Source organism: Pseudoalteromonas sp. SG45-5, from assembly GCF_014164085.1.
GTDB classification, from domain to species: domain Bacteria; phylum Pseudomonadota; class Gammaproteobacteria; order Enterobacterales; family Alteromonadaceae; genus Pseudoalteromonas; species Pseudoalteromonas aliena.
In genome coordinates this window covers 1-57439 of the sequence record NZ_JACJEM010000027.1, presented here as the reverse complement: position 1 = coordinate 57439, position 57439 = coordinate 1, and the positions used below count along the sequence as shown (strand labels likewise).

At 39.6% G+C, this 57439-nt stretch carries 56 protein-coding genes and 1 riboswitch; of the genes, 28 read left to right on the top strand and 28 right to left on the bottom strand.

Translation table 11 applies throughout. The features are described from left to right. Nucleotides 1–266: 266 nt before the first annotated feature. Entirely contained in the window at nt 267–1235 is a 969-nt protein-coding gene (locus tag H5119_RS10605) for an ion transporter (RefSeq protein ID WP_182702201.1), read from the bottom strand. After that, nucleotides 1235–3904 carry a bifunctional acetate--CoA ligase family protein/GNAT family N-acetyltransferase gene (locus tag H5119_RS10600; protein ID WP_182702200.1) on the bottom strand — a complete coding sequence of 890 codons (2670 nt, stop codon included), beginning with the start codon at nt 3902–3904 and terminating at the stop codon, nt 1235–1237. The genes H5119_RS10605 and H5119_RS10600 overlap by 1 nt, the downstream gene beginning before the upstream one ends. A 274-nt stretch (nt 3905–4178) precedes the next feature. On the opposite strand from H5119_RS10600, the gene H5119_RS10595 reads away from it, so the two are divergent. Beyond that, entirely contained in the window at nt 4179–4622 is a 444-nt protein-coding gene (locus H5119_RS10595) for a hypothetical protein (protein WP_138586162.1), read from the top strand. On the opposite strand, the gene H5119_RS10590 is transcribed toward H5119_RS10595, so the two are convergent. The 8 genes from H5119_RS10590 to H5119_RS10555 all read right to left on the bottom strand — a co-directional run bounded on the left by H5119_RS10590 (nt 4605) and on the right by H5119_RS10555 (nt 11652). Beyond that, nucleotides 4605–5273 (bottom strand): hypothetical protein, encoded by a 669-nt coding sequence (locus H5119_RS10590; RefSeq protein WP_182702199.1) that lies wholly within the window; start codon nt 5271–5273, stop codon nt 4605–4607. The genes H5119_RS10595 and H5119_RS10590 overlap by 18 nt on opposite strands. A gap of 114 nt (nt 5274–5387) precedes the next feature. After that, nucleotides 5388–7229 carry a DUF885 family protein gene (locus H5119_RS10585; protein WP_182702198.1) on the bottom strand — a complete coding sequence of 614 codons (1842 nt, stop codon included), beginning with the start codon at nt 7227–7229 and terminating at the stop codon, nt 5388–5390. Between the two features lie 67 nt (nt 7230–7296). Then, entirely contained in the window at nt 7297–8433 is a 1137-nt protein-coding gene (gene hemW / locus H5119_RS10580; RefSeq protein ID WP_182702197.1) for a radical SAM family heme chaperone HemW, read from the bottom strand. After that, nucleotides 8430–9029: an RdgB/HAM1 family non-canonical purine NTP pyrophosphatase gene (gene rdgB / locus H5119_RS10575; protein ID WP_077536948.1), complete on the bottom strand. Its 600-nt coding sequence runs from the start codon at nt 9027–9029 to the stop codon at nt 8430–8432. The genes hemW and rdgB overlap by 4 nt, the downstream gene beginning before the upstream one ends. Before the next feature lie 7 nt (nt 9030–9036). Continuing rightward, nucleotides 9037–9480, bottom strand: a complete 444-nt coding sequence (locus H5119_RS10570; protein ID WP_077536949.1) for a DUF4426 domain-containing protein — start codon at nt 9478–9480, stop codon at nt 9037–9039. A 59-nt stretch (nt 9481–9539) separates the two neighbouring features. Next, nucleotides 9540–10073: a YggT family protein gene (locus tag H5119_RS10565; protein WP_077538936.1), complete on the bottom strand. Its 534-nt coding sequence runs from the start codon at nt 10071–10073 to the stop codon at nt 9540–9542. A 26-nt stretch (nt 10074–10099) separates the two neighbouring features. Then, complete coding sequence (proC, locus tag H5119_RS10560; protein ID WP_182702196.1) at nt 10100–10921, bottom strand: pyrroline-5-carboxylate reductase; 822 nt, start codon at nt 10919–10921, stop codon at nt 10100–10102. A 17-nt stretch (nt 10922–10938) separates the two neighbouring features. Beyond that, nucleotides 10939–11652 carry a YggS family pyridoxal phosphate-dependent enzyme gene (locus tag H5119_RS10555; RefSeq protein WP_182702195.1) on the bottom strand — a complete coding sequence of 238 codons (714 nt, stop codon included), beginning with the start codon at nt 11650–11652 and terminating at the stop codon, nt 10939–10941. Nucleotides 11653–11654: 2 nt separating this feature from the next. Here H5119_RS10555 and H5119_RS10550 point away from each other — a divergent pair, with 2 nt between their 5' ends. Both H5119_RS10550 and H5119_RS10545 read left to right on the top strand, forming a co-directional pair. After that, nucleotides 11655–12695: a type IV pilus twitching motility protein PilT gene (locus H5119_RS10550; protein ID WP_138586153.1), complete on the top strand. Its 1041-nt coding sequence runs from the start codon at nt 11655–11657 to the stop codon at nt 12693–12695. A gap of 9 nt (nt 12696–12704) precedes the next feature. Further along, on the top strand, nt 12705–13841 hold the full coding sequence (locus H5119_RS10545; protein ID WP_077536953.1) for a PilT/PilU family type 4a pilus ATPase: 1137 nt from the start codon (nt 12705–12707) through the stop codon (nt 13839–13841). Between the two features lie 223 nt (nt 13842–14064). On the opposite strand, the gene ruvX is transcribed toward H5119_RS10545, so the two are convergent. From ruvX to H5119_RS10515, 6 genes are all read right to left on the bottom strand, one after another. Further along, nucleotides 14065–14514 carry a Holliday junction resolvase RuvX gene (gene ruvX, locus H5119_RS10540; protein ID WP_077536954.1) on the bottom strand — a complete coding sequence of 150 codons (450 nt, stop codon included), beginning with the start codon at nt 14512–14514 and terminating at the stop codon, nt 14065–14067. A gap of 15 nt (nt 14515–14529) precedes the next feature. Next, nucleotides 14530–15087, bottom strand: a complete 558-nt coding sequence (locus H5119_RS10535; protein ID WP_077536955.1) for a YqgE/AlgH family protein — start codon at nt 15085–15087, stop codon at nt 14530–14532. 205 nt (nt 15088–15292) lie between these two features. Next, nucleotides 15293–16243 carry a glutathione synthase gene (gene gshB, locus H5119_RS10530; RefSeq protein WP_182702194.1) on the bottom strand — a complete coding sequence of 317 codons (951 nt, stop codon included), beginning with the start codon at nt 16241–16243 and terminating at the stop codon, nt 15293–15295. Between the two features lie 54 nt (nt 16244–16297). Continuing rightward, the gene (rsmE, locus tag H5119_RS10525; protein ID WP_138586391.1) at nt 16298–17032 is read right to left on the bottom strand and encodes a 16S rRNA (uracil(1498)-N(3))-methyltransferase; all 735 of its coding nucleotides are present in this window, start codon (nt 17030–17032) and stop codon (nt 16298–16300) included. A gap of 94 nt (nt 17033–17126) precedes the next feature. Continuing rightward, nucleotides 17127–17585: a hypothetical protein gene (locus tag H5119_RS10520; RefSeq protein ID WP_182702193.1), complete on the bottom strand. Its 459-nt coding sequence runs from the start codon at nt 17583–17585 to the stop codon at nt 17127–17129. An 83-nt stretch (nt 17586–17668) separates the two neighbouring features. Beyond that, nucleotides 17669–18562, bottom strand: a complete 894-nt coding sequence (locus tag H5119_RS10515) for a hypothetical protein (protein WP_138586389.1) — start codon at nt 18560–18562, stop codon at nt 17669–17671. A 78-nt stretch (nt 18563–18640) separates the two neighbouring features. On the opposite strand from H5119_RS10515, the gene glnE reads away from it, so the two are divergent. Next, complete coding sequence (glnE, locus tag H5119_RS10510) at nt 18641–21439, top strand: bifunctional [glutamate--ammonia ligase]-adenylyl-L-tyrosine phosphorylase/[glutamate--ammonia-ligase] adenylyltransferase (RefSeq protein WP_182702192.1); 2799 nt, start codon at nt 18641–18643, stop codon at nt 21437–21439. Between the two features lie 54 nt (nt 21440–21493). Here the strand turns inward: glnE and H5119_RS10505 are convergent, their stop codons facing one another. From H5119_RS10505 to tolC, 3 genes are all read right to left on the bottom strand, one after another. Further along, the gene (locus tag H5119_RS10505; protein WP_182702191.1) at nt 21494–22066 is read right to left on the bottom strand and encodes a toxin co-regulated pilus biosynthesis Q family protein; all 573 of its coding nucleotides are present in this window, start codon (nt 22064–22066) and stop codon (nt 21494–21496) included. 42 nt (nt 22067–22108) lie between these two features. Continuing rightward, nucleotides 22109–23038 carry an LpxL/LpxP family Kdo(2)-lipid IV(A) lauroyl/palmitoleoyl acyltransferase gene (gene lpxL, locus H5119_RS10500; RefSeq protein ID WP_182702190.1) on the bottom strand — a complete coding sequence of 310 codons (930 nt, stop codon included), beginning with the start codon at nt 23036–23038 and terminating at the stop codon, nt 22109–22111. A 111-nt stretch (nt 23039–23149) separates the two neighbouring features. Continuing rightward, the gene (gene tolC / locus H5119_RS10495) at nt 23150–24505 is read right to left on the bottom strand and encodes an outer membrane channel protein TolC (protein WP_182702189.1); all 1356 of its coding nucleotides are present in this window, start codon (nt 24503–24505) and stop codon (nt 23150–23152) included. Nucleotides 24506–24655: 150 nt separating this feature from the next. On the opposite strand from tolC, the gene H5119_RS10490 reads away from it, so the two are divergent. From H5119_RS10490 to rraB, 9 genes are all read left to right on the top strand, one after another. Then, nucleotides 24656–25282 carry an NUDIX domain-containing protein gene (locus tag H5119_RS10490; protein WP_182702188.1) on the top strand — a complete coding sequence of 209 codons (627 nt, stop codon included), beginning with the start codon at nt 24656–24658 and terminating at the stop codon, nt 25280–25282. A 308-nt stretch (nt 25283–25590) separates the two neighbouring features. Continuing rightward, nucleotides 25591–26049 carry a DUF1249 domain-containing protein gene (locus tag H5119_RS10485; RefSeq protein WP_182702187.1) on the top strand — a complete coding sequence of 153 codons (459 nt, stop codon included), beginning with the start codon at nt 25591–25593 and terminating at the stop codon, nt 26047–26049. Beyond that, the gene (locus tag H5119_RS10480; RefSeq protein WP_138583916.1) at nt 26036–26821 is read left to right on the top strand and encodes a metallophosphoesterase; all 786 of its coding nucleotides are present in this window, start codon (nt 26036–26038) and stop codon (nt 26819–26821) included. Before H5119_RS10485 ends, H5119_RS10480 begins: the two co-directional genes overlap by 14 nt. Next, entirely contained in the window at nt 26806–27366 is a 561-nt protein-coding gene (locus tag H5119_RS10475) for a YqiA/YcfP family alpha/beta fold hydrolase (RefSeq protein WP_138583917.1), read from the top strand. Before H5119_RS10480 ends, H5119_RS10475 begins: the two co-directional genes overlap by 16 nt. Nucleotides 27367–27407: 41 nt before the next feature. Further along, a complete protein-coding gene (gene parE, locus H5119_RS10470; RefSeq protein ID WP_138583918.1) occupies nt 27408–29297 on the top strand; it encodes a DNA topoisomerase IV subunit B in 1890 nt (629 codons plus the stop codon). A gap of 29 nt (nt 29298–29326) precedes the next feature. Continuing rightward, nucleotides 29327–30421, top strand: a complete 1095-nt coding sequence (locus H5119_RS10465; protein ID WP_182702186.1) for a sorbosone dehydrogenase family protein — start codon at nt 29327–29329, stop codon at nt 30419–30421. A 10-nt stretch (nt 30422–30431) separates the two neighbouring features. Next, nucleotides 30432–32726, top strand: coding sequence for a DNA topoisomerase IV subunit A (gene parC / locus H5119_RS10460; protein ID WP_077536970.1), 2295 nt, complete (start codon nt 30432–30434; stop codon nt 32724–32726). A 124-nt stretch (nt 32727–32850) separates the two neighbouring features. Beyond that, the gene (locus H5119_RS10455) at nt 32851–33564 is read left to right on the top strand and encodes a 1-acylglycerol-3-phosphate O-acyltransferase (RefSeq protein WP_138583921.1); all 714 of its coding nucleotides are present in this window, start codon (nt 32851–32853) and stop codon (nt 33562–33564) included. Beyond that, nucleotides 33564–33899, top strand: a complete 336-nt coding sequence (gene rraB, locus H5119_RS10450) for a ribonuclease E inhibitor RraB (protein ID WP_007376503.1) — start codon at nt 33564–33566, stop codon at nt 33897–33899. The genes H5119_RS10455 and rraB overlap by 1 nt, the downstream gene beginning before the upstream one ends. A 60-nt stretch (nt 33900–33959) precedes the next feature. Here rraB and H5119_RS10445 read toward each other — a convergent pair whose 3' ends face one another. Further along, a complete protein-coding gene (locus tag H5119_RS10445) occupies nt 33960–34931 on the bottom strand; it encodes a zinc transporter ZntB (protein ID WP_182702185.1) in 972 nt (323 codons plus the stop codon). Nucleotides 34932–35216: 285 nt separating this feature from the next. On the opposite strand from H5119_RS10445, the gene H5119_RS10440 reads away from it, so the two are divergent. From H5119_RS10440 to H5119_RS10430, 3 genes are all read left to right on the top strand, one after another. Continuing rightward, on the top strand, nt 35217–35639 hold the full coding sequence (locus H5119_RS10440; protein ID WP_138583923.1) for an ATP-dependent zinc protease: 423 nt from the start codon (nt 35217–35219) through the stop codon (nt 35637–35639). 72 nt (nt 35640–35711) lie between these two features. Continuing rightward, nucleotides 35712–36617, top strand: coding sequence for a 30S ribosomal protein S6--L-glutamate ligase (gene rimK / locus H5119_RS10435; RefSeq protein ID WP_077536973.1), 906 nt, complete (start codon nt 35712–35714; stop codon nt 36615–36617). Further along, nucleotides 36604–37662 carry a succinylglutamate desuccinylase/aspartoacylase family protein gene (locus tag H5119_RS10430; protein WP_138583924.1) on the top strand — a complete coding sequence of 353 codons (1059 nt, stop codon included), beginning with the start codon at nt 36604–36606 and terminating at the stop codon, nt 37660–37662. Before rimK ends, H5119_RS10430 begins: the two co-directional genes overlap by 14 nt. Before the next feature lie 60 nt (nt 37663–37722). Here H5119_RS10430 and H5119_RS10425 read toward each other — a convergent pair whose 3' ends face one another. The 4 genes from H5119_RS10425 to recQ all read right to left on the bottom strand — a co-directional run bounded on the left by H5119_RS10425 (nt 37723) and on the right by recQ (nt 42563). Next, nucleotides 37723–38295, bottom strand: coding sequence for a mechanosensitive ion channel domain-containing protein (locus H5119_RS10425; protein WP_077536975.1), 573 nt, complete (start codon nt 38293–38295; stop codon nt 37723–37725). 150 nt (nt 38296–38445) lie between these two features. After that, entirely contained in the window at nt 38446–40149 is a 1704-nt protein-coding gene (locus H5119_RS10420) for a POTRA domain-containing protein (RefSeq protein WP_182702184.1), read from the bottom strand. A 298-nt stretch (nt 40150–40447) separates the two neighbouring features. Continuing rightward, complete coding sequence (locus tag H5119_RS10415; RefSeq protein WP_077536977.1) at nt 40448–40732, bottom strand: DUF3630 family protein; 285 nt, start codon at nt 40730–40732, stop codon at nt 40448–40450. A gap of 7 nt (nt 40733–40739) precedes the next feature. Beyond that, complete coding sequence (gene recQ / locus H5119_RS10410) at nt 40740–42563, bottom strand: DNA helicase RecQ (RefSeq protein ID WP_077536978.1); 1824 nt, start codon at nt 42561–42563, stop codon at nt 40740–40742. 202 nt (nt 42564–42765) lie between these two features. Between recQ and H5119_RS10405 the strand changes: the two genes are divergently transcribed. Beyond that, the gene (locus tag H5119_RS10405; protein ID WP_182702183.1) at nt 42766–43221 is read left to right on the top strand and encodes a thioesterase family protein; all 456 of its coding nucleotides are present in this window, start codon (nt 42766–42768) and stop codon (nt 43219–43221) included. 51 nt (nt 43222–43272) lie between these two features. Further along, nucleotides 43273–44190: an EamA family transporter RarD gene (gene rarD / locus H5119_RS10400; protein ID WP_182702182.1), complete on the top strand. Its 918-nt coding sequence runs from the start codon at nt 43273–43275 to the stop codon at nt 44188–44190. A 16-nt stretch (nt 44191–44206) separates the two neighbouring features. Here the strand turns inward: rarD and H5119_RS10395 are convergent, their stop codons facing one another. Both H5119_RS10395 and H5119_RS10390 read right to left on the bottom strand, forming a co-directional pair. Further along, nucleotides 44207–45442 (bottom strand): response regulator, encoded by a 1236-nt coding sequence (locus H5119_RS10395; RefSeq protein WP_182702181.1) that lies wholly within the window; start codon nt 45440–45442, stop codon nt 44207–44209. 86 nt (nt 45443–45528) lie between these two features. After that, nucleotides 45529–45903, bottom strand: a complete 375-nt coding sequence (locus H5119_RS10390) for a DUF413 domain-containing protein (protein ID WP_077536982.1) — start codon at nt 45901–45903, stop codon at nt 45529–45531. Between the two features lie 91 nt (nt 45904–45994). Here H5119_RS10390 and H5119_RS10385 point away from each other — a divergent pair, with 91 nt between their 5' ends. From H5119_RS10385 to ung, 8 genes are all read left to right on the top strand, one after another. After that, the gene (locus H5119_RS10385; protein ID WP_077536983.1) at nt 45995–46858 is read left to right on the top strand and encodes a LysR family transcriptional regulator; all 864 of its coding nucleotides are present in this window, start codon (nt 45995–45997) and stop codon (nt 46856–46858) included. 175 nt (nt 46859–47033) lie between these two features. Continuing rightward, nucleotides 47034–47966 carry a porin gene (locus tag H5119_RS10380; RefSeq protein ID WP_182702180.1) on the top strand — a complete coding sequence of 311 codons (933 nt, stop codon included), beginning with the start codon at nt 47034–47036 and terminating at the stop codon, nt 47964–47966. 55 nt (nt 47967–48021) lie between these two features. Beyond that, a riboswitch (cobalamin riboswitch) is annotated at nt 48022–48160 on the top strand. Between the two features lie 246 nt (nt 48161–48406). Then, nucleotides 48407–49219 carry an ABC transporter ATP-binding protein gene (locus tag H5119_RS10375; RefSeq protein WP_182702179.1) on the top strand — a complete coding sequence of 271 codons (813 nt, stop codon included), beginning with the start codon at nt 48407–48409 and terminating at the stop codon, nt 49217–49219. A gap of 1 nt (nt 49220) precedes the next feature. Then, the gene (locus H5119_RS10370; protein WP_182702178.1) at nt 49221–50225 is read left to right on the top strand and encodes an iron ABC transporter permease; all 1005 of its coding nucleotides are present in this window, start codon (nt 49221–49223) and stop codon (nt 50223–50225) included. 4 nt (nt 50226–50229) lie between these two features. Continuing rightward, complete coding sequence (locus tag H5119_RS10365; RefSeq protein ID WP_182702177.1) at nt 50230–51714, top strand: cobyric acid synthase; 1485 nt, start codon at nt 50230–50232, stop codon at nt 51712–51714. Further along, on the top strand, nt 51707–52306 hold the full coding sequence (gene cobO / locus H5119_RS10360; RefSeq protein WP_182702176.1) for a cob(I)yrinic acid a,c-diamide adenosyltransferase: 600 nt from the start codon (nt 51707–51709) through the stop codon (nt 52304–52306). The genes H5119_RS10365 and cobO overlap by 8 nt, the downstream gene beginning before the upstream one ends. Then, nucleotides 52306–53166 (top strand): cobalamin-binding protein, encoded by an 861-nt coding sequence (locus tag H5119_RS10355; RefSeq protein ID WP_182702175.1) that lies wholly within the window; start codon nt 52306–52308, stop codon nt 53164–53166. The genes cobO and H5119_RS10355 overlap by 1 nt, the downstream gene beginning before the upstream one ends. After that, complete coding sequence (gene ung, locus H5119_RS10350) at nt 53163–53825, top strand: uracil-DNA glycosylase (RefSeq protein ID WP_182702174.1); 663 nt, start codon at nt 53163–53165, stop codon at nt 53823–53825. Before H5119_RS10355 ends, ung begins: the two co-directional genes overlap by 4 nt. A gap of 88 nt (nt 53826–53913) precedes the next feature. On the opposite strand, the gene H5119_RS10345 is transcribed toward ung, so the two are convergent. Together H5119_RS10345 and tal are read right to left on the bottom strand one after the other, a co-directional pair. Then, the gene (locus H5119_RS10345; RefSeq protein WP_007583746.1) at nt 53914–54102 is read right to left on the bottom strand and encodes a DUF3545 family protein; all 189 of its coding nucleotides are present in this window, start codon (nt 54100–54102) and stop codon (nt 53914–53916) included. Between the two features lie 202 nt (nt 54103–54304). Next, a complete protein-coding gene (gene tal, locus H5119_RS10340) occupies nt 54305–55255 on the bottom strand; it encodes a transaldolase (protein WP_024598990.1) in 951 nt (316 codons plus the stop codon). 222 nt (nt 55256–55477) lie between these two features. On the opposite strand from tal, the gene yaaA reads away from it, so the two are divergent. Together yaaA and H5119_RS10330 are read left to right on the top strand one after the other, a co-directional pair. Further along, nucleotides 55478–56257 carry a peroxide stress protein YaaA gene (gene yaaA / locus H5119_RS10335; RefSeq protein ID WP_182702173.1) on the top strand — a complete coding sequence of 260 codons (780 nt, stop codon included), beginning with the start codon at nt 55478–55480 and terminating at the stop codon, nt 56255–56257. 116 nt (nt 56258–56373) lie between these two features. Continuing rightward, the gene (locus H5119_RS10330) at nt 56374–57327 is read left to right on the top strand and encodes a mechanosensitive ion channel family protein (protein WP_182702172.1); all 954 of its coding nucleotides are present in this window, start codon (nt 56374–56376) and stop codon (nt 57325–57327) included. The last annotated feature ends 112 nt before the right edge of the window (nt 57328–57439 follow it).

The following is a 57439-nucleotide window of genomic DNA, read 5'->3' as shown; positions in this document are numbered from 1 at the left end:
GATTTAATCGCGGCGCGAGGTTTGTAATCGAGTGGGCTCGGTAACTGCTCCTGCGTTACTCTAATGGCTTACATCCCTGTAAGAATAAGTAAAAACCGAGCAACAAAGAGTTAATCGTCCCTAGATCGAGCTCAAAGGGCAGCGCATGTTTGGCATTTATGCTGCGTTATCGCCTATTTATGGGGAATAACTACAACACATAGACTCTGCCTTGCCTAAATGCCAAACACACTGCTACAAAATCAATCACGAAAGGTCAACACGCCTTAGGGGCGTTTTCCACAATTGCGACAAAATAAGTGGCTATTACGTTCGTTAAGTTGAGCTTTTATTGCTTTATTTGCTTCTAGTTTACTAAGCCCTAGCTTATGGCGAAGCTCTTCTAGGTGGTTACGTTGTTCGTCGTTAAGAGAGCCATCGTTGATTGTATTACCGTGGACTTGCTCATTTACCGCGTCTTCAAAAAACTGACGGCGTTTACGTAATTGCTCTGAAAAACTTGAAGCTAATAAGCCTGTAGGAATCGCTACCATCCCCATGCTAAGTAAGGTAATAACGCCACCAAATAATTTGCCAAGCGGCGTTATTGGCACTACATCGCCATAACCTACAGTAGTTAGTGTTGCCATTGCCCACCACATAGCGGCAGGAATAGATCCAAACTTATCTGGTTGCACGTCGTGCTCAATTAAATAGACACCGCAGGAAGCTAAAATGAGTACCACAGCCATAATAAAAAAGGCTGCAAAGAGAGCGCTACCTTCATTTACAAAAGCTTGCAAAAGTAGCTGCATAGCACGTGAATAGCGAGTTAGCTTAAATACCCTCAAGAGCCGAAGTACACGTAAAAAACGTAAATCGAGCGGGAACAAGAACATTAATAAACTAGGTAAAATAGCGATTAAATCTATAATAGCCAATGGAGATAAAAGGTACTTTAACCGACGCTTGGTATTAGAGCCTTCAATCGCGGCATACTTGGTTTTATCCACACAAGCCCAGAGCCTTACACAATATTCAATTGCAAAAATAGCCACTGAGATTATTTCTAACATTAAAAACGCATCGTAATACTGCTGTGCAACGCTTGCTATAGACTCAATTACAATTGCCACTACATTAATCATAATTAAACTAATGAGTGCTACATCGAGCATATGACCGGCACGTTGGTAATCTCCGGTGCCTTCAAATAAGCCAGCTATTCTTTGTCTTAGTGTTAGTGTTTTTTTCATTATTTAAGTTTAAGTACCATATTAATACTGCCTTCTTCAAAATCGCGGCTAATTTTAAAACCTAGCTTACGCGCAAGTTCAATCATCCCAGTGTTTTCTGGCAAGGTAATACCTTCAATTGATTCTACTCCTTGGCGTTTACAATGATTAATTGCAGCTGTCATCAGTATTCGCCCAAGGCCTAACCCTTGACAGTCTGAACGTACAACAATAGCAAATTCAGCATGTAAGTTATCGGGATCCATAATAACTCTTGATACACCTAGCGTGCGTGTTTTACCTTCAAATCGTTGACACACAATAAAAGCCATCTCACGATCGTAGTCAATCTGCGTCATTTTGGCGAGTTGATCATGATTAAACTGTGGTAGTTCACCAAAAAAACGCTTGTATCGATCTTCTTTATTAAGTGATTGATCAAATGCCTGATGTGCTTGCTCATCTTCAGGTTTTATAGGTCTAAGAGTTGCCCGTGTGTTGTTTTTAAGTGTGACAACCTCAACAAGCTCAATGGGGTAGGGGCGAATAGATAAGCGCTTACGATGACTTTGAGCTTTATAGCGGTCAAGTGTCATAGTCGCATCAAGCACTAAAAATTGCCCATTACTGGCAAGTATAGGGTTAAGCTCCATTGAGCTTATATCCGGCTGATCAATAACTAATTGCGAAATACGAGTTAGTAGCGCACATAAACGGTATTTATCGACTTTTTCGGGGAGTATTCGCTCTTTTAATACGCCTTTGTCGTGCGCTGCGGCAATTAAATATTTTGCCAAGTTCATATTTAATGGAGGCAAAGCAACGGCTGCTTGCGCGTACTCAAGCCCCGTTCCTGCTTCACCTAATAAAATAACAGGGCCAAAATTGGGCTCTGTTTTAATTGCAATTCGAAGTTCATTCGCGCCGGCTCGTGGCGCCATTTTTTGTAGTGAAAACCCTTCAATAATTGCATCAGGGTAAGTGTTTTTAATACGAATAAGCATCGCAAAAGCCGTCTGCTCAACTTCGTTTGCATCGTTTAGGTTGAGCACCACGCCACCGACTTCGGATTTAGAAGCAATACTTGGGCTAATAAGCTTTAATGCTACTGGAAAACCAAGCTCTATGGCTTGTTCTTTAGCTTCTGTTGGTGTGTAAGCAACTTCAGTTTGAATACATTCAATACCATAATGACTTAAAATTTGACTCGCTTGGTGAGTAGATAAGTAACTTTGTTCATCATCTAACTGCTCATTAATTATTGCTGTTGCAGCCACTTTATTTATTTTGGCATCATCGGTGTTCGACTCAGGTGTTTGCGTTAAATGTTTTTGGTTACGGCGATAAGTGACCAAATGCATAAATGCGCCTACAGCCCCTTCTGGCGTACGATATGTAGGTATTGCATTGTTAGAACACACTTTTCTTGCAGCATAGGATGCGTCTTCACCCATAAAGTTAGTAATAACGTAAGGACGTGCCATTTTAGGGAGTGTTTGTAAGGTTTCAACAATAATATTGGCGTAGTCTTCGCTTGGTGCTAAAGCCGAAGGGGTATGAATTATCAGTAAGTTTTTAACTTCTTTTGCATGCAGTAAAATTTCTAATGCTTGCTTATAACGAGCGGGGGCTGAATCGCCAAAAATATCGACAGGGTTTGACGTAGTATCTGATTGCGGGATCACTTTATTAAGCGCCCGCCGTGTTTCATTGCTTAGTTCGGCTAACTTTCCTGAGCTTTGAATAAGCTCATCAACAGCCATTACACCTGGTCCGCCACCATTTGTTAAAATAGTAAGTTGTTCTACTTTTAATAACTTAGGATGCATAGCTAAGGTTTGTGTTGCCGCAAATAGCTCACGCAGATCGTTTACGCGTAGCATACCAGCACGCTGAAATAACGCATCGTAAACAGCATCAGAGCTTTGTTTTCCACCGGTGTGAATTTCTGCAGCGAGCGCGCCAGCGCTTGTTTTTCCTGTTTTAATTGCAATAACGGGTTTACTAAAAGCGGCGGCTCTCGCTGCTGATATAAAGCTTCGGGTATCTTCAATATTATCTATGTAGAGTAAAATAGCGTTTGTTTTAGCATCACGTCCTAAAAAATCAAGTAGCTCACTAAAATTGATATCAAGACAGTCGCCTACGGATACAAAATATGAAAAGCCAATTTCTTTATTTTTTGCCCAATCTAAAATAGTTGAACAGACTGCTGCTGATTGCGATACAAATGCAATTTTACCTGGGTTTGCTATGGTGTGTGAAAAACTTGCATTTAAGCCAATATGGGGGATCAACAAACCTAAACAATTGGGCCCAAGTAAAGTAACGTGATGAAGTTGGGCACATGCTTTTAGCGCACTATTTTGTTCACTTGAGAGGCCATCGGCAATAATAATGGCACTTTTACAGCCTAGCTCTGCGAGTTCCTTAATAATGTTTATCAAGGTATTTTTGTTTGTACAAATAACCGCAAGATCAGGTACCTTTGGTAAGTCAGCAATCGAAGAATAAGCAAGTACCCCATGTACCGCAGTATGGTTTGGAGTAACAGGCATGATAGGTCCTTTAAAGCCGCCTTGAAGCAAATTACGCATAACCACGAAACCTGCACGGGTAGAGATATTAGAGGCACCAATAACGGCCACTGAGCTTGGGTTAAAAAACTGACTAATTCGCTTAAGGCTCATGGTTTTTCCCTGGCAGATTAAATTTTGCGTTATTAATAGTCTCAATGTACCCTGTTTATCGTGTTATTTCGAGCGCGCGATTGCTTATTATTGACGTTGATCAAGGAGGTTAATGTGAAAAAAGCATCCGGTTTTTATATTGTTATAACAGCTATTTGTTTAAGTATTGGTTTAATTCGTTTTTGCTTTATTTAAAAACCCCGCGTCACGATTTAATCGCCCCTAGATTGAACAAATTTCAATCCACAAAAATCAACACGCCCAAGGAAATAATATGTCAGAGTCTAAATATGGTCAGTTTGTTTTGGCCCCACGTTCGTATTTTTTTACCGCAATAGCGAGTGTGGTGTTTGCGTTTATAGGTTTTAGTTATAACGCATGGCGTATGGAAGTAAGTGAGGATAATAACAATACACGTATTGCGAGTTTTCAAATATTACAAGAACTAGCTGAGCTTGAACTTATAGTATTTGCAGCGCATTACGATAGTAACGAAGTTGAAGGTAGTCCAAGAAAAGGGTGGGTGAAAGTTAATCTGATTCATGACTTGAGCTATTTAGCCGTCGACAAAGTACGATTAAAAGCTCAAAAATTGCAAAAAAACTGGCAAACTAATTGGCCTAATATGGTTGAGCATGAAAGTGCTGCGCAATCTATAACACATGCTATTGATAATGTACGTATAGAAGTTGTTAGTGAGTTAAAGCGCCTTGATTAAGTGTACAACTTGGGCTGTTGAACGCTGTAAGTAAGCGGCACTTAGTAAAATAGTTGTTTCGCTTAGGTTTACTTCTTTTAATGCGTTAGCAAGCTGTTGCTTTGCATTTGGGTTTTGTTTTTGCTCTATTTCCATAAGCGCGAGTAATGCTGAAAACTCATGCTTTACTGGTGTATTTTGTTTGTGTGCGTAAGCGATATAACAAGCGACAGGGGTGAGTCCTTGTTTATTCGTCTGTGCTAGAGCTTTAAGTAAGTCGTCGTTAGATTCAAATAACATTAAAGATCGCACATAATTAAAAGGTAATTTTTTTGAATCGGCATGTTTAAATACATTATGTAGTACGTTATTCCCCTGAATGTCTTGCGCTAAAAAACCTTTGTTTATTCTCAGTGCAGGCGTAAAAAAACTCAATGCATCAACAGTTATTAATTGGTTAACAAAAGGTGCTGGCGGCATGTTGTTTGTTAAAATACGGATAGCGATATTTTGCATAAAATCATATTTTATACTCAAGCGCTGAGCACTTTCATATAAGTGATTTAGCTGCAGAGTTTGTTGAGCCGGCGTCAACTGTTTAAAGTCGTTATCGAGCTCATTTAACTGCTGCTTTGAAATGCGTGCGTTAAGTAATTGTATGCTTAAATCCATTATATTCTCCATCGCTAAGGGCTTATTCACTCTAGCTTAAACTCCTGCTATATAAAACAAAAAAAAGGTCGCAAATGCGACCTTTCATATTTAAACAAGTGCTTTAAATCGGTATTAAGCTTGTTTACTTGCTATCCATTCGTTAACAAAGTTTTCTAGTACATTTAATGGTACTGGGCCATTTTTAAGGACAACGTCGTGGAATTGACGAATATCGAACTTATCACCAAGCTGCTTTTTAGCATCTTCACGCAGTTCTAAAATCTTAAGCATGCCTACTTTATAAGCCGTTGCTTGTGAAGGCATTACAATGTGACGCTCAACCATTTTAACACCATCAGATGTAGCATTAGGTGTATTATTTACGTAGTAATCAATACCTTCTTGACGAGTCCACTTCATTGCGTGGATACCCGTATCAACGACTAAACGACAAGCACGCCATAATTCCATAGAAAGGCGGCCAAAGTCTGAGTATGGGTCTGAGTACATACCCATTTCTTTTGGCACTAATTCTGAGTATAAACCCCAACCTTCAATGTAGGCTGTGTAGCCACCAAATTTACGGAACTTAGGCACGCCTTCTAACTCTTGCGAGATAGCTATTTGCATGTGATGACCCGGAATACCTTCATGGTAAGCTAATGCTTCCATTTGATAGGTTGGCATTGCTTCCATATCATAAAGGTTGGCGTAGTAAACTCCTGGGCGTGAACCATCTGGCGCAGGCTGTTGATAAAATGCTTTACCGGCTGCTTTTTCTCGAAACGCTTCAACAGCTTTAACTTTCAGGTCCGCTTTTGGCTTAACAATGAATAGCTCATCAAGGCGAGACTTCATTGTGTCAATAAGGCCCGTTGCTTCGTCAAGATAACGCTGCTTACCTTGTGCAGTGTTTGGGTAGTAAAATTGCTTGTCAGTTTTCATAAACTGCATAAACGCTTTTAAATCACCTTTAAAGCCTACTTTATTTTTAATTTCACGCATTTCATCATGAATACGTGTTACTTCAGATAGACCAATAGCATGAATATCTTTAGCCGTTAAGTCTGTCGTTGTTGTGCGCTTAAGTGCATTGTTATAAAACGCTTCACCTTCAGGTAACTTCCATGCGCCATCACGGTCGTCAGCACGCTTTTCTAGCTGCGCTAGGTAATTAATAAGCTTAGAGTAAGATGGTTTAACTGCCGATTCTAATGCGTCTGATGCATCGTTAATTAACGAATCTTTTTCGGCTTGACTGATTTCAAGTGCAGTTACTTTGCGTTTAAAATCGGCAAGCAGGGTAGAGTCATCGCCTTTTTCAAACGGTGCGCCTTTAATGATATTTTTGCTTGAATCAATGACGTGTGGAAACACAAATTTAGGCGCAATAATATTTTTTTGTGCACGTACATCTAGATCAGTAATAAGTTGATCAATAACAGCGGTTACACCATTTAAGCGCGAAATGTAGTCTTTTGCTTCTTTTACATTACTAACTTGGTGTTGATTGATCAAAAATGCAGGGATCATCGAGTGAGTGCCATACATTTGGTTTACTGGGTAATTATGGTAGCGCCATTTAAAGTCAGCAATAGAACTTTCAAGATCTTGTTTTTTTAAGTCGTAGCTTACCTTTGTCGCATCATCTAATAAATCACGATTGATTGCTGTTAGTGCCACTAGGTCGGCTTTTGTTTGTGCAAAATCTTTAAGCTTTCTTTCTTCGCTGCCATCATCCCATTTATCGTAATCTTGCTTAATGCCCATATAAGTTTGGTACACAGGGCTGCTCATTACATCACGGTTAAATGTATCTTCAAAAAACGTATTTGCTTTGTCTATTTCACTTTGTTGTGATTGCACCGCTTGAGTTTGTACGACAGGAGTTGCAGTTGATTGCTGCGGTGCTTGTTGGCAACCAGCAAGAAGTGCAGTGCTTATAGCCGCTGCAATAAAAGTAAGTTTACGCATTGTCTTCCCTTTTGTTATTGGAAACCCATTAGGGTGTTTTTATATTGTTTCATTTGATTACTAAGTACTACACAAATAATTCTAAAAGGTCGTTTAAAAAGCGATGACCTTTTAATGTTACTTGCCAATGGCTATCTGTTTTAACCAGCAAGCCTTTGTTAATGGCTTGGTTTAATGCATCTTGCTGGCTTAGTAATGGCAGTGTAGTTAATTTATTAAAATCGTTAATAGGGCAAGGTTCAACAAGGCGAAAGCGATTCATAAAAAACTCAAATGCTAAATCATCTTGCTCTACGTGCCAGCTTTTATACATATAGGGTTTAATTAAATCCATATAGCCGCGCGGATGTTTAACTTTTTCAGTGCGCGTAATAAGCCCTGTATTTTCATCAGTAACCTTACCATGTGCGCCGCAGCCAATACCAAGATAATCGCCAAAACGCCAATAATTCAAGTTATGTTGGCATTGATAGCCAGCTTTTGCATAGCCCGATATTTCGTATTGTATGTAACCCGCTTGCGCGAGTAGCTCGACCCCTTGCTCTTGAATGTCCCACAGTGTTTCATCTCGAGGAAGGGTAGGGGGTTTTGACGCAAACTGCGTATTGGGTTCAATAGTTAACTGATACCACGATATATGAGGAGGATCGAGCGCAATTATTTGCTTTAAATCGCTCAGTGCATCGTCAAGAGTTTGCCCCGGTAAGCCATGCATTAAATCTAAGTTAAAGCTATTTAAACCGGCTTCTTTGGCTTGCTGCGCAGCGTAGTTTGCCTCGTCGCTGCCATGAATTCGACCAAGTGCTTTTAGCTTGTCGTTTTGCATGCTTTGCACGCCAATTGAAATTCGATTAATGCCCGCTTTTACGTAATCTTTAAAGCGACCTGTTTCTACTGTGCCAGGGTTCGCTTCAAGGGTGATTTCGCAGTGCTCTTCAAGCCCAATTAAGCTATCAACTTCATTAAGTAAGCGGGTGTAAGCTGCACCTGTTAATAGGCTTGGAGTGCCGCCACCAATAAAAATACTATGAATTTTACGCCCTTGCACTAAGTGCAAATCCGCTTTTAAATCATCAATTAAATGCTGAACATATTCAGCTTCAGGTATTTCGCCTTTCTGTCCGTGGCTATTAAAATCGCAGTACGGACATTTTTGCACGCACCAAGGTACGTGCACATATAAGCTCAGAGGTGGAAGATTCACAGGCCGCCTTTTTGCTTTAATTCTAGCAGTAATTTTTGCAATGCTTGACCGCGGTGACTTACTGCATTTTTTTGCTCTTTTGTAAGCTCAGCACTTGTACAATTAAGTGTAGGCACAAAAAACACCGGATCGTAACCAAAACCACCGTTGCCATTTTGAGTTAATGTGATCTCGCCTTCCCAGCTAGCACTGCAAACCAGTGGTGTTGGATCGCTTGCGTGGCGCATTAGTACTAGTACGCACCAAAATCGTGCGCTACGAACAGGGTTATCACCTAAATCAATCAGTAGCTTATCAATGTTATCTTGATCGCTAGCTTGCGCGCCTGCAAAGCGTGCTGAATAAACACCAGGCGCACCATTTAAACCATCAACTTCTAAACCTGAATCGTCGGCAATGGCCGGCATACCAGTAATTTTAGCAGCATGACGCGCTTTAATAATGGCATTTTCAATAAAGGTAGTGCCCGTTTCGGCCACGTCGCTCACGTTAAAATCACTTTGTGGAACCACATTAATTTCAAGTGGACGCAGCATGTTTGCTAGTTCGTTAACTTTGCCAAGGTTGCCAGTGGCGAGTACTAAAGTTTTGCTCATAATGTATTTAATCTACGTAAAATTTTTGTTGAAACTGTAATTTTTGAAATTGACTACTTTGTTGAATTTCAATTTCAAATCGTAAAATTTCTTCGTTAGTGTAATCAACTTGGGCAAGGTAATAAATTGAGTCACCTTCTTTTACTTCTTTAAAAGTAAGCGTTTGTTTGTTGCCAAGTAGGTTTCTAGCGGTACCAGTAAGCTTTGCCGTTTGGGCTGTGTTGTCGGCATCATTTTTTAAAATAGAAATATTTACAATACCTTTATAACCACTACGTTCAAGGCCATATGCTTTTGCTATTTTTGGTTGAATAAACGTAGATGGGAAGGCAATGTAATGCACTTGCCAAGGGCCAAGTTCTTTATATTGTGCACCTTGCATTTGTTCGCTGTGCGCATTAAACGCAAGCGCTAAAAAGGCAATAAAACAAAATTTAATTAAGCGATTCATTGTGTATTCCTTAAAACATATAAAAAAGAGGCCTTTGGCCTCTTTTGTTAAAATTTATATTAGGCTAAAAAGTCCATAAGCAGCATTTGCAAAAATTGAATACCAATAATAAGCACTAAAACAGATAGATCTAGTCCGCCCATTGACGGTAAAATTTTACGAATTGGTTTTAGCATTGGTTCAGTAAGTTGATGAAAAACCGCTTCAATAGGGTTATAGCCTTGGCTAACCCAACTTAAAATAGCGCGAATAATAAGAACCCAAAATATTAAGTTAAGGCCTTCTTTTAGCACCGTTATAAATGCTTGAATGAGTACAGGTTGTATTGCCCATGCGCCATACATAACAAGCATTAAAGTGCTTATTTTGGCTATTGCGACAATAAATGCCAGCAATAGTGAGGCTAAATCAAGCCCACCAAATCCTGGAATGATTTTGCGCAGAGGCTTTACTGCAAACGAAGTGGCTTTAACCACAAACTGGCTCATTGGATTATAAAAGTCGGCTTTTGCCCACTGCAGCCAAAAGCGCAGTAATACCACCATTAAAAACAAATCAAACAGGGTACTGATTAAAAATTGCATGGCATTCATAGTGTAACCTTCAATAAAAAGTAATTTTAAAGTTCTTTTTCCATTTGCATCGCACGTGCGATACATGCATCTATTGCATCGCCAACCGTTTTTGTTAAGCCTTGCTCTTTTAAATGCTCAACCGCTGCGTGAGTAGTACCGCCCTTAGATGTTACGTTTGAGCGTAACTGCGAAATACTAATATCAGGCTGGCTAAGTGCCATTTCCGCTGCACCTAATGCTGTTTGCTGGACTAAACGACGAGCGTCTTCATTGTTAAACCCTAGCGCTTTGGCTTTTTCTTCTATGGCTTCCATAAACAAGAAAAAATAAGCAGGCGATGAACCTGTAACCGCAATAATATCGTTTATTTGTGATTCGTGTTCAACCCATACAACAATGCCCGTACATTCAAACACCTGTTGTACAAACTCGTGTTCGCTTTGCGTTTCATCTGCGCCATATAAGCCAGATACGCCACGGCCTAATAAAGACGGCGTGTTTGGCATACAGCGTATCATTTTAACGTCTTGACCTAGCATTTCGCGTAAACGTTTTACGGTTAAACCCGCAGCAACAGAAATAAATAGTTTGTTACTAAAGTCTACACCCGATTCTTGAAACGATTGACATAGATCGCCCATCATTTGTGGTTTAACAGACAAAACAATTACATCAGCATCGCGCAGGGCTTCGTTATTGTCACTGGTGGTTTGCACCTTGAAGTCGGCTGCTACCTTAGCAAGCTTATCTTGGTTGCGGTTAGTCGCAATGATGTTATTTGCGTTAAAACCGTTTTTTACCATGCCACCAATAATGGCGTAGCTCATATTACCCGTGCCTATAAATGCGATTTTTTTATCTGACATAAATCTGTTATCACCTTTTAAGTTCGTGTTCCAAAAATGTCTGTGCCGATCCTTACCATCGTTGAACCTGCACTTATTGCTGCTTCAACGTCGTTGCTCATACCCATCGACAAAGTATCTATTTGAGGATATTGGGTCTTTAGTTTATCAAAGCAAGTTTGTAATTGCTCAAAATATTGAACTTGCACCTGCGTAACAGCTGTTTTTGCAGGAATTGCCATCAGTCCACGTAAGGTTAAATGTGTACATTGCTCTATAAATTGAGCTAATTCAGTGATTTCATCAGGGTGACATCCTGACTTTGCTTCTTCTGCACTGATATTTACTTGAATAAGTACATTAAGTGGCGGCATTATTCCAGGGCGCTGGCTGTCTAACCGCTTGGCTATTTTTAGTCGATCAACACTTTGCACCCAATCAAAATTGCTAGCCACTAAGGCACTTTTATTTGATTGAATAGGGCCAATGAAATGCCAAATGATGTCGCTATATGCGTGTAGTTGAGCTATTTTATCTACAGCCTCTTGAACATATGACTCACCAAATTCGCGTTGACCGTGCTCGTAAGCGGCAATAATATCTTCGCTTGGTTTAGTTTTAGACACTGCTAGCAAAGTTATTTCGTTGTTATTTCGTTGTGTGTTTTTTGCAGCCACTGCGATTCTAGCGTAGGCGGATGTGAGTCGTTCTGCTATTGTAACCATATATTTATCAGTTAGTTGTGGAGTCATAAATGGATATTACCGAATTATTGGCGTTTAGTGTGCAACACAAAGCATCCGATTTACATTTATCATCAGGTGTTTCACCTATGATACGTGTAGATGGTGATGTGCGTCGCATTAATATACCAGCATTAGAAGAAAAAGACGTAAACAGTTTGGTCTACGATATTATGAACGATAATCAGCGTAAGGACTATGAACAAAATCTGGAAGTCGATTTTTCGTTTGAAGTGCCTAATCTTGCGCGCTTTCGTGTTAATGCATTTAATTCTAATCGCGGCCCAGCAGCCGTATTTCGTACTATTCCAAGTGACGTGCTCACACTTGATGATTTAGGTGCTCCTGATATTTTCAAAACAATTTCAGACAATCCGCGCGGACTGGTTTTGGTCACAGGTCCTACGGGATCAGGTAAATCAACAACACTTGCAGCGATGGTTGATTATATAAATCAAACAAAGCATCACCATATCCTGACAATAGAGGATCCAATCGAATTTGTTCACGACAATAAGCTAAGCTTAATTAACCAGCGTGAAGTTCATCGTGATACACATAGTTTCTCCAATGCACTTAGAAGTGCGTTACGTGAAGACCCCGATGTAATATTGGTGGGTGAGCTGCGTGATTTAGAAACTATTCGGCTTGCAATGACAGCCGCCGAAACGGGTCATCTTGTATTTGGTACACTTCACACAACATCGGCTCCAAAAACGATTGACCGTATTATTGATGTCTTCCCAGGTGAAGAAAAATCGATGATCCGCTCAATGCTTTCTGAGTCTTTACGTGCTGTGATCTCGCAAACATTAATTAAAAAAATTGGTGGAGGGCGTGTTGCCGCCCACGAAATTATGATTGCTGTTCCAGCGATTCGTAATTTGATCCGTGAAGATAAAATTGCGCAAATGTACTCATCTATTCAAACGGGTGCTTCAATGGGCATGCAGACAATGGATCAGTGTTTAACCAGTTTGGTTAATCACGGGGTTATTACTAACACTGCAGCACAAGCTAAAGCACAAGACAAAACACAGTTTGGCGGTTAAGGAATTATTATGGCTTTATCTTTACATCACTTTTTATTAATAATGATTGAGAAAAAAGGTTCTGATTTATTTATATCGAGCCAGTTACCCATTAGTGCAAAAATTAATGGCGAGCTTATTGCTTTAGCAGATGAGAAGCTAACCGATGCGCAGTCTCTTGAATTAGTTGAGTCTGCAATGAGCGAAAAGCAAAAAGCAGAATTTCATAACACTAAAGAATGCAATTTTGCGATTGCGACGGATGAAGGGCGTTTTCGTATATCCGCTTTTTGGCAGCGCGATAGAGCAGGAATGGTTATTCGCCGAATAATCACGCAGATACCGGATATACAAGAGTTAGGATTACCTTCGACGCTGACTGATGTAATTATGTCTAAGCGAGGTCTTGTGCTGTTTGTAGGGGGCACTGGTACGGGTAAGTCGACCTCGTTAGCTGCATTAATTGGTTATAGAAACCGCAACCAGCGCGGGCATATTTTAACAATTGAAGATCCAATTGAATTTGTTCATGAGCATCGCAAAAGTATTATTACTCAGCGCGAAGTAGGGCTTGATACCGAAAGCTTTGAAGCAGCCCTCAAAAGCTCTTTGCGCCAAGCGCCAGATGTAATTTTGATTGGTGAAATACGCTCACAAGAAACTATGGAATATGCGCTAAGTTTTGCTGAAACAGGCCACTTATGTGTTGCTACACTACATGCAAATAATGCCAACCAAGCGATTGACCGTATTATGCATTTAGTGCCTAAAGAAAAGCACGATAAGCTAAAGTATGATTTAGCACTTAACTTGCGTGCTATCGTTGCTCAGCAATTAGTGCCAACGTCAGATGGTGAAAGCCGAGTTGCTGCAATCGAGATTTTACTTAATTCGCCAATGATAGCAGAGCTAATTAAAACGGGCGATATTGGTGGTATTAAAACCGCAATGGCTAAATCGAAAGAGATGGGAATGCAAACTTTTGACCAAGCACTCTTTGAGCTTTACAGCCAGCAACGAATTAATTACGCCGATGCACTACACCACGCAGACTCACCAAATGATTTGCGCTTAATGATTAAACTGCGTAATAACGAGCAGCAAGGAGCTGGTTTTTTACAAGGTGTGACAATTGATGGTATGGATGGAAAAGACAGTAACTATTAAAAATTACACTTAACCATAAAAAAAGCTCCAATTTGGCGCTTTTTTTATTTATACCAAACTGCATAAATCTTTGATCAATTTAACGGATTAAATTGCACTATAACGTCGTTAAAAATTTTTTATTTAGAACAACTAGATACAAAAATTTTTGTCTAGTTGTAGCGTAATTTTCTTAACGTTAAATAGACCCCATATATAAGCAGATTGGTATTATACATTTTTGTTATTCACCATAACTAGATTCAAAAAAACTTTCTAAAATAATCACGGCAGACATATTATCAACATTGCCTTTACCTAGCTTTTTATAACCACCTTGTTCAAATAAGCGGGCTTTAGCATCAGCGGTTGTTAAACGCTCATCTTGAGTTTGCACCGCAATGCCATAATGGTTGTGTAATCGGTTGGCAAACTTTTTAGCTTTAAAGGTAACTTCTTGTGACGTTCCATCCATATTTAGTGGCAAGCCAACAACCATTAAATCGGGTTGCCATTCATTTACTTGTACTGCAATATCATCCCAATTAGGAATGCCATCTTGTGCTTTTACAGCTTTAAGGCTCGACGCACTGCCAGTGAGTTCTTGGCCTATGGCAATACCAATACTTTTGGTGCCAAAATCAAAACCCATTACCGTTCGCTCGCCTTGCGGCTTAAATATTCGTTTTGTCATTTGTATCTTATTTAGTTATGCATGGCCTGCTTCGGGGCTGAGTTGACTTACGTCAAAGCCCAGCATTGAAACCGCTTTTTCCCATCTTTTTTCAACGGGTGTGTCAAAAATAATCTTAGGATCAGCCTCTATAATCAGCCAACTATTATCAAGCAGCTCTTGCTCTAACTGGCCTTGTTCCCAACCCGAGTAGCCTAAGGTTATAATAAATTGATCAGGTGCTTGCGCAGTTGTTAAGCTCGCGAGTACATCTTTTGAGGTCGTGATCATTATTTCATTACTGAGCTTTTGGCTTGAGGTATAGCCTAATTTTGGAGAGTGTAATACAAAGCCTCTGTCCGTTTTAACTGGGCCTCCGGCAAATACAGCAACTTGAGCTGCTTGTTGTGATTTATCGTTATCAATTTCTACTTTATCGAGCAATTCACCAACGGTTACATTAATTGGTTGGTTAATTACCAAGCCCATAGCCCCATCTTCATTGTGCTCACAAATATAGGTAACAGCACGTTTAAAAAAAGGGTCTTGCATCGACGGCATCGCGATTAAAAAATGATTTTCTAATGACTGCATAGATTTCACCCTTTAGTTATACCAACCTGCATAAATTTTTGCCTAGTTCTAGCGTCATTTTCTTAACGTTAAATAGGCCCCATATATAAGCAGACTAGTATTATTTGATAATGAATTTTTAGTATGGCATAAATCTTTGAATTGACATAAAAACCCCATCAATTGTATGAAATACTTAAATTAATGGGGGTTTAAATAGCGCTAGTTATTTATCTAATTTACGCTCTATGGCATCAAATAAAATACCTGTGATAGAAATATCATAAGCGGCTTCAATTTCACGTACGCATGTTGGTGCTGTTACGTTAATTTCTGTTAGCTTGTCGCCAATGATGTCTAAGCCTACAAATATTAGGCCTTTTTCTTTGAGTGTAGGTGCTACAGCTTGCGCTATTTTTAAATCTGATTCGCTAAGTGGACGTGCTTCACCGCGACCACCAACGGCCAAATTGCCGCGAGTTTCCCCATTTTGTGGAATACGTGCTAGGCAATATGGAATTACTTCGCCATCAACTACCAATACGCGCTTATCGCCTTGTTTGATCTCTGGGATATAATTTTGTGCCATTGCAAACCGACTGCCGTGCTCTGTAAGTGTTTCGCAAATTACGCCAATGTTCGCGTCGCTTTCTGTTACACGAAAAATAGAAGCGCCACCCATACCATCCAGTGGTTTTAAAATAATATCTTTATGCTCGGCTAAAAATTCACGGATTTGCTTTTGGCTTCGTGTTACTAACGTATCAGGTGTATGTTCACTAAACCATGCTGTAAATAGCTTTTCGTTCGCATCGCGTAGGCTTTGTGGCTTGTTAATTATAAGCGTACCTTCTTGCTCGGCGCGCTCTAGAATATACGTTGCGTAAATGTATTCGGTGTCAAAAGGAGGATCTTTACGCATTAGAATGACGTCTAAGTCGGCAAGTGCAATGGTGGCTTTTTCTTCAAGTTCGTACCACTTTTCAGCGTTATTAAATACTTGCGCTTTAGCGGCGGTTGCATACGATTTTCCTTTACGAAGTGATAAATCATCCATCTCCATGTAGTAGATTTCGTAGCCGCGCTCTTGCGCCTGCATCATCATTGCAAAACCGGTGTCTTTTTTGATGTTAAATCCACTAATAGGATCAGAAATAATACCTAACTTAATTGCCATGCGCTGTGCCTTACTATAAATGTTACTGTTTATATGAGGGTGCTTTTAGTTATTTCAATTAGCTAAATCGCCAAATTGAAGTTGTAATGCACTTAAGACCGTTAAAGCGGCTGTTTCTGTTCGTAAAACGCGTGGGCCTAAACGAATATCTACAAATTCTAGTTGTTTAGTTAGTGCCATTTCATCATCGGTAAAGCCGCCTTCGGGGCCCACTAAGAAGCGCACGCCATCTTTAGGCACCGTAATAGTTTTAATACTGTGCTCTGCACGAGGGTGGAGAGTTAGCTTTATTGCATTGGTATCTTGTGCAAGCCATTGCTTTAAATCTACCGGAGGGTGGATGATTGGCACAAAATTACGCCCTGATTGCTCTGCCGCTGCAATCGCGATTTTTTGCCATTGTTGATGCTTTTTATCAAGACGGTCGCCCATTAGTTTTACGCCACAACGTTGACTAAAAATAGGCGTAATTTCGGTAATCCCTAATTCAACTGATTTTTGAATTGTAAAATCCATTTTATCACCACGCGATACGCATTGGCCTAAATGAATTTTTAACGGTGATTCAACATCGTGTAAATTGAGTTCTTGTGGCATAACCACGACATTTTTTTTAGTAACTTCAATAATTTCACTAAGGTACTCGCCGCCTTCACCATTAAAAATGGATACATGTTCGCCAACTTTCATACGAAGAACCCGGCCAATGTGGCCAGCTGCATCGTCATCCAATGTAACGGGAGTGTTTAAGGCAATACTCGAAGCCTGATAGATATGAGGTACTCGCATGTGGTGTCACTTATCGATTGGCAGATAAAAATTATATCCGCTATGTTAAGTAAGCACAGGGCTAGGTGCAATTATTTATTTTATATTTAGCGACCTAATTGAACTCAATTAGGCTTAAGGGGGTTTGTGCAATATCAGTCTGACACGATAAGTGATTTGAGTGTGCGGGGTCAGCAAGCTGACTAAAAGTAAAATCACTTTCATTTTGACTAACCAAAAAGCGATTCTTATGCAATGAATTATAAATAAAACGTTGTTTTTCATCGGCAAGTAAGTAGTCGGTACGATTAAATAAAACACCTTGGATATTATGGTGCTCATGTAAATAACTAGCGAGTTCAGAAACACTAATTTCGTTTTCGAAATCGCAGTAGCAATAGTCTTTAATAAGCTCGTCAAACATCATTTTAACTAATTGACGCATGTTACTACCTGCAATAACTAAAGTGCTTGGGGCATCAGCGAGGGCACTATTAAAATAGTGCCCAGCTAGTGCTCGACTAAAATCGTTATCCACATCAATTAGTAAAAAGTTGTTTATTTTAAATGCCATAAGGCCTCATTGCATTTAAGCAAAGGTGTAACTGATTTAATTAAATACAAAGCGTTAATAGCAATTTTATTAAAAAATCAGTGTTAAATAGAAAACATGCTAATAAGTAAATAGCCGATTGCACAGAAAACAGCAAATTCTATGCACGCAATACCGATATTATCTTGGTGATCGACCTCAAGAGCGGTATCAATATTGGGCAGTGATATTTTTTTTATTATAAATGTAAGCGTATAAAGCAATGCCCACATTACACTGCAATGCATAACAAGTGTGAATAGATTTTCAACCATCTTGCCATTTTGAAATGCAGCGCTCGACAAGCCGGCATAAGCAGCTAACGCTAAACCAATAGATTTACCAGCGTAGCGAATACCAATAGAAGTATTTTCTAAATTAAAATTACTTTGTAATGAAGCCCCTTGATTGGCTTTTGCAAATCGGTACTCACGTATTTTGCTATCAAGGGCAAACATCCCTTGCAGCACAAAAAAGCTGACAAATGCAATCAGTAAATTACTAAAGCCTTGCGTGTGAGTCCACGTATAAAGGCCTAGAGTCATAATGCAGTTGGCGATTAACATTCCTGAATCAACAAGTGCTGCACATACATTTTTCTTTAAAATAGCAGCTTCTTCATTAAAGCGACGTAAAATCCATTTGCGGTGGATCATGTGTCCTATTTTTATAAACGCAAAGAGTAAAAATATTAACACAGCCACTTTTAGTGGATTCGATTGCGCAGTACTGACACTTATTTCATCGAATAAAAAGGCGATGGTTGCTATTACAACCGATATTTCTGAGGCGAAACTAATGCCCATTGCAAAGTTATCGTATTGCGCTAACTCGTCTTTAAGCGCTTGTTTTGCTTTGATTTGAGTTATAATTCGCAAAATAAAAACAGTGATACAAATAACCACAAAACTAATAGCAATAGCAACAAAACTAGTGTTAGATAAAGACAAATATGACATGGTGATCCTGATTAAAGTTAACCTTTTTAGGTTTTAATCATTCTAGTACGGATATTGATGATATAAAAGAGAGGATTGATGAGTAATGTAAAGCAACTTCCTATTCAATTACAAAAACTTGGCTTGATGCGCTTTAAAAAGCTGTATCCGCAACAGCATAATATAGACAGTAAAATTGTAACGTTGTTAGCGCTGAGTGATTTTGCATGGCGTAGTTTAGAGTCGCAACCTGATTTAATGCCATGGCTGTTATGCAAAAATGAACTACAAAATAGGGCTATACACTCTCCTTTTGAAAGTTTGGACCTTACTGAATTAGATGAATCTCAATGTCATAAACTCCTTCGCAAGTATCGAGAAAAGTACTGGCTGAAAGTCGCTTTTTTAGATTTATGCTGTAATAACCCTATCTCAGATAGTATTAAATATATTAGCCAGCTTGCAGATATGCTGATTCAAAGCGTAAATCAATGGGCGCACGCACACGTTGCCAAAGTTAACGGTGAACCTTTGGATGAGCGCAACCAAGCAATGCCTTTAATGGTATTAGGAATGGGTAAATTAGGGGGGCAAGAACTTAATTACTCATCAGATATCGATCTTATTTTTGCATATCCTCGCAGCGTTAAAACACAAGGAGGGCGTCGCAGCATTGAGGCACAGATATTTTATACTAAAGTTGCACAAAAGCTCATCGCATCATTAAATCAAACCACGGGTGATGGGCAGGTATTTAGAGTTGATATGCGGCTTCGTCCATTTGGTGAAAGCGGCCCTCTGGTGATGAGCTTTAACGCGATTGAAGATTACTACCAAGAGCAAGGGCGTGATTGGGAACGTTATGCCATGTTAAAGGGGCGCTTAATTGGCGTGCCTAATCAATATTGGGATGAGTTTAATCAGCTTTTAAAGCCGTTTGTATATCGCCGATATATTGATTTTTCGGTTATTGAATCACTTCGTAAAATGAAGCTTATGATTGCTCAAGAAGTCCGCCGTAAGCGATTAACAAATAATATAAAATTGGGTGCTGGTGGTATTCGAGAGGTGGAATTTATTGTTCAAGCCTTGCAAATGGTGCGCGGCGGGCGTGAAGCTAACTTACAAACGCAATCGTTACTCAAAGCATTAAAGGAGTTAACAGTAAGTCAGATTATTGATGATCTAGAAGCTAAAGATCTAAAAAATAACTATCTGTATTTAAGAAAGGTAGAGCAGTACTTACAAATATTTGACGATCAACAAACGCAAACATTGCCCAATGATGAGCTAAACCAGCAGCGTTTGAATCTATTGCTAGCACAGCCAGATTTTACAGCATCAGTAAGTGAAATTGAACATGTGATGAGTCAGATCAATAATGAATTTACGCATGTTATAGGTGAGGAAACTGAGCCTCTAGATACTTGTGAAAGTGCGTTTGTAAGCGCATGGGAACATGGTGATATAAGCTTTTTAAATGATCCCAAAGATGATTGGCAACTACCACTGCAAGACTTTAAGTTACGTTTGTCAAAAGCTAAAGTTGGTAATCGCGGACGTGACATTCTTGATAAGTTAATGCCAGCACTGCTCAAGCAGTTAAGTAACTTTAATGCCAGTGCAACTGCATTTACGATGATTTGCCAAATTCTCAATAAAATTATCTCTCGCACTGCGTATTTAGAATTACTTTATGAAAATCCAGGCACATTAAAGCAATTAGTTTTACTGTGCTGTCATAGCAAGTGGATAGGAGAGCATATATCGCGCTACCCAATACTACTTGATGAATTAATAGACCCCGCTGTTCTTTATAAGCCAACTCCATTAACTGCTTATAAGGATGAAATAAGGCAATATTTCTTACGTATTGAGCATGACGACTTAGAATTACAAATGGAGTCGTTAAGGCAGTTTAAGCAAACTCACCAATTACGCATAGCAGCCGCTGATGCGACGGGTTTTATTGATGTCATGAAAGTAAGCGATCACTTAACTGCATTAGCTGAGGCTGTTGTAGGTCAGGCCGTAAATATTGCATGGCACAATACAGCTCAGCGTTTTGGTACGCCCCAAGGTACTGATGACGAAAATAAAGGCTTTGCAGTCATAGCGTATGGTAAAACAGGTGGTTTTGAAGTCGGTTATGATTCAGATTTAGATTTAGTATTTGTACATAATCATGATGGTTTAAGCCAAACGAATGGTAAAAAACCAATTGATTCACGGCAGTTTTATTTAAAGCTAGCGCAGCGCTTAATGCACTTATTTAATACCCGTACAGCATCAGGTATTTTGTATGAACTCGATACACGTTTACGTCCTGAGGGAGCTTCTGGCTTATTAGCAATTAATCTTGAGAGCTTTAATCACTATCAGCAAACTCAAGCATGGACATGGGAGCATCAAGCGCTTGTGCGCGCCCGACTTATTTTAGGTCAAGATGAACTTATTGAGCGTTTTGCTGAAATCCGTAAGGACATTCTTTGTCAGCAGCGTGATATAAAAGTATTAAAAGATGATGTAATAAAAATGCGTGAAAAAATGCGCGTCCATTTAGCAAAAGGCAACACGGACAAATTTGATTTAAAACAAGATATTGGTGGTATGGCCGATATTGAATTTATTACTCAATACTTAGTGCTTAAATATGCTCATGAATTTGAGAGGTTAACGGTGTACTCTGATAATGTAAGGATTTTAACTGATGCCGCAAAAATCGGATGCATTACAAAAGATCAGCAACAGCAGTTAATACACGCTTATATATCGTATCGTTCTCGTTATCATGTGTTGAGCTTGGAGCAGCAAGGTCGGTTAGTGCCACGTATACAATTTGAAGAAGATATTACTAATGTTAAGCGAATTTGGGATATCATTTTTGAATTGAATTGAATTGAATTGAATGACAGAAATCCAAGCACAGGCTTGGATTTTTGTGTTACTTACTCACACATTTATTTTGACACAGTTTGCTCGAACAAACTCAGATGGTTTTTCAGTGATAATTGCAGCACGTTGTTTGTGGCAAAAATAAGTGTAAACCTCGTATTCAAATTCATCATTTATAGCGCGACCAATTTGGTAAAATGTCGAAGTGAAATCGTTATCAACTCTAAAATAATCTTTCACTACAAAGTCTTTATCTAAATACCAATATAAGGTGATGCCTTCGTTCTCGGCAAATTCAGAAAGCGCCTCTTTTAGTGTGGTTCCGCTCTCAAAGCGTCTAGGTTCGATTTTTCCAGCCCAATTTGTTGGCATAGGATCAACGATCCGAGTGCGCTCGGTTAATACACGATCTAGAGTTTGCTCTGGCGCAGCTAATTTTAGAACAAAGTTACCGCGTTCTTTATCATTTTTAGATTTATTCTGGATTGAAGCATAAAAGCGTGACAGTCCTTCAGCAGCTGCATTTTTGGAGTGTTTAAAATCCAATACTAAGCCGTCACTCAGTAAGAAGTAGAGAGCAAATATTATTAATAATACTGCAACTAAAAGATGTTTAAGCCAAAACCACATAATTATTACTCACTTAATGCGAATCTTTAATAGTTATATCAATTACTTCTTGTAAAAAGAAGGGGTATTTTTGTCAGGTCTAGTTTTAAAGCGGCGGTGCAGCCACATATATTGCTCTGGTGCTGCATTAACAGATTGTTCTATACGTTGGTTAACACGTGTTACATCTGCTTTACTATCGCCACTGGGAAAATTTTCGAGCTCGGGTAATACTTCTAAATGATACTTGCCATTTTCATCACGGCGAGTAATTAAGCTCATGGTTTCACAGTACTTACTGCCAGCAAACATAAGTGTTCCTGTGGTGGTTGCTGTGTCTGGTACTGCATAAAATGGCACAAACTCACAACGTTTACGGCCATAGTCTTGATCCGGTAAGTAGTAACACACCTTTTTGTTTTTGAGTGCTTTTAATAAGCCTTTCACATCTTTACGGCCAATTAAATACTCGTTTGAACGTAAGCGCCCATTGGTTGTAAAGTATTCCATAAGCGGATTATTATGAGGACGGTAAAAACCAATACCTTGGCATTTTAAACCCATAATACGGCTAGCCATTTCTAAATGTAAAATATGGGGAACAAGCAGCAAAACCCCTTTACCAGATTGTTGCATACGCTCAAAGTGTTCAAGCCCCTTTAATGAGCCCAGTGCTTTTTGTACACGCCATTGCGGCCACCACCATGCCATGCCAGTTTCGACCATTGCAATGCCGGTATTTTCCATATTTTTGAGCACGAGATCTTTTTGATCTGCTTCGCTCATATCAGGAAAACACAGTTTTATGTTTACTTCTGCAATATGGCGGCGGCGTTTCATAAACTTATGAACTAAGCGGCCAAGTTGTTTACCCATCGCCAACTGTAGTTTTTGTGGCAACCAAGAAATTAAATATAAAAATAGAACGCCAACCCACGTTAACCAGTATCGAGGGCCTAAAAAAGATGCTTTAAAAGGAGATGAAGTGACCACAAAAATCTCTCTGAGAATAAAAACGATAGTTTAACGCTAAGCGTTATAAAATACAAAAAGCCAGCATGTAGCTGGCTTTGAATGTATATAGATTTTATATCAAGCTATAACTTAAGCGGCTTTTAAGCCTTGGTTTATAGCCACTAAATCTTCACTTTGTAGTGTACCAGCAGCCAATTTTAGGCGCAGAGTCGATAACACATATCTATAACGTACATCAGCAAGGTTACGCTTGGCGTTGAATAAGTTTTGTGTACTAACCAGCACATCAACAATAGTTCGTGTGCCTACTTCAAAACCCGCTTCAGTTGCTTTAAGCGCACTTTGGGCCGAAACAACCGCTTGCTCTAGTGCTTTGTAGGTAGCAATGTCCGAAACAACTTGGTTGTAAGATGTAATAACTGTGCGTGTTATAGCACGGTAATTGGTTTCATAATCTTGACTTGCAGCTACGTAAAATGCACGGGCTTGATTAGTTGCTGCAACCGTTGCACCACCCGAGTACAGTGGGACGCTGAAGTTAATACCGACAGATGATAAATCTTCACGTGGGCGGTTATTAAAGCTCATATTGTTTGTTGTTGAGTCAGTTAGGGTATCACCATAGCTAGCGTTTAGAGTTAGTTTTGGGTAATGCCCCGCTTTTGCTTGCTCAATTTGATCTTTTGCAATATCGACGGTTACTTTAGAGACTTGTAAGCTAATATTTTTGTTTTCAGCAACTTTAACAAAATCTGAAGAAAGTTTGGCAGGCTTGGTTGTAGAGAAACTGTCGGTATTTAAAAAGTCTAACTTTGCATGATACTTACCAGTGATTTCGCGAAGTTGCTCACGGGCTGTTTCTACTGCATTGCTTGCGATAATCTCTTGAGCTACTGAATTATCAAACTGAGCTTGCGCTTCGTGTACATCAGTTATTGCTGTTAAGCCCACTGCATAACGCTGTTTTGTTTGTTCAAGTTGGCGTTCAATAGCACGTTTTTCAGCTTCTACAAACTCAAGGTTGTCAACCGCACTTAATACGTTAAAATAACCTTCAGCAACGCGTACAATTAAGTTTTGCTTAGCTGCATCGTATTGCGCACTTGCTTGCAGAGCTTGTTTGTCTGCAATGTCTAACGAGTTCCAAGCGCCTAAATCAAATAAAGTTTGGCTTAAACTTAAGCCTCGAGAAAACTCATCGTTATCAGTATTAAACTGATTAATAGCCGATAAATCTTCAGATTGTCTATAAGAGGTTGAATCAGTTTTTTTGTAACCCATACTTAAACCAATTTGAGGTAATAATGCACTCATGGCAAGATCACTTTGGTAAGATTGTGCATCAGCTTGGGCTTTTGCTTTTAACACGGTGGGATCGTTAGCTGTCGCTATTTCAAAAACTTGTAGTAAATCTTCAGCGTTAGCGGCTGTAGCGCCTAATGCGCATGATAAACTAACCAGCGCCGCAAGGATGTTCTTTTTCATATTAGGTTCAGTCCTTAGACAATTTTTATACTAAAAGCATGTTAACCTGTTTTACTTCATAAAAAAAAATTTTTTTGTAAAACCGTATGTTCAAATGTAACAGGATATATTATCGCATTTTAGTTGTTGAGCAATATAGGAAACCAATAGATGGTAAATAAAAGCTTGGTTCAATTTACACATAAAGATGTGAACATAAAACCGATAAAAAATCTCTACAAAGGTTTCTTTCAGGTTAATTTATACGAGTTTGAACATGCATTATTTGCAGGTGGCACCTCACAGTTAATTAGTCGTGAAATTTTAGAACGAGGCGATGCAATTGCTGTACTTCCTTATGATCCCGTATCAGATAGCATTCTCTTAATTGAACAAATACGAATTGGCGCCATTAAAAGCAAGCATTCGCCGTGGCTGCTAGAATGTATAGCCGGAATGACGGATGGCAGTACAGATTATGAATCGGTTGTTAAAAAAGAAGCGTATGAAGAGGCTGGACTTGAGTTAACAGAGCTTGAATTTATGCTTTCATATTTATCAAGCCCTGGGGGCACAACAGAGCGCCTCTATTTATATTTAGCTCGTGCTGATTTAAGCCAAGTGAAATCGGGTGTCTATGGCCTTGAAAGCGAAGGCGAAGATATAAAAACACACGTTTTATCGGTTGATGATGCGTTAATGCGGCTCAATAACGGTGAAATGGATAATGCCGCAACGGTTATCTGCATGCAGTGGCTTGCACTTAATCGCGAAAAAATGAAAGGAAAGTGGGCATAACTTTTAAATTAACTAGGGCGTGTTGACCTTTGGTGGTTGAATTTACAGCAGACTGTTTGGTATTTAAGCAAGGCAGAGCCTATGATGTGTGGTGTTCCCCATAAATAGGCGAGAACGCAGCATAAATGCCAAACATGCGCTGCCCTTTGAGCTCGATCTAGGGACGGTCGACTCTTTGTTGCTCGGTTTTTACTTAGCCCACTAGGTTACAAACCTCGCGCCGTGATTCAACCGCCCCTAGATTGAACAAATTTCAATCCACAAAGATCAACACGCCCTAAATTCGGTTAAAAAATAATGGTGGTACTTTGACAGCACAATTAGCAACGCAGCGATATATTCAAAGCCTCCCAAAGTATTTAACGCTTTGTGAGCATAATTACGTGCGACTATTAAAGTTGTTACCTAGCGAGCGCAATGTAGGAAGCATTCGCGAAGTAAAACTAGGCAACAGTGAGTTTGCTACAAAAATTGATGGTAGCGCAAAATACACTATGGATATTTCAATCAAGCAACTAACAGGCATGGTGAAAGGTATTACACCGCTATATTTAACTGTAAGGTTGTATCACGATGCTAAAGTTGCTGAAATTATTCATCACGATTATCATCAGCGAATCAAGCCATCTTATGGATACCCTAATCCTAAAATGCACCAAAAAGATGAAAAGTATCAACTCAATGCGTTTTTATATGACTGGCTTGTAGCTTGTGTTGAGCATGGGCAAGCAACCCTTAATTGGGATGTAAATAATGGGCTGGTTTAATGAGCCTTACAAATTTAATACGTCTTCATTACGCATAGCTCATATAACTGACTGCCATTTATTTGCTGATAAAGCGGATGAGTACTTTGGTGTAAATACGGCATCACATTTTGAGCAAGCATTAGCGCATATGGCCACGCAAGCACTAGATGGTGTGATTTTTGGTGGTGATCTAACACAAGATCACAGTTTTGAATCTTACCTGCTGTTTAGTGAATTGATACATAAAAGCGCATTAACATGCCCTGTATTTTGGCTGCCAGGTAATCATGATGAAACAGCAATGTTGAGTCGTATAAGTGGTGGGCAGATAAATAGCGCTAAACATATAGTGGCAAACGAAATTGAGTTGTTACTTATTAACTCAAAAGGTCCCACACCAGCTGGCTGGGTTAGCGGTGCGCATTTAGATGAAATAGCCGATTGTTTAGTGCAATCAAGTAATGATAAGCTCATCTTTTGCCACCATAATCCATTACCAATAAATGGTTACCTCGATAAGCATATGCTTGAAAATGGGCCTCAATTATTAAATATCTTGGTAAATAGTGGCAATGTTAGTGGGCTTTTTCATGGTCATGTTCATAATGAATATGAGCAAAGCTATAGAGATTTAAAAGTCTATGCAACGCCAGCCAGTTCAGTGCAGTTTAAAAAGTATAGCGCACAGTGGCTGCAGCAAAATTGTGGCCCCGCTTACAGAATGTTTTATATAGACGCGCAAAAAGCTAGAACAAGTGTAAAAACGGAAGTCATATGGCTAAACGGGTAATTTATATTCATGGTTTCAATAGTTCACAAAAATCATATAAAGCTGTGCGCTTTGGTGAGCTTATGGCAAACTATGATGTTGATTATTGTGTACCGAACTTAAACCACGAGCCTCTACAAGCTATAATTAAGCTTGAGCAATTAATAACGCCTAATACTGTTTTATTAGGTAGCTCGTTAGGTGGTTTTTTTGCCACATATTTATCGCAGCGTTATCAAATTCCTGCAGTGGTTATTAATCCCGCAGTAGCACCGTACACATTATTGCAGCCGTTACTTGGTCCAAATTATAATCCGTATCAAGATTATTATTATGATTTAAATAACAGTCATATAAACGCTTTAAAAGCACTGGCTGTCGATAAACTAAAACACCCTGAATTACTGTATTTACTACAGCAAACAGGCGATGAAGTGTTAAATTTTCAACACGCAGTAAATTATTATTCACAATGCAAGCAATTGGTAGAATTTGGTGGTGATCATAGCTATACAGGTTTTGAAAGCACTTTTGCGAATATTGTAGATTTTCTTAAAATCACGTAAAACTAGCTAAGCTCGTCTTAGCACATATAAAGATAAAAATTATGAGTGATCAAAATTATAACGCCGAAGCCATTGAAGTACTTAATGGGTTAGATCCAGTAAAAAGACGTCCTGGGATGTACACCGATACTGTAAGGCCAAATCATTTAGGCCAAGAGGTTATCGATAACAGTGTCGATGAAGCGATGGCGGGTCATGCTACTCGTATCGACGTAATACTTCACGAAGACAACTCGCTTGAAGTAAGTGATGATGGACGTGGTATGCCCATTGATATTCACCCTGAGGAAGGCATTCCTGGGGTTGAATTAATCTTCACTAAGTTACACGCCGGCGGCAAGTTTTCTAATAAAAACTATCAATTTTCTGGCGGTCTACACGGTGTCGGTATTTCTGTAGTAAATGCGTTATCTACGCGTGTTGAAGTAACGGTACGACGCGATGCTCAGCAATACAGAATGGCATTTGAAAGTGGCGATAAAGTAGAAGACTTAAACGTAATTGGCACTGTGGGTAAGCGCAACACAGGTACTACGGTTCGTTTTTGGGCAGATGTTAGCTATTTTGATTCACCAAATTATTCAATTACTAAACTAAACCATTTATTAAAAGCCAAAGCGGTTTTATGTCCTGGGTTACGTATTAAGTTTGTTAACAAACAAACAAAAGAAACCCAAGAGTGGTTTTACGAAACAGGCTTAAAAGATTACTTAATTGAAGCTATTAAAGGCTTTGAAACATTACCGCAGGACCCGTTTGTAGGCGAATTTAAAAGCTCAATTGAAGGTGCAGATTGGGCTGTTGTATGGCTACCTGAAGGTGGCGAATCCATAGCCGAGAGTTATGTGAACCTGATCCCTACCGCACAAGGCGGTACGCATGTAAATGGTTTACGCCAAGGTTTACTTGAAGCAATGCGTGAATTTTGTGAGTTTAGAAACTTACTCCCTCGTGGCGTAAAGTTAACCCCAGATGACATTTGGGAGCGCTGTAGTTACGTGCTGTCAGTTAAAATGCAAGACCCACAATTTGCAGGTCAAACCAAAGAAAAACTATCATCACGCTCGTGCGCTGCATTTGTATCGGGTGTTGTAAAAGATGCGTTTAGCTTGTGGTTAAATGAGCACACTGATACCGCAGAGCTGTTAGCGGAGTTATGCATTTCAAATGCACAAAGCCGCTTACGCGCTGCTAAAAAAGTAGTCCGTAAACGCGTTACCGCAGGCCCCGCATTACCGGGTAAATTAACAGATTGTAGTGCCGCTGATAACGACCGTACTGAATTATTTTTAGTAGAAGGTGACTCTGCTGGTGGCTCTGCTAAACAAGCGCGCGATCGTGAATTTCAGGCAATTATGCCGCTGCGTGGTAAAATTTTAAATACGTGGGAAGTTGAATCGGGGCAAATACTCGCATCGCAAGAAGTACACGATATTTCAGTGGCATTGGGTATTGATCCGGAATCAACCGATATGTCGGGATTGCGCTACAATAAAATTTGTATATTGGCCGATGCTGATTCGGATGGATTACACATTGCAACTCTATTGTGTGCTCTGTTTGTTCGTCATTTTCCAGAGCTAGTAAAAACAGGGCATGTGTATGTTGCAATGCCGCCATTATTTAGAATTGATATTGGTAAAGAAGTTTACTACGCACTTGATGAAGGCGAAAAAACCGCTATCTTGGCGCGTATAGAAGCAGAAAAAAAGCGCGGAAAAGTAAACGTACAGCGATTCAAAGGTCTGGGTGAAATGAATCCGTTGCAGCTTCGTGAAACTACGATGGATCCAAATACCAGACGTTTGGTGCAGCTTACACTTGATGAAGAAGTAGAGACCATGGAAATGATGGATATGCTGCTTGCTAAAAAACGATCGCCAGATCGTCGTCAATGGCTAGAGGATCATGGTAATAAGGCACAAGTTTAGTTACTTGTGCTTAACACTAGGAGAGACGAATGAATAAGTTACTAGGAAGTTTGCTATTACTTGGGCTGACTACCGCTCCGGCAATAGCTAAAAACATACTCGACGAGCTTACTGTAGCACCTGGGTTTGAAATCAGCTTATTTGCAGATGATGTAGAAAATGCACGTCAACTAGCTGTTTCAAAAAAGGGGATTGTGTACGTAGGTTCTCGTAAAGCAGGCAATGTATATGCGCTTATCGACCATAATAGCGACGGTGTTGCTGATAAAAAAATGCTGGTTGCCGAGGGATTAAATATGCCGTCGGGTTTAGCCATTAAAGATGGCGACCTGTATGTAGGTGAAGTACATCGCATTATTCGCTTTAAAAATATTGATACTCAATTAAAAAAACCAAAGTTTGAAATACTGTATGACGCATTGCCATCTGAGCGTCACCATGGCTGGAAATTTTTACGTTTTGCACCAACGGGGGAGTTAATCATACCGGTTGGTGTACCGTGTAATATTTGTGCTGAAGACGATCGTTTTGGCCGAATTTTTGCGTTAGATGTCGAAACTAAACAAATAAAAACAATAGCAAAAGGGGTTAGAAATACAGTAGGTTTTGATTTTCATCCTGCCACCCAGGCCTTATGGTTTAGTGATAACGGTCGCGATATGATGGGCGATGATATTCCACCGGATGAGATAAATCGTGCAACGCAAGAGGGTGAACATTTTGGCTTTCCGTATGTGCACGCAGGTGCGATCATCGATCCTGAGTTTGGCAAAGGCAAAAATATTGCCGATTACACGTCGCCAGCCCTTGCTCTTCCGGCGCATGTCGCACCACTAGGTATTCATTTTTATAATGGTAAGCAATTTCCAGCAAGTTATAAGCAGCAATTATTTGTAGCTGAACATGGCTCATGGAACCGTTCTAAAAAGTCAGGCTACAAAGTAGGGCTAGCAACAATTGAAGTCGGTCGCGTAACTAAATATACACCTTTTATTACTGGCTTTATGAAAAACGAAATAACATTTGGACGCCCTGTTGCATTTGCAGAATTAGGCGACGGCAGTCTGTTAGTAAGCGATGATTACGCCAATGTAATCTACCGTGTAAGCTATAAGAAAAACTAGGTAAGCTTTAATGAGTGATACAGATACCTTGCTAATGCAAGGAATTGAGCAACAAACTATGGGGCGTTTTACCGAAGACGCTTATTTAAATTATTCCATGTACGTAATCATGGATCGTGCTCTACCGCATGTAGGCGATGGCTTAAAACCAGTACAGCGACGTATTATTTATGCGATGAGCGAACTGGGGTTATCGGCTAATGCTAAGTATAAAAAATCAGCCCGTACCGTGGGTGACGTACTTGGTAAGTACCATCCACATGGCGACAGCGCCTGTTACGAAGCGATGGTATTGATGGCGCAGCCGTTTTCTTATCGCTACCCATTGGTAGATGGGCAAGGGAACTGGGGCGCGGCGGATGATCCTAAATCGTTTGCTGCAATGCGTTATACAGAAGCGCGTTTGTCTAAATTTTCAGAAGTACTATTAAAAGAGCTTGGCCAAGGCACAGTCGATTGGACACCAAACTTTGATGGCACAATGGATGAGCCCGTCGTACTGCCTTCTCGCTTACCACATATTTTACTTAACGGTATAACCGGTATTGCAGTTGGTATGGCAACCGATATTCCGCCACATAACGTACGAGAAGTCGCCAGTGCATGTTGTTTATTGCTTGATAAACCAAAAACAGAGCTGGAAGAATTACTTGAGCTTGTACATGCTCCAGATTATCCAACCGACGCTGAAATAATTACCCCAAAAGCCGATATTCATAAAATATATAAAACCGGTCGCGGGTCTATCAAAATGCGGGCGGTATACACCGAAGAACATGGCGATATAGTGATTACAGCGCTTCCGCATCAATGTTCTGGTGGTAAAGTGCTTGAGCAAATTGCAGCGCAAATGAACGCTAAAAAATTACCCATGATTGCCGATTTACGTGATGAATCAGATCACGAAAATCCAACTCGTATAGTGATTATACCGCGCTCTAACCGAATTAAAGCAGAGCCATTGATGGCTCACTTGTTTGCGACCACCGATTTAGAAAAAAACTACCGTGTAAACTTAAACATGTTGGGGCTAGATGGCCGCCCGCAAGTTAAAGACTTACGTTGTATTTTAAGCGAGTGGCTAATATTTAGACGCGAAACCGTGCGTCGCCGCTTGCAGTATCGCTTAGATAAAGTATTAGCGCGTCTACATATTTTAGAGGGTTTATTAGCCGCCTTTTTAAATATTGATGAAGTGATTGAAATCATCCGCAGCGAAGATAAACCAAAGCCTGTATTAATGGAGCGCTTTGATTTAACTGATACGCAAGCGGAAGCGATTTTAGAATTAAAGCTTCGTCATTTAGCAAAACTTGAAGAGTTTAAAATTCGCGGTGAGCAAGATGAACTAGCCAAAGAGCGTGATAAATTAGCGCAAATTTTGGGTTCAGAACGTCGTATGTCAACACTGCTTAAAAAAGAAATTCAAGAAGCAGCTGAAATGTATGGTGACGATCGCCGCTCGCCAGTGATCGAGCGTTCAGAAGCGAAAGCACTTAACGAAAAAGATTTAATACCTTCAGAATCAGTGACCGTTGTGCTATCAGATAAAGGCTGGGCACGCGTTGGTAAAGGCCATGACTTAGATGTACAAGGTTTAAGTTATCGCTCTGGTGATGGCTTTAGAGCTTCCGCAAAAGGTAAGAGTAATCAACCAGCGGTCTTTTTAGATTCAGCAGGGCGGGCGTTTGCAACCGATGCGCACAGCCTACCTTCTGCGCGTAGCCAAGGTGAGCCGATGACAGGTCGCTTTAACTTAACACCAGGCGCTAATTTTGAGCACGTGGTAATGAGTGAAGATGAGCAAGTCTTATTGATGGCGTCAGATGCGGGCTACGGTTTTATTACTGATTTTAAAGATTTAGTAAGTAAAAATAAAAATGGTAAAGCGCTGGTCAGTGTTCCTAAAGGTGGAATATTACTTTCACCAATAAGAGTAAACGATGTAGCAAGTGATTACTGCATGGCTATTTCTAACGAAGGTCGAATGCTCTTATTCCCATTACGCGACTTACCAAAATTAGGTAAAGGTAAGGGTAATAAAATAATTTCTATTCCAGGGGCTAAAGTCCAAGCTCGCGAAGAATTTGTAAAAGTGTTGGCTGTTGTACCAGAAGGAAGCAGTGTAACGCTTCATGCTGGTAAACGAAAATTAACACTTAAACCAAGCGATTTAGAGCATTATCATGGTGAGCGGGGCCGTAGAGGTAATAAGTTACCACGCGGCTTGCAACGTGTTGATGAGGCCGTTGTAGAGCTAACTCCTCAAGATGATGAACCAATAGACGTTATTAGCGAAGAGTAGCCAATCACTTTTTTGTTTTAAAATAAAGGACTTAAATCTTTCAGCGTACAGTTGTGCGCTATAGTCTCGTTTGTGTCACAAAATAACGCTATAATACTCATAATTGATTTTTGGAGAAGCCCATTTGTTAGCTGTTATACGTATTTTTATTATGCTGTTGTTTATATTATTGAGTTGTTTTTTTGGCTTACTACTGTCATTAGTAAGGCCATTTCATCCTAATAACGTGCATATTATAGCGGGCTGGTTTGGCTCAATGGCTAAAATGATTGGCGTTAAACTGGTTTTAACTCGTCATAAAAGTGCCACCGACATAGGCCCAGCTGTTTATGTTGCTAATCATCAAAATAGTTATGATTTATTTACTATTCCAGCCATGGTGCCAAAAAACTGCGTAAGTTTAGGTAAAAAAAGTTTAAAATGGATTCCATTCTTTGGTCAGCTGTATTGGTTGTCAGGTAATATTTTAATTGATCGATCAAATCGCTCTAAAGCTGCGGGTACAATTTCAAAAGCCGCTGAAAAGATAAAGAAAAATGGCCTATCTGTTTGGGTTTTTGCGGAAGGTACACGTAGTTATGGACGTGGTTTATTACCTTTTAAAACAGGGGCTTTTCATACAGCAATGAGTGCAGATGTGCCCATAGTACCTGTATGTATGAGTACAACGCATAAAACCATTGAGCTAAATCGCTGGGATAATGGTACAATTTATATAGAAATGTTAGCGCCTATATCACTTGATGAAAGTATTGGTGCGCGAGAGCACGCCAAAAATGTACACAGTATTATGGCTGCTAAAATAACTGAATTAGATGCTCAAGTGAGAGAAAAATAATGGAAAACTGGCGTGAAATAAGTGAAGACATCGTATCATCATTACTTGAAGATGGGTCTGATCCTGAAATACTTTATGAAGTAGAGCATCACTTTGTGTGTGAAGATTTCCCTAAATTAGAGCAAGCAGCGCTTGCTGCCTTTAAATTAGGTTACGATGTTGAAGAACCAGCAGAGCTTGAGCTTGAAGACGGCAGTAAAATTTGGAGCTTTGACATAGTTGTTGAAGCTGAGCTTGATGTTGACGTTATTATGGAAGACGTTGATAAATTAGCGCAATTAGCCGTTGAATGCGAAGTAGAATACGACGGTTGGGGGACTTACTTTCAGGAGTAACTCCACCGTATGAAAAAAGGCGAGCATTGTGAAATGCTCGCCTTTTTTAATTTATCGATATTATAGCCATTTTTTATTTTTAAAATATACGCCAATGCTCGCTGTTAATACCACTAAAAATACCACAAATAGCGTAAATGCATAGGGGCTCTCTGTACCCGGTATTCCTCCTACGTTTACACCTAAAAGACCGGTTAAAAAGCCCAGAGGTAAAAATAATGCGGCTACCACCGACATTACATACATCCGCTGGTTTAGTTGCTCAGAGACTTGGTTAGTGATTGTCTGTTGAATAATTTGCGCACGTTCAATGGAGCTGTCCAGTTCCTCAAGGTAGCGAATTAGTAAGTTTGTAGTCTCATTTAGTTTTGCTTTATCATCATCTAACAGCCACGGGTAGTGATTATTGACCATTGAACTAAGGGCTTCTTTTTGCGGTTTTAAATAACGTTTCAAGGCAATTGCTTGACGACGTAATTGTGATAGGCCTTGGTTATCAAACTTTTTACTTGGCTCATCTATTTCTTCTTCAAACTCGTCGAGTGTTTCATCAAGTGCATCAATAACACTTTGCATACGTGATGTCAGTTTTTGTGTGATAGCACATACTAGCTCAGAAATATTACATGGGCCTGTATTAGTGTGAAATGTCGTGAGAATGTCTTGTATTGATAATAAGCGGCGTTTACGTGTGGTGATCACAATATCTTGGTTAATAAAAAGACGAATTGATACCATGTCTTCTGGGCTTTGTGCTGGATTTAAATTAATACCACGTAAAAATAGCATATGGCCGTTAGTTGCAGATGTAATTCGGGGGCGGGTCTCCTCTGCGGTTAACGATTCAAGTTCATAATCGGTTAAAAACTCACAATTTTTAAGCCAGTTAACAACTTCCTTTTGACTGTAATCCATATGTACCCATAACTTTCCTTGTTGTGGTTTCCAGTTATGCAGCTCATCGCTGTTTTCTATAGCGCGAGCGCCACCTTTTTCGTCAAGCACAAGGGCATGGAGTAAGCCATTAATCATATTAATTTCTCATAATAGTGTATTTTTAATACTGTTAACTATAGTGTACCCACTTAAGTAATATAAGTTAGCTATATTTTTAGATAAGTTATCGCTTTTACTTAAAATTATTAGCAGTCAATATATATAAAGTTTTTACTGTTTTTAATTCTTAGATGAGGTGTGTATTGTTAAACTAGTTGCTAATAAAGAACAATCAAATTGTTTTATCGACTAGATAAATTTATTTCGTTGGTGTTTTTTGGCCTGTAGCGTATAAGTCACTTTTTTAATAAGGGCACATTTATGACAGCAAAGATAACAGTTGGTTGGCGTGAGTGGCTAAGTTTACCAGAGCTTGGCATCGATCGAATAAAAGCTAAAATTGATACCGGCGCCCGTACTTCATGTATTCATGCAATTAATATTGAAGAATATGAAGTTAACGGGGAAAAATGGGTTAAATTTACAGCCCAACCATTGCAAGAAGATGAGCAAACGCAAGTTACCTGCAATGTAAAAGTTAAAAAAAAGAAATATGTAACAAGTTCAGGCGGGCAGCGAGAACTGCGTTATTTTATAGAGACAACATTGCATACAGGCAACGATAGTTGGCCGATAGAAATTACATTGACGAAGCGTTCAACAATGAAGTTTAGAATGTTATTAGGGCGTACAGCCATGGAAAATCGCATAGTCGTTGATCCGGCTTTATCTCATTTATTATAAAGTATTGAGTTTTTAGATTGGTAATAAAAATCTGAAAAGTTAATGCTATACAACTTAGTTAAGGTTTTAACTATGAAAATTGGTATTTTATCTCGTAACAAAAAATTATATTCAACACGTCGTTTAATTGAAGCGGCAGAAGCGCGCGGGCACGAAGTTAAAGTGATCGATGCATTACGTTGTTATATGAACATAAACTCAGAGCAGCCAGAAATTCACTACCGTGGTGAAAATCTAAAAGATTTTGATGCAATAGTTCCTCGTATTGGTGCATCTGTGACATTTTATGGTTGCTCTGTCTTACGTCAGTTTGAAATGATGGGCGTGTACCCTGTAAATGAATCTGTGGCTATTTCCCGTTCACGCGATAAATTACGTTCTCTGCAGCTTTTGTCACGCAAGGGTGTGGGTATGCCAGTGACAGGTTTTGCGAGTAAGCCAGATGATGTAAAAGACTTACTTGAAATGGTGGGGGGTGCACCGGTAGTTATAAAGTTACTTGAGGGCACTCAAGGTATAGGTGTTGTTCTTGCGGAAACGCGTAAAGCGGCAGAAAGTGTTATTGAAGCATTCATGGGTTTGAAAGCCAATATTATGGTGCAAGAATACATTAAAGAAGCGGGTGGTGCAGATATTCGCTGTTTCGTTTTAGGTGACAAAGTTATTGCAGCAATGAAGCGCCAAGCACAAGAAGGTGAGTTCCGTTCAAACCTTCACCGTGGTGGTAGTGCTACATTAGTTCGCATTACTCCAGAAGAACGCAAAACAGCAGTTGCTGCAGCTAAGTCAATGGGCTTAAACGTAGCAGGTGTCGATTTACTTCGTTCGTCGCGTGGTCCACTTGTGATGGAAGTAAACTCATCACCAGGTCTTGAAGGTATTGAAATAGCGACAGGTAAAGATATTGCGGGCATGGTGATTGACTTCATCGAAAAAAATGCTTCAAGTAAAGGAACTGCAACACGTGGCAAAGGTTAAAATTAACCGCCCTTTCACTTTATTAGGTGAAAGCATTGGCGTAGGTGAGCGTAAAACACTTGCCTTGGAGGCAGCTAAACTTTACACCCATTCACCTCTTAATATTCCAATTGAAGTGGTTAACGGTGTGATGGAAGGGCCTGTGCTAATGGTCTGTGCTGCTATTCATGGCGATGAATTAAATGGCGTTGAAGTTGTGCGCCAGTTACTTGCTAAAATAGATCCTAGTCAGCTACGTGGCACGTTAATAGCTGTGCCCATTGTTAATGTGTTTGGTTTTATTCACAAGTCGCGTTACTTACCAGACAGACGCGACATGAACCGTAGTTTTCCTGGTTCTGAGCGAGGCTCGCTTGCTGGGCGAATGGCGTATATGTTTTTTAATAAAGTAGCCGTGCATTGCACGCATATTATTGACTTACATACGGGGGCTATTCACCGAACTAACTTACCGCAAATTCGCGCTAATTTAGCAGATCAAGCAACTGCCGATATGGCTAAGGCCTTTGGCACGCCAGCGGTTATTGATGCCTCATTACGAAATGGTTCATTGCGTAGTGAAGCTGCAAACTTAGGTATACCTGTTATAACTTATGAAGCGGGTGAGGCACTGCGCTTTGACCCTATTGCTATTGCAGCCGGTGTGCAGGGTGTTGATTATGTTATGCGTCATTTAAAAATGATCCGTGGCAAGCGTCCTAAAAAATTACCAGATCCTATTATTGCTGGCTCGACTAGTTGGATACGCGCTGAAGTTGATGGCATTGTACGTGCACAAGTATCGTTAGGTGAGCGTGTAATCAAGGGTCAGGTGCTTGCTTATATTAGTAACCCATTAGGTGATTCAGAGCTTGAGCTTTTAGCGCCTAAAGGCGGTATTGTTATTGGTCAGCAAACGATGCCATTGGTAAATGAGGGTGATGCAGTATTTCATCTTGCTTATTTTGCTAGTGATAATAGTTTAGTCGAGCAGCAGTTAGAGAGCTTCATAGACGAAATCAATGATTTAGATGACGAGCTAAAAACAGCTGAGCTAAATAATTAATTTATAAAAAGCCGTTTTAGTGACGACTAAAGCGGCTTTTTTGTATGTGCAGGTTTTAATTTAGGGTTTTTTAGGGCCAATAATGCGTTTTATAACAGGTGTTTTTGTTGGTTTGGGTTGTTTATTTAAAACCAGTACGGGACGAGTTACAAAAAGGTTATTAGGATAAATAACACGGTGCCCGTCAATGTGCTCAAGTACAACGTTCATTAAGCCCATTTCTACAATTCGGCCTTCCACATGATTAGCACCATCAATAATTCGCACCCAATAGCCAACGCGGCAATCATTTTGAATAAACATTAGCAAAAATGCAGTAAGGTTGCTTAATAACGACCATGCAGCAAAAAGCGCCACACCTAACATAGCAAACAATGAAGAGCCAAGGACAAGTAAGCCACGCAGCTCAATACCCCAAAAAACAAGTACTAAACAGAGCATAACAATAGCAAGTATAATTTTTAACAGCAGCTCTGCACGGTATTTACGATGTATATCGACTTTACCCTTAATTGCCTTTTCGAGTAATTTTTTTGTCAGCTTTAATAACACAGGAAAAAGCAATAAGGCTATTAAGGTTACAATGAGCTTATATTGCGTGCCAAATAACTCTAAAATTTCTAACGGTTCCAAAATACGCTCTCAAATCAATTATAAGCATTAATTAAGTGGATAGTTTAACGTTTTAGTATGCAACGAAATAGCTATTTCGTGTCACTATCAACTTAATTATAGGGTGATTTAATTCGTTAAATTGCTAATACTTATCCCTACTAGTATTTTTTAAAACGATTTTTTTACATTGACTAACCATTGTACTGAGTCTGCATCGCCGTCACTGTCAAGGGGAGCTGCTACATCAATGTGGATCATGGTGCCTGCGTTGGCTCTGCTTGGCGCAAGGCGTAGACCCACGCCTACATTTTTTAGCACGTGATTATTTTCGCCATTATTTTTGCCGTTAAACCATGCTCGCCCTATATCAAGAAATCCAGCACCACCGACTTTAAATAACTGAAGTAGATCGTATTCCCAGTAATAGCGCTTTTCTAAGCTGAATAAAAAACTACGATCACCGTGTTGATAATCCATTGGATAACCGCGCAGTCCAGTTTCACCGCCTAAAGTAAGTTGCTGATCAGCAGTGAGGTTTTTTGCATACTGCAAGCGTCCTTTTATATACCAAGACTCATCAATACTGGTATTTAAATAATATTGAATTTGGCTGGTGGCTTTAAAGTTTTCGAGTTGTTTATCTTCTTTATTCCAATAACCTTCAATATCGGTATTAAAACGCCATAGCGTATTATCGCCAGTAAAGTGTGCTTTTTTGAAACTAAAAGAATAGACAGCGCGGCTGTCATCATCGCTCAGTGACTCATCTGAATAACCAAGTAAAGCTTTAACAGTCCAGCCTAAGTTTAAATCTTCAGTACGATAGATACTGTCGAAGTTGCGCACTTTTATAAAGTTATCTTCAAACCAATGACCGCTGATGTAAGGGTAACTTAAGCTTCTGTTTTTTGCTAATGGCGCAAAGGTTGTGTCTATTGCTTTAAATGTATGCTGCTCATCTACGTAGCCTAAACTTATGCGCTGGGTCCAATTATTATTTAGTGTTTTAGAATGGCCTATGTATGCGCTATTTAAATCGGTTGTTTGATCAAATTCACTAAACTCTTCCCCTCTTCGGTATAGCGACTCTTCGCGCTGCTCAGAGTAACTTAAAATGCCATAACTAAAAGGTGTATCTATCGCATAAAACGGGTAGGTTAGTTCGAGTAAATGACGTTTTCCATCACTATTATCGGCATATTCTAATCGGCCACGGTAGCGGCTAGAAAAAATGTTTGGATCATCATACACAAATAAATAACCATTGCGGTCGCTGTCTGTGGTACGTGAAAACGACAAACGTTTACCCCAACCAAACAGGTTTGATTCTCTAAAACCTATACTCGATTTATTTTCACCACCACTACGGCTAAAATTTACTTCGGGTAATAAAGTCCATAAATCACGGGTCACTACGTTTACATTAATGTCGCCATCGCAGTTTTCAGTTGCGCTAATTTGAGCGTCATACAAATAGCCTTCTTTTCTAAGAAGACGTTCTGATTCAGCCAGTTTTTTAGCATCGTATTTATCGCCTTCAGTAAATAGCAATAAGTTTGTAATTACTTCAGGCTCTGTTTGTATATGAGCGCGGTTGGCAAAGCGAAACAGTGCGTTATTCTCAGCTTCTAATTCAGTATTAAATACATTGAGTTGCTTAAGCGAAATGGTTGCAATCTTTGCGTCGGGCTTAGCTGCAATAAGGATTGTATTATCGTTTAGCTGACGACGTAAATTGTTATCATCAGAGTGTTTTAATTTTTCAATTGGGCAGCCGCTATCACCATTAGTTTGCGCTAATGCGTTGGGAATAAAAAAGCTTAAAATACTTAAGCTAATATAATAATGTGCTATCCGCTTTTTATTAACCATTTAAACTCTTTATTGTTTCGTAGCAAATGACTACCGTGATATCAGCTTACATCATTGTTATAAAAATGTAAGTTAAAAGTATTGAGTAAAGAAATAAAATATAGTCAATTATTAGGGGAGTGTTTATAAGTGAGTTCTAGGTTGAACTTCGTAGCGACGATGGGATTATTTACTAAAACGTATTTTCAACGGAGTAAGTGGGGTATAAAAAACTTACTCGATTTTTATACCAATATACGTTTATGAAATAATGCCGACGCGGTGACTTAGACAACGAGGGCAAACCATAAGCAGCTTCTTAACTTAAATAAAAAGTAAGGGCAGCAAGTAAGTGTTCGGCATCGAAACCTTCGCCATTGATCCACGTGCTCTCGCTGTAATGTTCAAAATTTAAATTAAAAGTTTGCAGCTGATAAGTAAACCTAATTTGGTGACGATCCGCTCCAGCAGAGTATTCATTAATTGTTATTTCATCAGAATGTAAAAACAAAGAACCCCATATTTCAAAGTCCTCATCATGAGGGGCCTCTTGTGGGTGTATGGTAATGCACTTATGAATGTGGTTGTATTCTATTTTGGTCATAACACTCTTATTGGGTAGCTAAATAATGTCGAATTGCAGTTAAAAAGGCACCGCCGTATTTATTTAATTTGGTAAATCCAACCCCCGACACCTTCAAAAATTCGCTATCGTTTGTAGGCATAAGCTGCGCCATTTCGGCTAATGTTTTATCGTTAAATACAACATAAGGTGGAACATCATCGGCATCAGCTAGCTCTTTACGCAACGCTCTTAAACGGGCGAATAGTTTTTTATCGTAGTTAAACTGTGCGAGTTTATCTTGGTAAACGTGCTTAGCTTGCAGGCGAGGCTCAGCAAGTTGCAGTGCATATTCGCTTTTTAAAATAGCGCGAGCTGCTTCGGTTAAACGAAGTGATGCACCTTGCGTTATATCTTGGCTAAGTAAGCCTTGATGAATTAGCTGACGTAAAATACTGAGCCAAAACTCACTGCTTTTATCCCTACCTATGCCATAGGTACTTAGCTCGTGATGGTTGTTATCGCGTATACGGCTAGTATTTGCGCCGCGCAGTAGTTCAACAATGTAACCAAGACCAAAGCGTTGATCGGCTCTATATACACAGGATAGGGCTTGTTGGGCTACCAACGTACCATCAAAACTTTTTGGCGGATTTAAGCAAATATCACAGTTACCGCAAGGTTCGCGTTGGTATTCACTAAAGTAATTAAGCAAAATCTGGCGACGACATGTTTGTGCTTCAGCAAAACTTGCCATTGCATTAAAGCGCTGCTCTTCTACGCGACGACGTTGTTCGTCGTCTATATCTTCAAAAAAACGTCTAACACGGCCAATGTCGGCCGGATCAAAGTACATAATAGCCTCAGCAGCAAGGCCATCTCGCCCAGCACGTCCGGTCTCTTGATAATACGACTCTATACTTTTTGGAATATCGTAATGCAACACAAAGCGTACGTTAGGTTTATTTATACCCATACCAAAGGCAACGGTTGCCACCACGATCTGAATATCGTCGCGGGCAAAACCAGTTTGTACAAATTGGCGTTGTTCGTTACTCATACCTGCGTGATAGGCGGCGGCGTTTAGCCCTGCATCGGCCAGCTTTTCAGCAATATCGTCTACACGTTTTCGGCTAGTGCAATAAATAATCCCGCTTTGGCTTTTTTGTTCTTTTAAGTAGCGCAGCAGTTGCGCCATAGGTTTAAATTTTTCTTCTATGGTGTAACGAATATTAGGGCGATCAAAGCTGCCAGTGTGGATATACGGCTGTTGTAATTTTAATTGTGCAACAATATCAAAACGGGTGGCTTTATCTGCTGTGGCAGTGAGCGCCATCATGGGAACATGTGCAAAACGCTGTTTTAGTTCGTTTAAACGAAAGTAGTGTGGTCTAAAATCGTGGCCCCAATGTGACACACAATGAGCTTCATCTATGGCAAACAAACTTACATTTAAATGTGATAGGCGCTCTAAAAAATCGCGCTGTAATACTTTTTCAGGTGCCACGTATAAGAGTTTAATTAACCCCTGATGAAGTTGTTGATACACCAACTGCTGCTCTTCACGTGCTAAGCTGTTATTAACGTACGCAGCTTTTACACCAAGTGCTTGTAGTTGAGTGACCTGATCTTGCATTAGTGATATGAGCGGAGATATAACAATGGTTACGCCTTCAAGCACTAAAGCCGGAATTTGATAACATACCGATTTACCACCGCCAGTAGGCAGTAATACAAGCGAATCTTGCCCATTTAGAGCCGCATCAATAACTGCTTTTTGACCGTCACGAAATTCGCTGTAGCCAAACACTTGTTTGAGGACAGTTTCAGGTTTGCGCACTAGTGTGCTTGAAGATAGTGTTGATGTATTCATTGGCGGGTATTTTAGTGGTTTTTTTGTGATATGTCTTTAGCTGAGTTGCTTAACCTTACCCCTATTGTAAGTAAATTTAACTCTGCTAGTGTTGAAATAGCTTTTTAATATCAGGCTTATTTAAAATGACTTAACGAGAGCCTCGAAGTTTTGCCTAAGTTATGCTTTACTCATCGTACCAGTTTAAACATAGAGAATAATAATGAATAAAGAAATGTTAATTGAACAAGTGGGCGCATTGTTTGTAAATGGTATGCCATTTAATCAGTTTTTAAATATTTCGATTGAATCATTAAGCCCAGGGCAGGCCAAGATTACATTTCCTTGGCAGGATGTATTAATCGGCAACCCAGCCCAAAAAATATTACACGGTGGTGTTATCTCTGCTGTGCTTGATAACGTTGGAGGCATGCTCGCTGCGGCCAGTGTAATTGATAAGCTCACTGATTTTGATATACAAAGCGTGCAACAAAAATTAGCAACGCTTGGCACCATCGATATGCGTACCGATTATTTACGTCCGGGTAAGGGGGAGGTATTTACTGCGAGCGCCACACTTATTCGTTCAGGTAACAAGGTGTGTGTATGTCGTATGGAGTTACATAATGAACAAGCGATTCAAATTGCTTTTGGTACAGGCACGTATTTAGTTGGATAAAACAGCAATGGCAAGTAGAATAGCGACCTTTTAAATCACTAAGTGTTTATTATGTCGATTGATACTGAACAGCGTAAAGGTGCTATTTTTGCTTGTCTTGCTTTTTTTATGTGGGGTCTTGCGCCAATATATTTTAAGTTGCTTCAGCATGTTTCTGCGTTTGAAATTTTAATGCATCGAGTTGTTTGGTCGGTTGCATTTTTAGTATTAGTAGTGAGCGTTTTAAGATATTGGGATAAAGTTAAGCGCATTGTTGTGCAACCTAAGCTTTTGTTTATGCTTGTTATTACTTCCGCATTACTTGGGTTTAATTGGGGGCTATTTATATGGGCTATAAATAACAACCACATGCTTGATGCAAGTTTAGGCTATTACATTAATCCTCTTTTAAATGTTCTGTTGGGTATGCTTTTTTTAGGTGAGCGCCTGCGTAAATTTCAAGGCGTTGCTGTAGCGCTTGCGTTTACGGGGGTGTTATTGCAATTAATTAGTTTTGGCTCGTTTCCTGTGGTGGCTTTTTCGTTGGCGATATCGTTTGCACTTTATGGTTTGTTACGTAAAAAACTACCGGTTGAAGCCCTACCTGGCATATTGCTAGAAGCAATTATTTTGCTACCAGTCGCCCTCATTTACTGGTGGTTAATGGCTCCTTCTGCTACATCAAACTTATCTGCAAACGATTGGTACACTGGTGTATTACTTATTAGTGCAGGTATAGTAACAACACTGCCGCTACTTTGCTTTACCGGCGCAGCAAAACGCTTGCAATATACTACCTTGGGCTTTTTTCAGTATATTGGGCCAAGCCTCATGTTTATATTGGCAGTGGTGTTTTACGGTGAAGTATTTGACGCTGAAAGATTAGTTACGTTTGCATGTATTTGGAGTGCACTCGCTATTTTTAGTTGGGATTCATATCATCAGTCGCGCAAACGAAAAAAAGCGGCCATTACAGCCGCAGAAGTATAGTTAACTAATAGAGCTGTTAGCTAACTACTTTATTACGACCAGATTCTTTAGCGTCGTATAGCTTTAAGTCGGCCTGTTTTAATAATTCATCAATTTGATAAACAGGTCCAATTGAAAAGCCAATAGAAATAGTAAATTTAATTTTAGCTTTGCTAAACTCTTGGCTGTTTGTTTCGATAAAATACCTAAAGCCTTCTAATCTTTTAAGTGCTTCTTGCTTATCTGTATCGGCAAAATAAACAGCAAACTCTTCGCCACCCAAGCGTGCCACTAAATACTTTTTAAAGTATTTGCTAAAACAAATAGATAAACCTTTTAACACTTCGTCGCCAATATCATGGCCATAGGTATCGTTGATTGCTTTAAAGTGATCAATATCCAGCATCGCTAATGCGCCATTGCCTTCATCAAGTTTAATTATTTTAAGGGATTTTTTTGCCTCTTCAAAAAAGTAACGACGATTAGGTAATTTAGTAAGGTAGTCAGTATTAGCTTGCTTTTTTATGGTTGCTATAAGCGTTAACATATCGACGTTTTGGCTAAGCCGGCAATAAAACTCTTCACTATTGAAAGGTTTATGTAAGTAATCATTTGCGCCATTTTTTAAAAATAGCGTCGATAAATCAGATGAATCAGCGCCTGATATACCAATTATCGCTTTCTCATCATTGTTATATAAACGGCGTATTTCGGTACATAATTCATCACCATTCATATTTGGCATTTCATTATCAGTAATAATAACAGAGATATCAGGGGCTGCCTCAAGCATGGCAAGTGCTTCTTTTCCATCTTCAGCTTGTAATGTTTGGTATTTATGACGTGTCAGTAGGCTACAAATATAATGTCGTGTAGGTGCAGAGTCATCAACAACTAGCACTTTTATGTCTTCGTTTCGAGGGAGTCTTAATAATTGTTTTTCGAGATACTGATAAGCTTGTTTATTCTCTTTAATGATGTAATCAATTATTGGGTATTTTTCTACTGTTTCACGGGTTTTTTTGTCGATATTACCCGTCATAACAATTGTTGGAATTTCGGCCTGTACAGTACAGGGTACTGCTTCACCTGACGGGGCGTCGGGTAAAATATAATCGACAACAGCGCAAAAGTAGTTATTCTTACTTATAAGTTCTTTTGTTTGTGCCAATGATTCTGCTATATCAACCTCATACCCAGCCTTAAGCGCGATGTGCTTTTGCACTCGCGCGATTGTTGGCGTATCTTCAACTATCAGTAATTTTCGCGTCACGTAACAACCTTGTTTATATTTTGCAAAATTATTTGCTTATATAAGTTGTAACTGTTAAAACGCAAAAAAGCAAATAACTTAGATACTTACAGGCTATCAGATTCAGAGTAATAGTCTTGGCTAATAGGCACTGGGGTTGATATTTTTGAGCGGCCAAATAATGTATGAAACTTCGTTTTACAAGTCGTTAGCTTTAAGTATTTAACCCAAGTACGCTCGATTGGATTAGTTGGTTCTTGTGAACCAGTTACCACGGCTAAAAACTGTTTTTGGTGTTCATTTTGTGGCTCAATTGTCTTGCTGTATAAGCCTTTTAAAACAACGCCGTGTTGCTCTAAGATACTGGCTTCTAATAAGGTGAAGTTTCCGCTGCGGCTAAAGCCTCGTGGAAAATTCTGATCATCATAAAATTGACGTTGGCTAACAAATGCTTGGCGTAGTAATGAAATGTTATTGCTCATAGCTTTATCCTCATACCCTATTAATTAGCTGGAGTATGATGCAAGTTTGGCAATTTATTAAACAAATTATTTTTATCGTGAGGATAAAAAATTGGATATCGATTTATTAAAAACATTTGTTGAAGTCGTGCGTACACGCCACTTCGGTAAAGCGGCCGAAAATCTTTACATTACGCAGTCTGCAGTAAGTTTTAGAATTCGTCAATTAGAGCAAGGGCTTGGTGTTAATTTATTTATACGCCAGCGTAATAATATTCAACTCACAGCACCGGGTGAGCGTTTATTGCCGCATGCGCAAATGATTATTACGGGTATGCAACGTGCTAAAGTTGATGTTGCACTTGCTGATAACATGCACAAACAAATTAGCTTAGCTGGAACGCCTAATATTTGGGATGCATTCTTACAATTCGGTATTACTAACATTGTATCGGCCATGCCTGGCGTGTCGTTGGTCGCTGAAGTTAAAGCACAACAAGAAAGTACTCGTTTATTGCTAGAACGTACGCTCGATTTAGCTATTTTATTTGATCCCCCTAAAGTAGATGAGCTAGTTGTTGAGCGTATTTGTGAACTGCCAATCATCCCCGTGAGCGGGTACGATACTGCAACTAACGAGAACTTCTTTGATAACCAATATGTGTATGTTGATTGGGGGACTACTTTTTCACTTTGGCATGCTCGTCAATTCACTGGTAAAACACCGCCTTACTTTAGAACTAGCACCGGGCGTATTGCACTTGACCTAATACTACAATGTGGTGGTAGTGCATTTATACCTCAAGTATTGGTTGAAGGGCATTTAGAAACCGGTGAGTTATTTCATGTAAAAGATGTAGAAAACACGTCAAGGGATGTATTTATTGCCTATCATAGAGATAATGAACAGAAAGAATTAATAGAAACCTTAGTTAGCTTGTTAACGCAAATGACGCCAAGCCTGTTGTTAAAATAGGTAAGTAGGTGCGGTCGTTTATTTGATTTTCATGTTATTTTGGTTTCATATTTAATGCACTTTTATTAATTAAAAAAGACATTAATGTTTCTATTGTAATATTAGTGTCATTTAGCGGTGACAGAATGTAGCTGTTTTAAAAAATTAGTCTTTTGTGATTATCCAAGGAAATAACATGAAATTTGTAAAATCGAGCTTATGCTTAGCACTATTAAGTGGTTTATCTTTTAATGCAATCGCGGATGTCGACGTGTACGGTAAAGCGAACGTAACAGTGCAATCATCTGATGATGGTGAAGGGTCTTTTACTGAGATTAAAAGTAATGCATCTCGTTTTGGCTTAAAGGGTTCTGAAAAAATAAATGATGGCTTAGAAGCTGTTTATAAGTTTGAGTTTCAAGTTGATGTGTCTGATGCTGATTCAAAAGGCGATAATGACGATAACATTTCTGCGCGTAACCAGTACGTTGGTTTAAAAGGATCGTTCGGTCAAGTTGTAATTGGACGTAATGATACTGCACTTAAACAATCTCAAGGTAAGTTAGATTTATTTAATGACCTTGAAGGCGATATTAAAAATGTATTTAAAGGTGAAAATCGTTTAGGTGATTCAGTTAGCTATTCATCAAACTCATACGAAGGTTTTAAAGTACTTGCTACTTTTATTGCCGAAGATGACGTAGACGCCGATAATGGTTACTCAATGGCGGTTACTTACGGTGATGTTGCACTTAAAAAGAGTGCAGTATATGCATCTATTGCGGTTGATAGTGAAGTAAATGGCTACGATGTAGTACGTGCGTCAATTCAAGGTAAAATTGAAGACTTTAAATTGGGCGCAATGTATCAAACACAAGAAAAAGTAGACGGTAGCGCAGAAGCTGATGGTTATTTAGTAAATGCGGCTTACAGCATGGGTAGCAATACTTTTAAAGTGCAATATCAAGCTATGGATTTTGACGACAGTAATGATAAGTCAGCAATCTCAGTGGGTATTGATCACAAATTAAATAAAAACATTAAAGTATTTGGTTTTTACTCAAGCTTCGATATGGACAACAATGTTGACCAAGATTACGTAGGCTTAGGTATGGAATACAAGTTTTAACTATTCGCTAAATTAGTTAAAACACTCCCTTTTTAACCGCACTCTTTTAAGTGCGGTTTTTTTTGCTTTAAATTATTTACTTAGCCGCCCATAATAGACATTCATTTGGAATGAGGTGAGAGTCCTCGACTGTTCCCGCAACTGTAAGCAGCTGAGCTGTAAGTCAGATACAAATGGTATAATACCAATTTTATTAAAAACATGATCTTTCTAGCGAATTAAATAACTTACTAACTCCGTTGAAAATTATTCATATAGAACAAGTATATGTCATAATTTCCGCCTTGTTATTAAGCTATTTGTTTGTCGCTATAATAAATCACTAATTTAATGCAATTGGTATGAATTCTTTTAACGAGCGGGTTTACTCATTTTTTCTTGTAGTGCATTAGTATTTTTATCGCATTTTTGGTGAGTTTAACCCTATCTAGGACTGACTATTGCACACTCAAACGCCATTAAATATATCATTACTAAACGTTAAAAACGTATCGTGGGGTATTGGCAATAAAACGATCCTCAAAAAAATAAACCTTAAAATAACCACAGGTAAATTTGTTGGTTTAATTGGCCCCAACGGCGCAGGTAAATCGAGCTTATTGCGTTGTTTATATCGTTTTAATAAACCAACTGAAGGTGTTATAGAATTTAACAACACCGATATTTGGCAGCTAAAAAGCGATGAGTACGCAAAAAAAGTAGCGGTTGTTTTGCAAGAAACCCCGTCGCAATTTAACTTAAGCGTATTTGACGTTATTGCGCTTGGGCTAACGCCTCATAAATCGCTATTTAGCTCAATAACTAACATTGATAAACAAAAAATCACCCAAGCTATTAACACCGTAGGGTTGGTAGATCATAGTGATCAAAGCTTTGAATCACTTTCAGGTGGTGAAAAGCAAAGGGCGCTTATTGCCCGCGCCATAGTCCAGCAACCTCAACTGTTAATAATGGACGAGCCTACCAGCCATTTAGATGTTAAATATCAAATACAGGTAATGGAGCTGGCTAAATCGTTGGGTGTTACGGTATTTGCATCGTTTCACGATTTAAACTTAGCTTCTGCAATGTGCGATGAACTAGTGGTTATTAAAAATGGTGAAATTACGCATTCAGGCACGCCAAGTGAGGTATTAACCGAAAACATGCTAGGCGACGTTTTTGGTGTCTGCGCCCAAGTAAATAATCACCCACAGCTATCGCAATCTGGAAATAGTATCCCTCATATCACTTACTTTTATGGTTACGAATAATATGAGCGCAGTTAATAGTCGCCACTCACTTGCGCTATTTATAAGTGCTGCAGCTGCTTTATTTAGCTTATTTGCAGCACTTAGTTTTGGTGCAGCAGATACCTCATTGCAAGATGTACTTAATAGTTTTTTGCTCTCAAATGATGCCTCTTTTAATACGCGTATTATTTACGAGCTAAGAATGCCACGTACATTACTCGCCTTTTTAGCCGGCTCTGGTTTAGCCATTGCGGGGCTTATTTTACAAACGGTAACGCGCAATCAGTTAGCCGATCCTTACTTATTTGGAATATCGTCGGGTGCCTCTTTTGGGGTGGTGTTACTTATGGCGCTATCCGGCATTAGCGCAGGTTTTATGTTATCGGCAGCGGCATTGTTAGGTAGTTTACTCGCTATGAGTTTATTAATACTTATTGCAGGTAGGCAACAAAGTGCACAGGTAGAATCAATGTTATTAGCAGGCGTTGCTCTGTCGTTTTTATTTAGCGCGTTTACCAGCTTATTGCTTTATTGGAGCGATCCTCAGGCGGTAGCCGCTATTTTATTTTGGACACTGGGCAGCTTTGCGCGTGCGCAGTGGGCTACGCTTTGGTTGCCTTTATTGGTAATCGCATTATGTACATTTTTAATGCTGAGTTTTAGAAGGCAACTCAATGCCATGCTACTTGGCGATGAGAGTGCAATTACATTGGGTGTAAGAGTGCAGCGCTTTAGAATCCTCATGCTGGTTTTAAGTTCGCTAATTACCGCTGTGCTGGTGGCTATGTGTGGCGGCATAGGATTTGTAGGGTTAATGGTGCCACATATTGTGCGCTTTTTTATATCTCAAGGCTCCATAGCTGGATTACTGGTAACCAGCTTGGTGGGTGGTACATTTATGGTGTGGGTTGATGTACTTTCGCGTTCATTACTAAAAAACCAAGAGTTACCCGTCGGTGTTATTACAGCTGCTATTGGTAGCGTGTTCTTTTTAAGTTTGTTATTTTTTAGAAAATCAAAGGTGTAACTCCATGAAAACCTTAATGGTGCAAGGCACTACATCAGACGCAGGTAAAAGTACCTTAGTTGCAGCGCTTTGTAGAGTGTTTGCCAAGCGAGGGATAAATGTTGCGCCCTTTAAACCTCAAAATATGGCACTCAATAGCGCCGTAACTAAAGATGGCGGCGAAATTGGCCGCGCCCAAGCACTACAAGCAATAGCTGCAAAGGTGGAGCCCGAAATCGACTTTAACCCTATATTACTTAAGCCTAATAGCGACACCGGCGCACAAGTGATTATTCACGGAAAAGCGATAAGTAATATGGAAGCGGGCAAATATCACGACTATAAAAAAGTGGCGATGGATGCGGTAATTACTTCACATAACCGCTTAGCGAAACGTTTTGATTTACTACTCGTTGAAGGAGCAGGTAGCCCTGCTGAAATAAACCTGCGTGAAAATGACATTGCTAATATGGGGTACGCCGAAGAGGTAGATTGCTCTGTAATTATCATTGCCGATATTGATAAAGGCGGTGTGTTTGCACATTTGGTAGGTACGCTTGCGTTGTTAAGCGAGTCAGAACAGGCGCGCGTAAAAGGCTTTGTTATAAACCGCTTTAGAGGCGATATCAGTTTACTTCAAGGCGGGCTTGATTGGCTTGAAGACTATACAAACAAACCCGTACTTGGCGTATTACCTTATTTGCATGACCTCGCGCTTGACGCTGAAGACGCTGTCGCAATTGATAATAACGTAACTAACGCCATAATTAATATTGCAGTGTTGCTCGTTCCACACATTAGTAATCACACCGATTTTGATGCACTGCGTTTGCACCCACATATTAATATAAATTATGTATGCCACACGCAAACGATCCCAGACGTTGATCTGATCATTCTACCAGGCAGTAAAAACGTGCTAGGTGATCTAACCTTTTTAAAAAATGAAGGTTGGGACACACAAATTAAGCGTCATTTACGCTATGGTGGCAAAGTACTTGGTATTTGTGGTGGCATGCAAATGCTGGGCAATACGCTCAACGATCCCGATGGTATTGAGTCGTCATTAAAACAAGTAAATGGACTTGCCCTATGCGACTTTGAAACCACGCTGGCAACGCAAAAAGTATTAACTAAAATAACCGCTACACTGCTTTTAAATAACCAATCAACCCCCTGTAGTGGTTACGAAATACATGCAGGGATTAGCCAAGGAGCAGCGCTTCATAAGCCATTTTTAAGCTTTGATGAAAGCCACCCCCATGGTTTTGCGTTTGACGGTTTTATTAGCGATGATAACGCCATTGCAGGCACCTATCTACATGGCTTGTTTGATGAAGCCGATGCTACATCGCAAATTTTAAAGTGGGTAAAACCAAGCGCCTCAATTAATCCAATTAGTATTGTTGATCACCGTGAGCAGCAGTTAGAACAATTAGCAACCATGTGCGAAACGCATTTAAACATACAGCAAATTATCTCGATTTATGAAGGGCACAATAATGACTGAACAAAACAACGATAAGCACCAGCAGCGCCAACAAAAAGTAAAAGAGCAAGTGGATGCGCGCGTTGCTGCCGCGCAAGATGTAAAAGGTATTTTTCAGGTAATTACCGGTAACGGTAAAGGTAAATCAACCTCGGGCTTTGGCGTTGTAGCACGCAGTGTGGGACATGGTAAAAAAGCGGCCGTTTGCCAATATATAAAAGGTACTTGGGAGTGCGGAGAGCGTAATTTATTACAAGGAGCAGGCGTTGAATTTGTTGTAATGAACACCGGTTTTACCTGGGATACGCAAAATAAAGAAGCCGATACTGCAGCCGCGCAGGCAACATGGCAAGAGTCAAAACGTATGCTTGCTGATAGCAGTATTGATTTAGTATTACTTGATGAGCTTACGTATATGGTGACCTATGGCTATGTAGATTTAGATGAAGTAGTAATGGCGCTGAATAACCGCCCGCCAATGCAGTCGGTTATTATTACAGGGCGTGCAGCGCATCGTACTTTAACAGACCTTGCCGACACAGTAAGCGAAGTGCGTAATGTAAAACACGCATTCGACTCAGGTATAAAAGCGCTTGAAGGGTTTGATTACTAATGTTTAGAGCGTTTTTTATTAGGCTACTGTTTTTTAGCGTATCGAGTAATACATTTGCAGAGCAGGTAGAGGATTCTAAAAAGCTGCGAATAATTGCCCTTGCACCGCACATAGTCGAAAACCTATTTGCCATCGGGGCGGGCGATAATATCGTGGGTACAGTTGATTACGCCGACTATCCTGCTGAGGCCCAAAGTATTGAGCGCATAGGGGGTTATTACGGTATCTCTCTTGAAAAAGTATTGGCGCTTAAACCTGATTTAGTTATTGCGTGGAAAAGTGGAAATCAAAGCGAAGATTTAGCCCAAATAGAGCGTTTAGGTATAAAAGTATATTTGAGTAACCCGACCACAATCGACGCTGTAGCCGACGAGTTACTTACTTTTGGTGAATTTACAGGGAATATTGAGCAAAGCCAGCAAGCAGCAAATGCATTTACGCAAAAACTAAACGGTATAGTTAAAAGCCAGCAAGGTAAAAAAAATATAACTGGGTTTTATCAGTTATGGCCAGAACCTATGATGTCAGTAGGCAAAAATACATGGATCAGCCAGCTAATAGAAACATGCCATGTAAGTAATGTATTTGCGCAGAGTACGACGGATTATCCGCAAATTAGTATCGAAAATGTTATCGTTACTAAGCCACAAGTCATTATTATCCCTGATGAAAAATCAAAAATGCCACAACCGGTTGTTAATTGGCAAAAATGGCCAGAAGTGCCAGCCGTTAAAAATGGTCAATTTATTAGCGTAAATGCCAACTTATTACATCGTTTTTCGCCGCGTATGCTAGATGGGCTCGCTGATATGTGTGATAAAATAGACGTATCACGTAAACAGATTAAGAGTACACAATGAGCGATTGGGCTACATTTTTAGAAAGTGAATTACAGCAACCTTACATGCAGCAAACGTTAGAGTATGTGGCTAATCGCCGCAATGAAGGTGTTGCTGTTTATCCGCCTGAACCTCAAGTATTTAGTGCTTTTGATGCCACAGCGCTTAATAACATCCGCGTTGTCATTTTAGGGCAAGACCCATACCACGGTGCAGGGCAAGCGCATGGTTTGTGTTTTTCGGTATTGCCTGATGTAAAAAAACTGCCGCCGTCGCTTAAAAATATGTACAAAGAGTTGGCTACCGATATCAGCGGGTTTACCACGCCAGATCATGGTTATTTACAAAGCTGGGCAGAGCAGGGGGTATTTTTACTCAATACCGTACTGACCGTTGAGCAAGGGCAAGCGCATTCTCATAAGCATTTAGGGTGGGAGCAATTTACCGATAATGTAATAGCGCATATTAATAAGTACTGCGAAGGTGTGGTATTTATTTTATGGGGTGCACATGCACAAAAAAAAGGTAAGGGTATAGACAGCGCTCGTCATCATGTTTTAAAAGGGCCGCACCCATCGCCACTTTCGGCGCATAGAGGTTTTTTTGGTTGTAAGCATTTTTCACAAACAAATGAGTTACTACAATCTCAAAGTGAAAAGCCAATTAACTGGCAAATCTAGTTTCTTTCAAAGAGTTCAAATGGTTTAAAAACATTAAAAAAGGCTTCCATATGCTGGAAGCCTTTTTGTTTAGTTGGTGTGTATTGAATTAAAAATCGAGCTCTTCAATTGCAATACTGTCTGTAAAATAGTCTAGTTCTTGTAGTTCTTTACGAAGGCGTTGCTTATCTTTTATTGCTTCTATTTCACGCCATTTTCTTTTTTTATTTTTCTGAGAGGTTTTCCGTGTTGTATCAGGACCTTCTAGTATCTCTAATATATCGTTTAGGCTATCCATGAACTTCTCCTATTGATTTTGTGACCTCAAGAATACCTATACCACAGGCCTAGCTAAAATAGAATAAAAAAGTGACAATAATGTTACATAAGTGTGATGTATTGATGAAGGTTTTACTAGGTCAATAGGAGGATTGAAGTTATTTCAGGCACAAAAAAACGCCGCAAATGCGACGTTTTTTAAAGTACGTTTGTATCGCAAGCTACATTGCTTTAAAACGTGCTTCTAGTTGTTCTTGTGCATCAGCAAAAGAGCGAATACCTTCAGCTAGCTTTTCAGTTGCCATAGCATCTTGGTTATGTAACCAACGGAACTGCGCTTCTGTAAGCGGCTCTGGTTTTGGCTCTTGTGGAACATCACTTTCTAGCAAGTATTCCTGTGCGCCTTCAAGGTTGCCTAAATCTTCTAAAAGGTTAGGGCTAATAGTTAGTTTGTCGCAACCAGTAAGAGCAATAATTTCGCCCGTGTTACGGAAACTAGCACCCATCACGACTGTTTTGTAGTCATGACGTTTGTAAAATTCAAAAATGCTGCGTACAGACTGAACACCTGGATCTTGTAGCGGATCGGTCGGTTTTTCCATACCGTTAGCAACATGCCAATCTAAAATACGGCCAACAAATGGCGAAATAAGAAATACGTTTGCATCGGCACATGCGCGAGCTTGGGCATCGCTAAATAATAAAGTAAGGTTACATTTAGTGCCTTCTTTTTCTAGCTGCTCAGCGGCTTTAATACCTTCCCATGTAGACGCTACTTTAATTAAAATTTTATCTTTGCTTACACCTTCTTTTTCGTAAAGGCTAAGTAGAGTATGTGCTTTATCAATAGTCGCTTGCGTATTAAACGAAAGGCGTGCATCTACTTCAGTAGAAATATAACCAGGTACAATCTCGCTAATTTCTTTACCAAGTAACACGGCAAAGTAATCACATGCTAGTTCAAGTTGTTTAGCGGGCTCTTGCTCGGTTTCTTTTGCATAGCTCCAAGCTTTATCTAGGTAAGGCTTATATGCTTCAATCTCGCTCGCTTTTAATAAAAGCGACGGGTTTGTGGTTGCATCTTCTGGTTGATGCTTTTTGATCGCTTCAATATCGCCAGTGTCGGCTACGATAGATGAATGTTGTTTTAGCCTTTGTAGAGCTGAAGTCATTTGCTTTCCTCATTCCAAGCAAGTTAAAAGAAAAATCTACACCTTAATATACCTAATCCATACTGCAACAGTGTGACAATGCTTGATAGGTCTTATGTCCTTATCAATAGAAAAACGGCAATGTATGGGTTATTAAGGGAGGATTTATTTAAACAAAACGTGCTTTTCGTTTCATTTAATGTTGAAATTGACATTAAATAAATTACAAGTCAATAGCTAACTATGATCACTGTTATTTCACCTGCAAAAAATCTTGATTACGAAACGCCACCCGCAACAGACAAGTTCACTCAACCTGAATTACTAGAGCACAGCGAAGCGCTCATGAAAGTATGCCGTGAACTAACACCAGCGCAAATTGGCAGTTTAATGAAAATTAGCGATAAGCTATCTGGGCTTAACGCAGCACGCTTTAGCGAGTGGGCGCAGCCGTTTACACAAAGTAATGCTAAACAAGCAGTGCTTGCCTTTAATGGCGATGTATACGGCGGTTTAGATGCAAGCACGCTTAAAGCTAGCGAGCTTGATTACGCACAAAGCCACTTACGTATATTGTCGGGTTTATACGGTTTATTAAAACCACTTGATTTAATGCAAGCTTACCGATTAGAAATGGGCACTAAGCTTGAAAATTCACGCGGTAAAAACCTATACGAATTTTGGGGTAGCGTAATAGCTAATAAATTAAACGACGTATTAAAGGCGCAAGACGCACAATACTTAGTTAACCTTGCTTCAAACGAATATTTTAAAGCGGTAGATAAAAAAGCATTAAATGCACAAATTATTACCCCACACTTTAAAGACTGTAAAAACGGTCAATACAAGGTAATTAGCTTTTACGCTAAAAAAGCACGCGGCATGATGGCGCGCTACATTATCGAGAACAAAGTAACGCAATTAAGCCGACTTAAAGAGTTTACGGTAGCGGGTTATTACTTTAGCCCCGAGGCAACAGTTAAAGAGTTAGAGCCGGTATTTATGCGCGATGAGCAAAATTAAAAGCTTCTTTAACTAAATCGCTTTAGCCATGCCATGCATGGCTTTTTTATGCTGGCGCTAAACTTGCTTACCTAAATGGTATTAATGAGAACACTAATTAAATAGGTGCAAATAAAATGATCAGTATACCGTCAATTGGCGATGCCGAAAAACTAATAGAGGAAAAGCTCGGAGGGTGGTTTGACGTGGTTATCAGTCATATCCCTAATTTTATAGTCGCTGTAGTTATAACCATCGTATTTTCAATGTTGGCGCGTTTTGCTGGCCGTTTAATGAAAAACTTGTTGCGCCGATCTCTTGACTCAAAACAAATTGCCGATTTGATGGCATCAATATTCAAAGTTATTGTACTGTGTGTTGGTTTATTTATCGCGCTCGATTTTATGGGTTTAAAAGGCACTGTCACCTCGTTATTAGCGGGTGCGGGTATTGTTGGTTTAGCAATTGGTTTTGCATTTCAAGATATGACCGAAAACTTAATCGCCGGTATAGCAATGGGTATACGCAAGCCATTCAAAACGGGTGATGTAATAGAAACAGATGACGTGTTTGGTTCAGTGCATTCAATAAACCTGCGTAACACGCTCATAGAGAGCTTTTACGGACAGCTCATACTCGTACCAAATAAAGTGCTATTTAGAAATGTGCTAAAAAATTACAGTACCCTAGGAGTAAGACGTATAGAAGTGCCCGTTGGTATTTCATACGGTGACGACATAGAAAAAGCAAAAGATGTTATAGTCGATAAAATTAACGAATTTGATTTTGTTATTCGCAAAGACGAAACCGCCGTATACGCTGAGGGTTTTGGCGATAGCAGCATTAATTTACTGGTATGGTTTTGGATTAAATATCCTGGCGAGCCTGATTTTATGACGGTACGCCACAAAGGCATAGTTGCTGTTAAGCAAGCACTAGATGAAGCCGACATAAGTATCCCATTTCCAATTCGTACACTCGACTTTGGTATTAAAGGCGGCGAAAAGCTCGATGCCATGATCAGCGACAAAATTAATCAGCAATCATCAAATAAAGACAGTGTTGACGGTGCTGACTCTAGGGTCTGTTGATCTTTCAAGGTTAAATTTGCAGCAGTCTGTTTGGTATTTAGGCAAGGCAGCGCCTATGTAGTGTGGTTATTCCCCATAAATAGGCGATAACGCAGCATCAATGCCAAACAGG

Excerpts from the sequence above, each read along its gene's own strand:
- H5119_RS10605 (WP_182702201.1), bottom strand. The coding sequence starts at position 1,235 with ATGAAAAAAACACTAACACTAAGACAAAGAATAGCTGGCTTATTTGAA.
- H5119_RS10600 (WP_182702200.1), bottom strand. The coding sequence starts at position 3,904 with ATGAGCCTTAAGCGAATTAGTCAGTTTTTTAACCCAAGCTCAGTGGCC.
- H5119_RS10595 (WP_138586162.1), top strand. The coding sequence starts at position 4,179 with ATGTCAGAGTCTAAATATGGTCAGTTTGTTTTGGCCCCACGTTCGTAT.
- H5119_RS10590 (WP_182702199.1), bottom strand. The coding sequence starts at position 5,273 with ATGGATTTAAGCATACAATTACTTAACGCACGCATTTCAAAGCAGCAG.
- H5119_RS10585 (WP_182702198.1), bottom strand. The coding sequence starts at position 7,229 with ATGCGTAAACTTACTTTTATTGCAGCGGCTATAAGCACTGCACTTCTT.
- rdgB (WP_077536948.1), bottom strand. The coding sequence starts at position 9,029 with ATGAGCAAAACTTTAGTACTCGCCACTGGCAACCTTGGCAAAGTTAAC.
- H5119_RS10570 (WP_077536949.1), bottom strand. The coding sequence starts at position 9,480 with ATGAATCGCTTAATTAAATTTTGTTTTATTGCCTTTTTAGCGCTTGCG.
- H5119_RS10565 (WP_077538936.1), bottom strand. The coding sequence starts at position 10,073 with ATGAATGCCATGCAATTTTTAATCAGTACCCTGTTTGATTTGTTTTTA.
- proC (WP_182702196.1), bottom strand. The coding sequence starts at position 10,921 with ATGTCAGATAAAAAAATCGCATTTATAGGCACGGGTAATATGAGCTAC.
- H5119_RS10555 (WP_182702195.1), bottom strand. The coding sequence starts at position 11,652 with ATGACTCCACAACTAACTGATAAATATATGGTTACAATAGCAGAACGA.
- H5119_RS10550 (WP_138586153.1), top strand. The coding sequence starts at position 11,655 with ATGGATATTACCGAATTATTGGCGTTTAGTGTGCAACACAAAGCATCC.
- H5119_RS10545 (WP_077536953.1), top strand. The coding sequence starts at position 12,705 with ATGGCTTTATCTTTACATCACTTTTTATTAATAATGATTGAGAAAAAA.
- ruvX (WP_077536954.1), bottom strand. The coding sequence starts at position 14,514 with ATGACAAAACGAATATTTAAGCCGCAAGGCGAGCGAACGGTAATGGGT.
- H5119_RS10535 (WP_077536955.1), bottom strand. The coding sequence starts at position 15,087 with ATGCAGTCATTAGAAAATCATTTTTTAATCGCGATGCCGTCGATGCAA.
- gshB (WP_182702194.1), bottom strand. The coding sequence starts at position 16,243 with ATGGCAATTAAGTTAGGTATTATTTCTGATCCTATTAGTGGATTTAAC.
- rsmE (WP_138586391.1), bottom strand. The coding sequence starts at position 17,032 with ATGCGAGTACCTCATATCTATCAGGCTTCGAGTATTGCCTTAAACACT.
- H5119_RS10520 (WP_182702193.1), bottom strand. The coding sequence starts at position 17,585 with ATGGCATTTAAAATAAACAACTTTTTACTAATTGATGTGGATAACGAT.
- H5119_RS10515 (WP_138586389.1), bottom strand. The coding sequence starts at position 18,562 with ATGTCATATTTGTCTTTATCTAACACTAGTTTTGTTGCTATTGCTATT.
- glnE (WP_182702192.1), top strand. The coding sequence starts at position 18,641 with ATGAGTAATGTAAAGCAACTTCCTATTCAATTACAAAAACTTGGCTTG.
- H5119_RS10505 (WP_182702191.1), bottom strand. The coding sequence starts at position 22,066 with ATGTGGTTTTGGCTTAAACATCTTTTAGTTGCAGTATTATTAATAATA.
- tolC (WP_182702189.1), bottom strand. The coding sequence starts at position 24,505 with ATGAAAAAGAACATCCTTGCGGCGCTGGTTAGTTTATCATGCGCATTA.
- H5119_RS10490 (WP_182702188.1), top strand. The coding sequence starts at position 24,656 with ATGGTAAATAAAAGCTTGGTTCAATTTACACATAAAGATGTGAACATA.
- H5119_RS10480 (WP_138583916.1), top strand. The coding sequence starts at position 26,036 with ATGGGCTGGTTTAATGAGCCTTACAAATTTAATACGTCTTCATTACGC.
- H5119_RS10475 (WP_138583917.1), top strand. The coding sequence starts at position 26,806 with ATGGCTAAACGGGTAATTTATATTCATGGTTTCAATAGTTCACAAAAA.
- parE (WP_138583918.1), top strand. The coding sequence starts at position 27,408 with ATGAGTGATCAAAATTATAACGCCGAAGCCATTGAAGTACTTAATGGG.
- H5119_RS10465 (WP_182702186.1), top strand. The coding sequence starts at position 29,327 with ATGAATAAGTTACTAGGAAGTTTGCTATTACTTGGGCTGACTACCGCT.
- parC (WP_077536970.1), top strand. The coding sequence starts at position 30,432 with ATGAGTGATACAGATACCTTGCTAATGCAAGGAATTGAGCAACAAACT.
- rraB (WP_007376503.1), top strand. The coding sequence starts at position 33,564 with ATGGAAAACTGGCGTGAAATAAGTGAAGACATCGTATCATCATTACTT.
- H5119_RS10445 (WP_182702185.1), bottom strand. The coding sequence starts at position 34,931 with ATGATTAATGGCTTACTCCATGCCCTTGTGCTTGACGAAAAAGGTGGC.
- H5119_RS10440 (WP_138583923.1), top strand. The coding sequence starts at position 35,217 with ATGACAGCAAAGATAACAGTTGGTTGGCGTGAGTGGCTAAGTTTACCA.
- rimK (WP_077536973.1), top strand. The coding sequence starts at position 35,712 with ATGAAAATTGGTATTTTATCTCGTAACAAAAAATTATATTCAACACGT.
- H5119_RS10420 (WP_182702184.1), bottom strand. The coding sequence starts at position 40,149 with ATGGTTAATAAAAAGCGGATAGCACATTATTATATTAGCTTAAGTATT.
- H5119_RS10415 (WP_077536977.1), bottom strand. The coding sequence starts at position 40,732 with ATGACCAAAATAGAATACAACCACATTCATAAGTGCATTACCATACAC.
- recQ (WP_077536978.1), bottom strand. The coding sequence starts at position 42,563 with ATGAATACATCAACACTATCTTCAAGCACACTAGTGCGCAAACCTGAA.
- H5119_RS10405 (WP_182702183.1), top strand. The coding sequence starts at position 42,766 with ATGAATAAAGAAATGTTAATTGAACAAGTGGGCGCATTGTTTGTAAAT.
- rarD (WP_182702182.1), top strand. The coding sequence starts at position 43,273 with ATGTCGATTGATACTGAACAGCGTAAAGGTGCTATTTTTGCTTGTCTT.
- H5119_RS10390 (WP_077536982.1), bottom strand. The coding sequence starts at position 45,903 with ATGAGCAATAACATTTCATTACTACGCCAAGCATTTGTTAGCCAACGT.
- H5119_RS10380 (WP_182702180.1), top strand. The coding sequence starts at position 47,034 with ATGAAATTTGTAAAATCGAGCTTATGCTTAGCACTATTAAGTGGTTTA.
- H5119_RS10370 (WP_182702178.1), top strand. The coding sequence starts at position 49,221 with ATGAGCGCAGTTAATAGTCGCCACTCACTTGCGCTATTTATAAGTGCT.
- H5119_RS10365 (WP_182702177.1), top strand. The coding sequence starts at position 50,230 with ATGAAAACCTTAATGGTGCAAGGCACTACATCAGACGCAGGTAAAAGT.
- cobO (WP_182702176.1), top strand. The coding sequence starts at position 51,707 with ATGACTGAACAAAACAACGATAAGCACCAGCAGCGCCAACAAAAAGTA.
- H5119_RS10355 (WP_182702175.1), top strand. The coding sequence starts at position 52,306 with ATGTTTAGAGCGTTTTTTATTAGGCTACTGTTTTTTAGCGTATCGAGT.
- ung (WP_182702174.1), top strand. The coding sequence starts at position 53,163 with ATGAGCGATTGGGCTACATTTTTAGAAAGTGAATTACAGCAACCTTAC.
- H5119_RS10345 (WP_007583746.1), bottom strand. The coding sequence starts at position 54,102 with ATGGATAGCCTAAACGATATATTAGAGATACTAGAAGGTCCTGATACA.
- tal (WP_024598990.1), bottom strand. The coding sequence starts at position 55,255 with ATGACTTCAGCTCTACAAAGGCTAAAACAACATTCATCTATCGTAGCC.
- yaaA (WP_182702173.1), top strand. The coding sequence starts at position 55,478 with ATGATCACTGTTATTTCACCTGCAAAAAATCTTGATTACGAAACGCCA.
- H5119_RS10330 (WP_182702172.1), top strand. The coding sequence starts at position 56,374 with ATGATCAGTATACCGTCAATTGGCGATGCCGAAAAACTAATAGAGGAA.